Here is a 57,010-nt window from a genome sequence, read left to right on the forward strand (position 1 = left end):
ATCTGGATCGACCCGGATACCGGCCGCTACGCCGTCCTGCTGACGAACCGTGTCCACCCGTCGAGGGCCGGTGACGGCATCACGGCCGTCCGCCGCGCCTTCCACGACGAGGCCGCGGCGCCGGCCCGCGCGGACCGTTCGGCGCAGCGATCACCGTGACGCCCCGACACCCCGGTGTGCAGGGGCGATTCACCACGTTGTGCAGCCGCCCGGTGCTGTAGAGCCCGACGATCCAGGCGTCGACCTCGGCGTGGGCCTCGCCCATGGGCCGGGGTTCGGACAAAGTGCGTGCGCTGTTCTGGCCGGAGCAACCTCCCTGCCGACAGCCCGAACTGGCCATGCAGGGTCCTGACCAGGACCCCGTGGGGTGATGGTGCGGTGGACATCATCGTCTCCAGCCACGGCAGCCGCCGCCCGCCGCCCAAACCTTGGGGCGGCGGGCGGCCTCGGCGAGAGACGCGTACACCCGGCTCGGCAGCTCGTCGGCGCCCTAGTCCCCGGCGTGCTCGGCGGTCATCGACGGGCGAGGGTGAAGCCGGTCACGGGCGATCGGCGGTGACGAAGAATCCCCGGCTGTCGAGTCGTGGCACGGTGTCGTCGAGGTCGAGGCCGGCTGCTTCGTCGACATCGGGCGCGAAGTTCTTCTGGATCATCTCGCGCCCGGTGGTCGAACCGCGCAGCCACCGGTCCAGGCCGTCGCGCTCGGCGACGGCGTAGGTCGACGCGGCTGCCTTGGCCTCGGTGGACAGGCTTACACCAAGTGCCTCCGCCGCAGCCGCGATCGCACCGGCACCGAGCCAGTCCTCGACCGACGGGCGCATCCCCTCGGGGACAGTGAGCATCGACGACCAGCGTGAGGCGGCCGCGATGACCGTCACCCGCGGGACCACGCCGCCGGTCAAGGCACTGGCACACCAGCGGGCGACCGCCGATCGGTTTCGCAGGCATCCGGCAAGCAGCACTGCGGCGTGCCGGGCGCTACGGACGATGTCGGCGCCGTTGATCGAGGTCAGCGCGACCCGGTCGCCACGGGCGACGTTGCCGACACTGCTGGGAGACAGCGTGAGCTTCGCGTCTGTTCCGCCCTGGGTGAGCGTCGGCGGCGCCACCTGGTAGGTCTGCGCGACCCCGCCCGGGCCGCCCAGCCGCGCCACTTCGGCGCGGGACAGGGCCAGCACGGCCGCGCCCCGGCTGACCGCCATGGTCACCGTGGTGGAGAAGGTGAGCGTGTCGACGACCACGACGGCGTCGCCGCGGTCGGCCGCGAGCTGGGCGGCTTGGCTGCCCCACTCGACGTGCAGATGTGCGGCCGGCCAGGGCTCGAACGGAGCGCTCGGCAAGTCCGAGGCACCGAACTCATGCATGGCGCGCGGCCACCAGGACGCTCGACTCCCCGGAGATGTCTACTACTTCGACGCCCCGCAGCCGGGGATGCCCGAAGACGAACCGCCGCTTGTCCTCTTCGTTGTCCAACAGTGTCGGACCGCCGGGCGGGGTGAGGTCGTCGAAGACAAGCAGTCCACCGATGTCGAGCAGGTCGACGATCGCGTCCCAAGCCGGTGGGTGGATCTCGTGGCGCAGCCCGGCGTCGGCGAACAGCAGGCACGCACCGCCACGCGGGGGTTCGACCGCGTGCCAGTCGCTGTGGACCACGCTCACCCGGGGCTCTCCGGCGAACAGCGCGCCGACCGCGGTGGCCCGCTCGGCGTCGGCCTCGACCGTGATGAGTCGCGCGCCCGGAGCCAGACCGTGTGTGAGCCAGGCCGTGCCGACGCCCGCTCCTGTACCGAGCTCCAGGACCACGGCATCCGGTCGCACGCTGGTACTTGCGGCGAGCGTCGCCAGCAGTTGGCCGACCCCGGGCAGGCAGGACGTCGGAACCCTGTTCTCGGGCCGCACGGGAGGAAGATCGAACTGCTCGGCGAGCTCCAGCGCACCGGCGAGGTGTGTGGGCTCACCTGTCGCCGTCACACCGCTCATCGGGGTGGTTTCCATGTCAGCTCCTTGCTTCTGATGCGCCTGCACGCTGAGTGCGGCGCTGGTTGAGGTACTTCATGTGCATGCCGAACACGTCCGGGCCGTTCCAGCCGCGGCCGTACTCGACGGGACGGCGGGGTGCCCGTCCGGGCTGGTCAGGCAGTCAGGCCCCTGACCCGGGGCGCGCGGCCGCCAGGACGCGCGACTCCCCGGACACGGCTGCTTCGACGCCCCGCAGCCGGGGATGTCCGAAGACGAACCGCCGCTTGTCCTCTTCGCTGCCTGTCACGCGGGACGTCCCTCGCCGAACAGCTTGATCCGCTTCAGTCGCCGCTCCGCGGTACCGGTGATCTCGGTACGACCGTGCATCACACGGGTGTTGTCGAGAAGCACCATGTCACCGGGGGCCAACTGGAAGGTCGCGGTCAATGCGGGGTCGGTGGCCACGGTGGTGAACGCGTCCACGGCCTCGCGATGCGCGGCGCTGGTGACATCGGGATGCCGCTGGAAGCCCGCGACGAGCGCGTCGTGCCGGAACCGCACCCGCCATCGCCCCTCAGGGGTCAGCCGCAGGACGGGCGCCGTCACCGGCGGTTCGTCCAGGCCCAGCGGTGTGTCCAGGAAGGGGAAAACCTCCTCTCTCAGCAGCGCCGTCGTGGTGCCTCCGTCGCGTTCGTCGAGAGCGGCTGCCACGTCGTCGGCCCGGACCACAGTGGACAGGCCGCCGCCGGCGGGGTCGCCGGTCACACACGCCAGTGCCAGGAACTCGTGGGGTCGGTGCTGGACGGGCGAGTCGGTGTGCGGCTTCTGGGCGGCGCGCCCCTTGGACAGGTTCGTCGGACCGGTGGCGGCATCGTCGGGGGCGACCTCGTAGATCAGGCGCTCAGCGGGAGCGCCGTTTCCCCTGCTCGTCGGCTGCCCGAACGCCGCGAGCAGGCCGATCAGCGCGACGTCGCTGGCCACGGGCAGTCCGGTGAAGCGGACCGCACCGTGGACGTCGAGGTGTTCGCCGGCCTGTCGGATGAGGTCGGCCAGGGCGGGCACCGCCTGCGTCAACTCCTCAAGCACCGTCTGCTGCACCCCGGAGGGCTCCAGCTCGGCCGCGGTCAGGCTCAGGCGTTCGGCGGCCTCCCGCAGCCCGTCATGTGTCGCGTGTGTGTCGAGTGTGGGCGGGGCACCGCTGCCTGCCGCCGGGCGGGTGGTTTCCATGTCAGCTCCTTGTTTCTGGTGCGCCTGCACGCTGAGTGCGGCGCTTGCTCTGGTACTCCATGCGCATGTCGAACACGTCCGGCCTGTGCCAGCCGCGGCCGAACTCCAGGGGACGGCCATCGCGCCCGTCGACGACCAAGCTGGTCAGGCCCCAGACCCGGGGCCGGCCCTCCAGTTCGAGGTCGGCCGCGATCTCCTCACCCGGGACCTGCATGTCGACGCGCGTCCACTCACGCTGGGGGTGGTGGCCGAGGCTGGTCAGGATGGTGTGGAGCGAGCCACCGGTGGCGAGCAGGTCACGGAAGCCCGGTGCAAGATCGGCCGGCAGACAGGTCAGCGCGGTGTTCGCGACCAGGCCGTTGACCAGGCCGATGCGGCGTAGCCGGACGACCTTGTCCCTGGGGCCCAGTTCGAGCCGCTCCCGGGTCTCCGGATCGGGCTGTGTGAGGACGGCGTCCACCGACTTCACGGACGGCTCGCCACCCGCGCGGCGCACCGTCTGGCTCCAACTCGGTGGCAGGTCGGGCCTGATGGTGAACACCAGTCGCAGGGCCACGAACGTGCCCGATCCCTTGCTGCGCCGCACCAGGTGCCGGCGCTCCAGCTCCTGGAGAGCCGCGCGGGTGGTCACCCGGCTCACCCCGTGCAGCGTCGCGAGTTCGTTCTCGCTCGGGAGCCGGTCACCGCCGTTCATGGTGGCGATCGAGTCCTCAAGCAAGTCGGCCAGCGCGAGATAGTTCGGCACGGCCCCGTTCGGCATCGATAACTCTCCTATCGTGATCCGCTCGACAGCGGCAGGGTGGCGTGGAGCCTGTGACCTGCGGTGTCGAAGAGGTGGATGTCCGCCAAGTTCGCGATGACCGTGATGTCGGCGGGCACCGTCCGGTCGGCATGGATCCGCACCCGGGCGCGCTGGTCACCGCCCGTACGAAAGTGCACGAGCCGTTCACGGCCCAGTAGTTCCTGTTCCTCCACCGTGCCGTGCAGCACGAGATCCGCGCTGGTGGCGTCCTCGGGGCCCGCGACCAGCCGAAGGTCTTCGGGCCGGACTCCGAGACAGCCGATTCGGTCCTCGGCGAGCGTGGCGAGCAGGGGCGCGGGCAGGGCGACTTGGGCCCCTGCCAGGTCGAGCATGTTCATGCCGCCGAGAAAGGAGGCGACGAACCGGGTGGCCGGCTGCTGGTAGACCTGCTCGGGCGGGCCGTCCTGCTCGATCCGCCCGTCGCGCATCACCACCAGCCGGTCCGCGAGGGCGAGAGCTTCGGCCTGGTCGTGCGTGACGTAGAACGTGGTCGTACCGCTTCGGCGCTGCAGGCGACGGATCTCGGCGCGGAGCTCACCGCGCAACTCGGCGTCGAGGTTGGACAGCGGTTCGTCCATCAGAAGCACGTTCGGTTCGCGTACCAGTGCCCGGCCGATACCGACGCGCTGGCGCTGACCACCGGAAAGCTGCGCGGGACGCGACCCTGTCACTGGCCCAAGCCGTAGCAGCTCCGCCATTTCACGCGCCCGCCGACGGCGGTCCTGGCGGGGGGCCTTGGCCATGCGCAAGGGGTATTCGATGTTCTCCAGCACGGTCTTGGTGGGGTAGAGGGCGTAGTTCTGGAAGACCATCGCTACACCCCGTTCCCCTGGTTCCCGGTGGGTCACTTCCGTGCCGCCGATCACCACCCGGCCCGCGGAGATCCGCTCCAGACCGGCGATGCAGCGCAGCAGGGTGGTCTTGCCGCATCCCGAGGGGCCGAGCAGGACGACGAATGTGCCCGGCTCGACGGCCAGATCCACGCCGTCGAGGGCGCGCTTGCCATCGGCGTAGACCTTGGTGATCGTCTCCACGCCGACCGACCGGCTGGAGGAGGCTTGTTCGGCTTGCTCGCCGCGCACTGTGGTCGTGGTCATGAGCACCCGCCTCACCGCAGCAGGAGACCGGAGATGGACTGGGCCGCGTCATCCAGCGCCCGCTGGACCGGCTTCGTACCGCTCATCGCCGCGACGACCGCGTCCTGAAGCTGCTTCTGCGCTTCGGCCGCGTGCGCGCCGGGAAACTGGTACCAGGGCACCAGCGTCTTGATCTCGGCGACACCTGCGGCGCGCAGCGGCTCCTTGCGCAGCAGGTTTCCCAGATATCGCGGATCGGTGAGAGCCTGCTGGTTGACCGACGTGTAGCCGGACGTCTTCACCAGTTGGGTCTGCCCGGCAGGCCCGATCAGCTCCTGGACCACCTTCCACGCCGAGCGCCGCACCTTCTCGTCTCTGGCGAAGATCACCGCGGATCCACCGCCGGGCGGTGTGCGGCGGCGGCCGCCGTCGGGCACGGGCAGGACGTCTGTACGGATCGGGAACGACGCACCGGCGGCGACGGCGGTGCTCTGCGATGAGCTCTGCAGCATCATGCCGATGTCACCGCGGAGGAAGGCCGCGGTCAGATCGGCCGACGCAGTGACGGTGCTGATGCCGTCCTGGACGAGATCCCGCCAGTACTGCAGCAGTCGCACCATGGGCTGCCCGTTGACCGTCACATGTTTCTCGGCCGGGTCCATCATCGACCCGCCCGCGGAATCGAGCATGGCCTGCAGCGCCCAGTTCGAATCGGTGCTGTAGGCCCAGGCGACTCCGTAACGGGCGGCCTTGCTGCTGACGATCTTGGTCGCGTATGTCTTCAGCTCGCTGAACGTGGCCGGTGCCCGGTCCGGGTCGAGGCCGGCTTTGCGCAGCACCTCCACGTTGAGATACAGCACGAGGGTGCTGACGGAATAAGGCAGGCCCATCGTCCGGCCACCGTACTTGCCGACGTTCAGCAAGGCGGACGAGTACTGCGAGGCGTCGAACTTCGCCTGCGTCATGAGAGCGTCCAGGGGCTGCGCGAGCTTGCTGTCGGCATAGGTACGCACCGAGTTGATGCCCACGAGCGCGACGTCCGGCCGGTGGCCCGCAGTGAGATCGGCCTGCAGACGGGTGTCGACCTCGGTCCACGCCGGCCCGGCCTGCTCGATCTTCACTGTGATACCGGTCCGGCGGGTGAACCCCGGCCCAAGAACGCGCTTGACGTTGTTCACGATCTTGGGATCGGAAGAGGTGAGCAGGTTGATCGTCTTGGCGTCGGTGTTGCCGGCACCGCTACTGCTGCCGCAGGCGGTGGCTGTGCCCGCGGCGGCGACGGCGAGCGCCCCCATCAGGGCATGCCGCCGGGTGAGCGTGACGTTCATCGGTATTCCGTTTCGAGTGGGTTGGGCGCGGGCTCATTCGCCGCCGTTGGTCAGCGCGATGCCGCGCACCAACTGGCGCTGGACGAGGAGGAAGAAGAGCAGGAGCGGCATGGTGGCCAGTGTGGCCGCGGCCATCTGGGTGCCGTATGTGCTGAGGCTGTCCGGTGCGGCGTAGCGTGCGATGCCGTAGGGCACCGTGGCCACCTGGTCCGAGCGCAGCAGCATCGAGGGCCAGTACAGATCGTTCCAATGCCCGACGACGGTGAACACGGCGAAGGCCGCAAGAGCCGGCCTGACGTTGGGCAGCACGATGCGCCACACCATCGCGACGGGGCCGACCCTGTCCAGCCGGGCCGCGTCGAAGACGCTCTGCGGCAGGGAGAGCACGAACTGGCGGAACAGGAAGATCCCGAACGCGCTGCCGACGCTCGGCAGTACCAGTGCGGTGTAGCTGTCCAGCAGGTTCACTTTGGACAGGGCGTAGAAGACCGGGATCCCGGTCACCTGCGGTGGTATCGCCAGGCAGAGCATGACCGTCCAGAACGACAGCTTGCGGTTGCGGAACCTCAGCCGGGCCAGCGCGTAGCCGGCCGGCAGTGAGGTCAGCACCTGCGCGGCGAAAACCACGGCGACGACCACGACCGTGTGCAGATACAGGCCGGGCCAGTCGACGTCGTGCCAGGCCTGCCGGAAGTTGGCCAGGGTGAAGCCCGACAGGCTCACCGACCCGGGCTTGAGCCGGCGGTTCGGGGTGATCGCGGCCAGTGCCATGAGCAGGAACGGGGTCAGCATGAACACCGCACCCGCGGCGAGCCCGGCACGCAGGCTCCAGCGAACCCACCTGCCGCGTCTGTCGTCGGCCCGGCGGCGGGCGGGCCGCGGGCGCGCTTCGGTCACCGTTGTCGTGCTCATCGACTACCGTCCTTGTCCCAGCGGCGCCCGCCGAGGCGCAGCTGCACCGCCACCGTGATCAGGACCAGTACCAGCAGTACGGCGTTGATCACGGAACCGCCGCCGATGTCGAGATAGCTCACTCCGCGCTGCCACGCGAGGAACGAGAGTGTGCTGGTGCTCTGCTGCGGCCCGCCCTCGGTCATCACCCGGACCTGGTCGTACACGCGCAGCGAGTCACGGGTGGTGATGACCAGCGCGAACGTCGTGGCCGGCCCGATCGCGGGCCAGATCACCGACCAGAACCTCTGCCAGGCACCGGCCCGGTCTATCCGGGCGGCGTCCTCCAGGTGGGCGGGCACGTTCGACAGGCCGGCAAGGAACATCACCACACACGACCCGATCCCCGCCCAGCTGCCGACGATCGCGACCGCGGGCAGCGCCAGCGTCGTCGACCCCAGCCAGCTGTCCTGCCCGACGAGTCGGCCGAGCGTTTCGTCGAAAACACCCGCGTGTGGGTAGAAGAGCCACCGCCACACCACGGACATCGCGGCCAGCGTGGCCGCCGTCGGCGCGAAGTAGGCGGTCCGCCACAGCCCCGCGCCGCGGCCGGCGGCCCGGATGGTGAGCGCGATCAGCAGGCCGCCCACGACCTCTACGGGCACGGTCAGCGCGGTGTAGAGAAGCGTGTTCCCGGTCGCCTGCCACAACTCCCGGCCGGCCAGGACGCGACGCCAGTTGTCCAGACCGGCAAAGCTCGTCTCCTGGCTGAGCGGATCGAAGTTCAGCAGCGCCAGCACGCCCACGGCCAGGACGGGCAGCACGACGAACGCGATCAGAAAAGCGAAAGCCGGCCCCAGCAACGCCGCGGTCACCCTGGCCTCGCGCAATCGGAGACGCCGTGGTCTCTCGTCCGGGGGCACAACAGTCGTCGTAGTCACGGCCCTGACGTTACAAATTGTGGTGCAGTCGCGTCATCCAACAAACTTGAACCATCAGGTGAACAACTTGTTACTACAGCTTTGGCCCGGTCGTCTCACCGTCCTGGGCGGCCCGGCCTGGTCGGGCCGCGTCGGCCACGCGACGCCGACGGAAAATGACGGGAAAGACATGACGAGTACTCCCTTTGTTCACTTTCGCGCAGGGGGGTGATGGTGTCGTACGGGCACCTACGGGATCCAGGATGCGACGCCGATGCCCGGGAGGCCGCCGCTGCCGCACTGCGCCAGGCCGCCGTGGCCGAGCATTGCTCACCCCGGGGCGGGGCCAAGGCCGGAACGTCTAACTTGTCCTTCGGTGCTGCCGCTGCCGTCATCGTCCCTCTTCACAAGCTCACCCGGCTCACGTCAGCGTCCTTTCGGACCCGGGCACCGGCCCGGTATCCGGCGAGTTGGCCGGGACCACGGCGGAGAGGCCGCCGCTGGTGCTGTCCCGGTTTCCCCTGGCCTTTCGGCCCACCGGCATTCGCTTCTTGAGCCGTCCTGTCCCGCCGGAGACGTCAGCCTTCCTCACGGTCGGCCCACCGCCGTCAACCGGCGGCCTCCGTCGGGGTTTCCACGTTCCGCGCGCGCAAGCTGCGGCCGGGTTGGGCGCCCTCTATGCCCCGGGGCGGCGGTGTCCTCCCGGGCGGCGTGAATCATCCGCCCGGCGCCTGCCGCATCGCGGCGGCTTGCCCTGCACCCCGCGTCTGCATCCCACCTGCGGGGCTTTCTCTCACGAGGCGTCATCGAGGGTTCACTGGTGTTCGCCCGTCCGGCCTTCCCCTTGCCTGTCGCCCCCGGGTGGAACAGGGGCTCTTGGGCTTCTCCCCGGAGCTTCGCACCCCGCCGTCACCAGCGACGCACGTCCGGGTGGGGACGGGTCATCGGACACGAACCCGGGACTACCCTGTCATCGGCGACACCGCCGACCCCCTCTCCAAGAGCGTCCACTCCTCGCCCACGACCTCGTGTCGCACCTTCACCTGGGAAGTGCCTCCGACAGTGGCAGGAACAAGGATCTCGACAATCCTCATTCTTGCTGGTCAGAGGCACTTTTCGCTTACCTGACCATCCGTCGGACAGCCCGCTTCATGAAAGCGCGAGGTTTGTTACAAGAGCGGGGTTTCTACACCCAGGTGCCCGTCTGAAGAAGGTGCCGCGGGTGCCGACCCCTGCGGACCGCAATCCCGGCAAGCCCTGGCGGCCCGGCACCTCCACGGTGATCTCCCGGACGGCCTCCACCACCTCGATGCGAGTCGTCGCGGCCCGCTGCGCGGCCTTGACCTCCTCGGCCGAGACCTCCGCGGGGTGCATGACCCACTTTGCCTCGATACTCGCGGCCCGCGCCACCAGCCGCTCCTCCGGCGGAAGCGCCAGCCGGGCCCTTCCAGAAGAGGCGCAGCGAAGTACGAACGGCGTCCCTGTGGTGTCCCGGTCGTGTCTCCTGGGAGGCGCCACCCGGCATCCCTGCACAGGTGAGTCATCCGAAGGCTCTGTGTGCAACGCCAGTGCGGCACTGCCGGGGCGCGCACGAGACACCGTGAGGACGTGCACAGAACTCCAAGAGGTACACCGGTATCAGTCGGTGTCTTATCGGTGTCCCCGTCGCGTCTCGTTCGTGTGCTGATGAGTCACCTTGGCGCGCTTCCTTGGCCAGCCGGTTCCGCTCGTTCTCCTCACGCCGCTGGGCCTTCAGCGCCTTCCTCGCCGCGGCCTCCTCCATCTGCTTCGCCCGCACCCGCTGCTCAGCGGTCGGATCTGTCCCGTCAAGGGCTGCGACGAGATGTCCTACACGTCTCGCGAGCGGGCCCTTTGCCGGAGATGCGAGAAGAGGATGAAGGAGTCCGGGGAACCCATCGAGGAGTTCGTGGCCACGGCCAAGCACAACTGGCGGTCGATCGGCACCCGCCCCTGCCTGGTTCCCGGATGCGCCCGGCCCCGCAGAACGATTCGCCAGGCTCTCTGTGAGGCGCACTGCTACCAGCAGCAGAAGATCCACCGCGTGACGATCGAGGAGTTCCTCCGGCTACCTGGCCTGCAGCCGTTCGAGCGCCTCGCGCCCTGCGCGGTGACCGCCTGCTACCGAGACCGCGGCAACGGCCAGTACTGCCCGCCACACCGCCAGACACGCAACATCTTGCGCCGCACCGGCCGACTGGAAGACGCGGAACTCTGGCAGCGGACCGCGCCGGCGGTGGTCGAGCACGGCGTCGTCAGCCTGCCCGGCTTGCCCGACCAGGTGGTCGCGGGAGTCCTCTACTGTCTGCAGGACCGCAACCCTAAGGGCATCAAGCAGAAGGACCAGGAACTTCGCCCGTTCGTCGATGCCGTCCGCACTCAGCAGCTCGCCTCGATCAAGGACATCGACCTCAGCGCGATGAAGTCCACGGGCAAACAGTTGGCACTCGGCTTCCTCAAGCACCTCGCCCGCTTCGGCTTGTCTCCTGAGACCGAACGACACAAGGACACCTGGGACGGCGCCGCCTTCGGGCTGAGCAAAGGCTTCCTCCACTTCAGGGGCATCTCTCAGCAGTGGCTGCGCAAGGCCACCCAGCAGTGGGCTATCGACGATCTTCCCCGTCGGCGCGGGAGGAACCCCCTTCCCCCTGTACAGCGTCAGATCAACTCCATCGCCATGCTCTCCAAGAGCCTGCGCCTGAACCGCGACGACGACGGTCACGACCCGCGCCTCCTGGGCAGGGACGACATCGTCCTCTTCCTCAACCGCCTCCTCTTTCTCCAGCTCCAAGGCGAGATCTCGGCCCTGCACCGGCACTGGGACGCGCGCGACGTCCGGCGCGTGCTCACCCGCATGAGGACCTTGGGCCTGCCCCAGCCCGGGCAGCCCCTGCACGGCCTCCGGGACGACTTCGCCCTCCGTCAGGAGGACGTGCCCGAGTACGACGAGGACGACGACGCCGGCCGCGACCTCCCGGTCGAGGTGATGCGCCAGCTCTGCCAGCGCCTGGACAGCCTCGATCCCGACGGCCACCAGCTCCATCGCACAGCGACCGAACTTCTCACGGGTGCGGCTCTTCCGTAGGGAGGGGGTGGGCTGGGAGTTCGGCGCTGGGGCTGTGGTCTTGGGAATGCTGCTTCTAGGGTGTGGTCACGGCCTTGGGGCGGCGATGGGTTCGTTGTTCGAGGAGTTGGACGCGCGGGAGGAAGCATCCCGTACACGGATCGAGGAACTGCGACGGCAGATCGTCGAGTTGACGCAGGTGATCGAGCATGAGGAAGCGACGCTGTCGTGTCTTGTGACTACTCGGGAGACGGTCACGGAGATCCTCGGGCCCGGTTCCGGTCCGAAGGCGCGGGCGCGGACGCGGACGCGGGAGAATCGTCGACTCAGGTCGGACAGGAGTCCGGGGCCGCTGCCGGCTTGCCGATCGGGGTGCTGACGGTGCGGCCGTGGCAGGCGGGCATCTCGGCGGCCGTGTTGCCACGCGCCTACCAGGACATCCTGGAGGTTTTCGCGGACCACAGGGCAGGGATGCTGCCTGCCGGGCGGGTATCCGCGGCCGTGGGTCTGGGGAGCGACAAGTCGAAGATCGAGGGGCTGCGGTCGAAGCTGAACAAGCTTGCCGAGCGCGGCTGGCTCGACCTTGAGGGTCCGGGGATGTTCGTGCTGCCGCTGCGGGTGGCCGGGTCCGTCGCGCGCAGTGTCGGGAAACCGGCGCACTGACGGGCTCTTCTTCCTACCGTCGAAAGTGCGACCAATCGAGACGCCCGGAAGAAGAGCCCGATGGAACGGTACGACACTGCTGTGGCAGCTGACCCCTTTGCCCGCGCGACGATCTGCTTCCAGGAGTTAACCGGCAAGCTCGGCTCCCCGGGGGCGGGTCGGCTCACCCACAACGAGTTGGAAGACCTGCTCACCGAGCGCGGCCGACAGCTGATGCGGTAGTTGCTGCAGGACCACCTCGACCTGCGTGCCCCGCGGGAGGAGGCCGACCATGCCGCCGCTGCGGTGGCGGCCGGGCGGTCGCGCGTCGGGCGGGCCCTGGCCACGGTGGTGGGCCCGGTCACCGTGCGCCGCCTGGCCTTGAGGGCTCCGGGGAAACTGAACATCTACCCGGCCGATGACGCCCTGGCGCTCCCGCTTACCCGGCACAGCCTCGGTCTTCGCCGCCTGGCGGTTCTCGAGGCGGCTCGCGGCTCCTACGACGACGCGCACCGGGCCATCGAGCGCCGGTGCGGGCAGGTGGCCGGCAAGCGGCAGCTGGAGGAGCTGGTTAGGCCGCCGCGGTGGACGTGGCCGCCTTCTATACGGCGCGCACCCCGGTGCTGTCCACGGGTGAGGTGCTGCTGGTGCTCTCCGCCGATGCCAAGGGCATCGTGATGAGACCGGACGCGCTGCGGCCGGACACCGCGAAAGCGGCGGCGGGCAAGAAGCGTGGACGGGGCGTCCTCCGCACTCGCCTCGCGTCCAGGGAGAAGAGCTGCCGCAAGCGGATGGCCGCGCTGGCCTGCGTCTACGACGCCGCCCCGGCATCGCGGCGCCCGCACGACGTGATCGCCGTGCCCGGTGGCCGGACCGGCGGCCGTGCGCTGCGCAAGGGACCGCCTGCCCGGGCCAAATGGCTGACCGCTTCGGTCGACCGTGAAGCCGCCGCGGTGATCGCCGCCGCGTTCGACCAGGCTGAGGCCTGCGACCCCGTCCACCGGCGGTGCTGGGTGGTGCTGGTGGACGGCGATCGTCACCAGATCGAACTGGCCGAGGCCGAGGCCGCCCGCCGGAAGGTGACGATCCATCTGATCGTGGATCTGATCCACGTGATCGAGTATCTCTGGAAGGCGTCCTTGTGCTTCCACGCCAAGGACGATCCGGCCGCCGAGGACTGGGTCGCCGGGCATGCTGGCCCTCCTGCACGGCCGTTGTGCCGAGGCTGCCGCCCGCATCGCGCGGCAGGCCGATGACCTGGGGCTGACGACCGAGCGGCGCGGGGGCGTCGAGGAGTGCGTGCGCTACCTCGCGAACAAGGAGCCCTACCTGGGCTACGCGCAGGCCCTGGAGCAGGGCTGGCCAATCGCGACCGGGGTAGTGGAGGGCGAGTGCCGCCACTTGATCGATCACCGGATCCCGGTGGAGCGTCGAGGGTGGCGAAGCCCTCCTCCTCCTCCGTGCCGTGATCATCAACGGAGACTTCGAGGAATACTGGCTGCACCACATCGAACAAGAACATCTCCGCACTCGGCAGGCCCGCCACCAGGACGGATACGCCCTCACCGCTTGACCGAGCAGGTAACTACGAAAGAGCCGCACCCACCGGGGTTTCGTGTTTCTACGTCACGACGACGTCACCCCCGACCGGCGCGGCAGTGCGCACAGCGCTGGTCGCACTGTGGTCGCATACGTGCGTGAAGTGGGGTGTAGTCGGGTGCAGTCGGGTGCGGTATCCGTGCAGGTCAGACCCAGTTTCCCGGGTTACGCTGCTGGTGGCGAAACCGCGTGTCTGAGAACGACGGCTTCTTCGACCACCTGGTCCCGCCGTTCCCGCCGGCCTCCGCCGCACAGGGCAAGTCGACCGTCGACGCCGGCCTCGACCTGTTCAAGGGCGACAGCGGCCATGTCGCAGGCCCCTACGGGCTGGGCCAGCGGGTGCCGATGCTGGTCGTCTCCCCGTGGAGCAAGGGCGGCTTCGTCTGTTCAGAGACCCTCGACCACACCTCGATCATCCGGTTCATGGAGCGCCGCTTCGGTGTGCACGAGCCGAACATCTCGCCCTGGCGGCGCGCGGTCTGCGGCGACCTGACGGCCGCCTTCGACTTCTCCCGCAGGGACACCCGGCCGGTCGCCCTGCCCGCCACCGACGGCTATCGGCCGCCCGACCGCGACCGGCACCCCGACTACGTGCCCACCCCGCCCGCCGACCAGGCGCTGCCGCGGCAGGAGCGCGGCCTGCGACCCACCCGCCCGCTCGGCTACGCCCCCGTGGTGGACGGCTCGGCCGATCCGGCGGCCGGGACGTTCACGCTCGCCTTCACCTCCGGCGCGCGGGCCGGTGCCGCCTTCCTCGTCACCTCCGGCAACCGCACCGACGGACCCTGGACCTACACCACCGAGGCGGGCACGTCCGTCGCCGACACCTGGAACTCGGCGTACTCGAAGGGCTCGTACGACCTGACCGTGCACGGCCCGAACGGCTTCCTGCGCGTGTTCAAGGGCCCCGGCAGGAGCGCGGGGCCCGAGGTCACCGTGCGGCCCCTGGGCGACGACGTGCAGCTCACCTTCACCAACAAGGGCTCGGGCACGGTGCGGCTGAAGGTCGCCGACGGGTACGGCGGCAAACGGTGGACGGTGACGGTGCGGGCCGGGGCCACCGTCCGGCGCACCGTGGACCTCTCGGCGAGCCGGCGCTGGTACGACCTGACCGTGACCTCCGAGGCCGACCCAGGCTTCCTGCGCGGGTTCGCCGGACACGTCGAGAACGGACACCCCGGGGTCAGTGATCCGGCGATCGGCGCCCAGTGACGCCCGGATGACGACCGAGGCGGACGGAACGGTCGGGTACCGGCCGGATCGGGGTAGTGTGCCCCGGTGACCACGCAATCGAACACACCCGCGGGCTGGTACCCCGATCCACACGGAGCGCCCCAGACGCTCCGTTACTGGGACGGCGCGCAATGGACCGAACACACCAATGCGGACCAGCGGGGCGTCCAGCAGGCGGCGGCCCCGCAGTCCTCGGTGCCGCAGCAGCCCCCCGCCGACCCGCGCGTCCAGCGGCAGGTGCAGCAGCAGGCCGGGGCCGCGGGCGGCGCCGCCGGCGGCGGGACGCTGTTCAGCGAGCCGGTGCTGGTGGTGAACCAGAAGGCCAAGCTGATCGAGCTGACCAACGAGTACAAGGTCATGGACCAGCACGGCCGCGACCTCGGTGCCGTGGTCGAGGTCGGGCAGAGCGCCCTCAAGAAGGTCCTGCGCTTCGTCTCCAGCCTCGACCAGTTCATGACGCACCGGCTGGAGATCCGCGACCCCTACGGGCAGCCCCAGCTGGTGCTCACCCGGCCCGCGAAGTTCTTCAAGTCCCGGGTGATCGTGACCCGCCCGGACGGCTCGCCGGTCGGTGAGATCGTCCAGCAGAACATGATCGGGAAGATCCACTTCGCGATGAACGCGGACGGCCGGCAGGTCGGCGCGATCAAGGCGGAGAACTGGCGGGCGTGGAACTTCGCGATCGTCGACCACGCGGACAACGAGGTGGCCCGGATCACCAAGACCTGGGAAGGGCTCGCCAAGACGATGTTCACGACCGCGGACAACTACGTCCTGCAGATCCACTACCAGCTCCCCGAGCCCCTGCTGAGCCTCGTGGTGGCCACGGCCCTGACCGTCGACACCGCGCTCAAGCAGGACTCACGGGGTATCGGCTGACCCTCCCGACAGGGCGGTGACGGGCCCGGGATCCGGGTGACGGGGTGTGAGGGGCGGTTCGGCCGGGCCGGTCCGCGGCTCCAGACCCAGCACCGCGGCCACCGGGTGCGCCTTGGCGTGGTCGGCGACGGTTCGCGGCACCCGGGTCAGAACCACCACGCCCCAGGACGCCACCGCCGCCCCGGCCAGCGCCAGCAGCACGCCGCCGACGCCGCCCCTGAGGCCCTGCCCGAGCAGGGTGAGGCCGATCACCGCGGCGGCCACCGGATTGGTCAGCGTCACCACGGCGAGCGGCGCGCCCAGGCCGTCCCGGTAGGCGGTCTGCGAGAGCAGCAGCCCGCCGGTGGCGAACGCGGCGACCAGCAGCGCGACCACGATCACCGCCGGGCTCAGCACCGGTCCCGTGCGGTCCGTCGCCGCCACCGTCACCGTCTGGGTGAGCGCCGAGGCCACACCCGAGGCCACCCCGGAGGCCGTCGCGTGTCGCAGGCCCGGCCGGGCGCCGGGCCTCGCCAGCACACCGACCAGGGCGGCCGTCGCACCGGCCACCGCCAGCGCCTCGGTCAGGGACAGCACCCGGTGCGGCGCCGGTCCGGACGCCGTGACCAGCAGCGCCGCGAGTCCGAGCAGCGTCAGGGCGGTGCCCCGCCACTCGGCGGCGCCGACCCGCCGCCCCGCCAGCCGGGCCCCCATCGGCACCGCGGCCACCAGGGTGACCGCGCCGAGCGGCTGCACGACGGTCAGCGGGCCGTACTTGAGGGCCGCCACATGCAGCACCGCGGCGCCCCCGTTCAGCCCGACCGACGTCCACCACGCACCGGTGCCCAGCAGCCGCAGCAGCCCGGCACCGGAGCTGCGGGCGGCCAGACGCTCCTGCGCGACCGCGGCGGCCGCGTACGCGACGGCGGAGACCAGGGAGAGGGCGACCGCGACCAGGGCTGAACTCATCGGGCTCATCGGTCCGCTCCCACCAGGACCCGCTCCTTCGGCACGGACCGCCGGGTGCCGCAGCCCGCCGTCCCGGTGCTGCGCCGCGGGCGGGGGATCACGGCGAGGGCGAGACCGAGCATGGCCGCGGCGACGATCGCGTCCAGCCAGTAGTGGTTCGCCGTCGCGACGATCACCAAGAGGGTGATCAGCGGGTGCAGCAGCCACAGCAGGCGCCAGCGGGAGCGGGTCGCCGCGATCAGCCCGATCGCCACCATCAGGGCCCAGCCGAAGTGCAGCGACGGCATCGCCGCGAACTGGTTGGACAGGTGGTCGCTCGACGGCGGACCGTACACCGACGGACCGTAGCGGCGGGCGGTGTCCACCAGGCCGGTGGCGGCCAGCATGCGCGGCGGCGCGAGCGGGAACGTGAAGGGCAGCACCAGGGCGGCGGTGGTGACCGCGGCGAGCACCCGGCGGGCCCAGAGATAGTGCGCCGGGCGCCGCAGATACAGCCAGACCAGGAAGGCCAGCGTGGCCGGGAAGTGGACCGTCGCGTAATAGGTGTTCGCCAGGTGGACGAGCGGGCCGCCGTGCAGCAGTGCGGACTGCACGGAGCCCTCGCCGGGCAGGCGCAGTGTCCGTTCCAGGTCCCAGACGCGATGGGCGTTGTGGAAGGCCTCGCCGGTGTGGCCCGTGGCCAGTTGCCGGCCGAACTTGTACACGAGGAAGAGCCCCGCGACGAGCAGGAACTCACGGACGAGCGGGGGCCGGGCTATGGAGTCCGGCTCCGCTTCGGCAGGCTCGGTTCGGGCATTCATCCCCCGGCCCTTTCGCTGACGGTCGTGCGTGTGGTGGTGCGAAGCCCCGGACCCCCGACCGGGACTCATCGATACGTATGCGTACCGAAACGACAGTGTACCGATACGCCCGTGTACCGGTACACTGTCGTATCGATTGATGTGCGACACACTGGGAACAGATGGTGGATCCGCCCTTCGAGCGCAGCCCCGGGGCGGGCCGAGGAGTGAGGAGACCAGCGCATGACGTCGCAGGCCGCGGACGGACCGGAGACGGTCGCCGCCTCGCGCCGCTCCAAGATCACGCCCGAGCGTGAGCGGGAGTTCTTCGACGCCGTGCTCGAACAGATCCGCGAATGCGGCTACGACTCCGTCACCATGGAGGGCGTCGCCGCCAGCACGCGGTGCAGCAAGTCCACGCTCTACCGGCAGTGGAAGACGAAACCCCGGTTCGTGGCGGCGGCGCTGCGCGCGAACAGCCGGGTGCGGTTCGGCGGGATCGACACCGGATCACTCGCGGACGACCTGCGCGAGGCCGCGCACGCCGCGGGCGACTGGTCCGGCAAGGACACCCGGCTGCTGCAGTCGCTCGGCCATGCGATGACGGCCGACCACGAACTGAAGGGCGTGCTGCGGGAGGCGCTGGTCGACCCCGAGATCGCCGCGCTCCAGGAGATGCTGCGGCGCGGGGTCGAACGCGGCGAGGTACGCGCGGACAACCCGGCGCTGGAGTACGTGCCCGCCATGATGTTCGGCGTGCTGCGCATCCGGCCCGTGCTGACCGGTCAGTACGCCGACTCCGCCTATCTCGTCGGTTTCGTGGAGGCGGCCGTGCTGCCCGCGTTGGGCCTGACCTGAGACTCAGGCCACCGTCCACGGGATGACGGGACGGTGGCCTGTTCGCGCCGCACCGTGGGGACGGGGGCGGCGCACCCCGGCCGGGTGGGGCTCCCCTTGAGCGGAGGGGACGCCCCACCCGGCCGACCGCGTCCCCCCGACAACACCGCCGAACCACCTCACCGGACGCCGACCCCGCACGGCGAGGGCCCCGGAACGCTGGTCCGGCGTGTGCGGCGGGTGCGGGATGGGTGTCCGGCGTGTGCGGCGGGTGCGGGATGGGTGTCCGGCGTGTGCGGCGGGTGCGGGACGGGTGTCCGGCGTGTGCGGCGGGTGCGGGACGGGTGTCCGGCGTGTGCGGCGGGTGCGGGACGGGTGTCCGGCGTGTGCGGCGGGTGCGGGATGGCTGTCCGGCGTGTGCGGCGGGTGCGGGACGGGTGTCCGGCGTGAGCGGCGGGCGTGGGACCGCCGTCCGGCATGAGTGCCGGCTCCGGGGCGGCCGTCCCACCGGGCGAACCGCACCGGATGGTCGTCCCGCGCGGGCGAGGTGCCCCCGGACGGCCGTCCCGCGCGGCAAGGGGCCGGGACGGCCGTCTCGTGCGGCCGACTGCCCCGGCCGGCCTCTCCCCGCGCGGCGAGGTGTGCCGGGCGGCATGCGCGAGCCGTCCGGGATCGTCGTCCCGCGTGAGCGGGGGTTCGGGGCGGTCCCTCCGCGCGCGTGGGGCTCCGGACGGCCTTCGCGCGCGGGTGATGGGGGCTGCGACGGTTGGCCCCCGCGCGAGGTGCCCCGGTTGGCCTTCCGGCGCCGAGGGGTCAGACGTTCTGGCCGGTGCCGCCGGCCGACGACACCTTGATGCCTCGGGTGATGTCGTCGATCACCGACACGTTCTCACCGACGTCGACGCCGAAGCGGACCACCACGATCTGCCGGGCGTTGGCGGGGGAGGGGAACGCGAGCGATTCGACGTAGCCGTCGGCGCCCTTGCCGGTGACCGCCTTCCAGCGGACCATGTAGCCCTTCTGCCCGGCCACGGTGACCGCCTCGGCGGCCAGTACCTCGTGCGAGGCGATGCCGCCGTAGGTCTTGCCCCCGTACGACTCCTCCGCGTTGGCCGTGATGTCCGCCTTGGCGACCTCCTCGGCCGTGCTCCCGTCGGTGCCGAGCGCCAGCGCCGGCGCCGAGTAGGCACCGCCCTTGGTGCACGTCTGGGAGGTGTCCCCCGGGCACTTGTAGGAGTGGCCGGACGTCACCTGCGCGCCCGCGTTGAACGCCTGCCCGGTCCAGCCGTCCGGCACCGGCAGGCTGATGCCGTTGACCGGGTCCGACACCGTGCCGCCGCCCTCGACCTTCGGCGCCTCGGACTCGCCGGGCGCCGGCGAGCCGCCACCGGACCCGCCCGAGCCGCCGGATCCGCCTCCCGGACCACCGCCCGAGCCGCCGCCCGGCCCGCCGAAGGGACCGCCCTGCCCGCCGCTCTGTCCCTCGGTACCGCCCGGCCCCTGCTGGGAACCGGCCCGGTCGCCGCCGGAGCCGCTGTCGGACAGCGCGTACACGCCGACACCGATGCCCGCGAGCACCGCCGCCGCCACGCCGACCGCGATCCCGGTGCGCAGCCCCCGCCGGGGGCCGGCCGGCGGCTGCGCCGGGTAGGGCGGATGGAGCCCGGTCGGATGCGTCGGGGGACCCCAGGCGGCGGCCGGCCCGGCGGGGCGGGTCTGGTCCGTCCATGCCTTGCCGTCCCACCAGCGCTCGGTGGGCGGACCGTCATTCGTCTGCCCGGGGTCGGGGTACCACCCGGGAGGAGTCACCTGCGTCATGACCCCACCGTATGAGGCGTCGGTGAAAGCCGGATGAGAGGCCCCGCGGCCATCGCCACCGCCCGGCCGCTCCAGGCCCCTTGACCCTCCGTTCGCTCGACACCCGGATGCCGGGACCCGGGCGCGTCGCCCGGTCGGGAAAACCGGTTCACCCGTCATGGCAAGAGCTGCCCGGACGCCCCTGCGCACGACCCGTCGGACGGCTACGCTCGGGATCCGTACGTCGTTCGGGCGACTTGGGGAGGTAACGGGATGACGCAGGTACGGCCCCGCGTGGCCGCCTCGGCCGCCCTGTGGGAGCGCGAAGCGGAGATCGCCGCCGTCACGCGGGCGCTCGACGTCCTGTGCGCCGAGCGGTCGTCCGCGGGAGGCCTGCTGGTGTTCCAGGGCGAGGCGGGACTCGGCAAGACCGCGCTCCTGGCCGAGACCCGGCGCATCGCCGAGCGCCGCGGCTGCACGGTGTGGTCCGCCCGCGGCGGCGAGACGCTGCGGTCCGTCCCGTTCAACGTGGTACGCCAACTGCTCCAGCCCGCCCTGCTTGCGCTGCGGCCCGAGGAGGCGCGCGACCACCTCGGCGACTGGTACGACATCGCGGGCCCCGCCCTCGGCATCGCGGACCCCGTGGAGGGGCAGCCCGACCCGCAGGGCGTGTGTGACGGACTCGTCGCCGCGGTCGCCCGGCTGGCCGAACGGGAGCGGCCACTGGTGCTGCTGATCGACGACGCCCACTGGGCCGACCAGGAGACCCTGCGCTGGCTCGCCGCCTTCGCGCAGCGCCTGTACGACCTGTCCGTGCTGGTCGTCGTCGCCCGCAGGCCCGGCGAGGTGAGCGGCGCGAGCGCTCGGCACCTCGACGCCGTGGCCGCCGTCGCCGGCAGCCCCGTCACCCGCCTCAGCGCCCTCACCCCGGACGCCACGGCCGGGCTGACCCGCGCCACCCTCGGCCCGCACGCCGACGCCCCGTTCTGCCGCGAGGTCTGGGCGGTCACCGGCGGCAACCCGTACGACGCGGTCGAACTCCTCGCCAAGGTCCGGGACAGCGAACTCGAACCGGTCGAGGCGCGGGCAGGCGACCTGCGCCCGCTCAACCGCTCCGCCCGCGGCGGCGAACTCATCGCCCGGCTGGAGGGCCTCGGCATGGACGCCACCCGGTTCGCCTGGGCCGCCGCCGTCCTCGGCACCGGCATCACCGTGGACCAGGTCGCCGGGCTCGCCACCATGAGCGTCGAGGCGGCGGAGCGCTGCGCCGACCTGCTGCGCACCGCCCGCATCCTCACCCGGCCCGACCCGGCGGACACCCGCCCGGACGAGGGCGACCTGGAGTTCGTCCACCCGCTGATCGCGTCCGCGGTCTACCACTCCATCCCCGAGGCGCTGTGCACCGCCATGCACGGCATCGCCGCCCAGGTCGTCACCGACTCGGGGCGCGGCGCCGCCGCGGCCTCCCGGCACCTCCTGCGGGTGCACCCGGACGACGACGAGGAACTCGTCGAGCAATTGCGTGAGGCCGCCCGGGAACACCTCGCCGTCGGCGCGCCCGACGCGGCCCGTCGCTGTCTGGAGCGCGCCCTGCTGGAGCCGCCGCTGCCCGAGGTCCACGCCCTTGTGCTCTTCGAACTGGGCTGCGCCACCCTGCTGACGGCGCCCGCCACCACCGTCGAGCACCTGCGGAGCGCCCTGGCCATGCCCGGTCTCGACGGTGCCACCCGTGTCGACGCCGTCGTCCGGCTCTCCCAGGCGCTGCTGCACAACGACCAGGTGGAGGATGCCGTGCGCACCGTGGAGGCGGAGGCGGCGCGCCACGAACCGGGGCCCGCCCGGATGCGGCTGCAGGCGGTGCGCTTCATGTGGGAGGTCGTCCACGGCGAGGCCGCGGCGCCCGGCCGCTCCCAGCGGCTCGCCGATCTGGCCCGGACCTGCACCGGCCGCGACAACTCCGAACGGGCCCTGCTGATCCTGCGCGGATTCGACGCGATGACGCGCGGTGAGAGCGCCGAGGAAGTCGTCGAGTTGTGCGACCGCGCGCTGGTCGACGGCCGTCTGGCGCCGGGCTTCGGCTGGACCGACACCGAGTGGGGCGTCGAACTGCTGATCATGCTGGGTAGTTCGTACGCCTGCGCCGACCGGCTCGACCGTGCCGAGAGCCTGTTCGCGGAGGCGCTGCGCGCCTATACGAGCGCGCGCTGGAGCGGTGGCCATCTCATCCTGGCGAACGCGGGCCTCGGACTCGCCCTGCGCAGACGGGGCCGGCTGAAGGAAGCGGAGGCCGTTCTGCGCGATGCGCTGGAACTGGCCGAGGGGGTCGGCCGACGGCTGCCCCTGCACTGGTCGGCCACCTGCGGACTCGTCGATACGCTGCTGGCCCGCGGTCAGGTCGGGGAGGCATGGACGGTCGCCGAGCAGTACGACTTCGCGCCGCCCCATCCGTCGACCATCGTGCTGCCCGAGACCCGCTGTGTGCGCGGCCGGCTGCTGCTCGCCGTCGGCCGCACCGAGGAGGGCATCAACGAACTGGAGGCCGCCGAGAAGGCCGCCGCGTCCAGTGGGGGCCACAACCCGGTGCTCGCGCCCTGGGCCGTCGACCTCGCCAGGGCGCTCGCCGTGACGGACCCGGCGCGGGCCGCCCGACTGGCCACCGACGCCCGCAGGCAGGCCGAACGGTTCGGTACCGACACGGCGATCGGCGAGGCCCTGCGCTGTGCGGCGGCCCTGGAGACCGGGCAGCGCGCGGTGCGTGTCGCCGCCCGGGCCGTGGCGTACCTGGAGGCCTCGCCCTGTCGGTACGAGCACGCGGCGGCCCGCATCGAGTACGGCATCGCGGCCCGCTCGACCGACGAACTCAACCGGGGCCTGTCACTGGCGCGTTCCTGCGGCGCGGACGGGCTGGTGGCGCGGGCCGAGGAGGCCCTCAGCGCTCCGCGCGCTCCGCTGGGGGCGCCGTGATGTGGCGTCGGTTGGCTGCGGGGCCGTCGTGGCCGGTCGCGCAGTTCCCCGCGCCCCTTTCGGGGCGTTGTCGAACTGGCAATGGACTTCGCCGGGCCTGCTTGGCTGTGGGGCCGTCGTGGCTGGTCGCGCAGTTCGCCGCGCCCCTTTCGGGGCGAGGTCGGGGGTGTGTCGGGCGTCAGGGCTGTGGGCCGAAGATCTCCGCGAGGTCGTAGCGCACCGGTTCCTCCAGCTGGGCGTAGGTGCAGCTCTCGGCGGTGCGGTCGGGGCGCCAGCGGCGGAAGCGGGCCGTGTGCCGGAAACGGGCACCATTCTCCATATGGTCGTACGCCACCTCCGCCACCCGTTCCGGCCGCAGCGGCACCCAGGACAGGTCCTTCTTGCCCGACCAGCGGCTCGGCGCCCCGGGCAGCCGGGCCGTCTCGTGCGCGGACTCCTCGGACCAGGCCGCCCACGGGTGCCCGGTCACGTCCGTCATCCGCAGCGGCTCCAGTTCCCCGACCAGTTCCGCGCGCCGCTTCATCGGGAAGGCGGCAGACACGCCCACGTGCTGGAGCGTGCCGCGGTCGTCGTACAGGCCCAGCAGCAGCGAGCCCACCACCGGGCCGCTCTTGTGGAAGCGGTAGCCGGCCACCACGACATCCGCGGTGCGCTCGTGCTTGATCTTGAACATCACCCGCTCGTCCTGCCGGTAACGCCCCGCCGGCGGCTTGGCGATGACGCCGTCCAGGCCCGCGCCCTCGTACTGCTCGAACCACTGCCGCGCCACCTCGATGTCCGTGGTCGCCGGCGCCACGTGCACCGGAGCCGTCGTCCCGGACAGCGCCCGCACCAGGAGCGCCCGCCGGTCCGTCAGCGGCACGTCGAGCAGCGACTCGTCGTCCAGCGCCAGCAGGTCGAAGGCGACGAACGAGGCCGGCGTCCGCTCGGCGAGCGTGCGCACCCGGGAGTCGGCCGGATGGATGCGCTCGGTCAGCGCGTCGAAGTCGAGCCGCCCGTTCAGGGCGATCACGATCTCCCCGTCCAGCACGCACCGCTCGGGCACCCGCTCCTTGAGCGCCGCGACCAGTTCGGGAAAGTACCTGGTCAGCGGCTTCCCGGTGCGGCTGCCCAGCTCTACTTCGGGTCCGTCACGGAACACGATGGCGCGAAAGCCGTCCCACTTGGCCTCGTAGTGCATGCCCGGCGGGATCCTCGCCACCGGCTTGGCGAGCATCGGCTTCACGGGCGGCATGACCGGTAGATCCATGTTCTGATTCTGCGCGTATGCGGCACATCGTGCATACGCCGGGTGTCTCCCGGTGTGCGAGGTGTGCCCGGTACGCCTACCGTGGCGGCATGGCTGACGCGGTGGAACTGGAAGCGGGCGACCGGACGGTGCGGCTGTCCAGCCCGGACAAGGTCTTCTTCCCGGAGCGTGGTTTCACCAAGCTGGACCTCGCCCGGTACTACCTGGCGGTCGGCCCCGGCATCCTGCGCGCCCTGCGCGACCGCCCCACCACCCTGGAGCGCTACCCCGAGGGTGTGACCGGCGAGTCCTTCTTCCAGAAGCGGGCGCCCAGGAACATGCCCGACTGGATCCCGACCGCACACATCACCTTCCCCAGCGGTCGCAGCGCCGACGAGATGTGCCCCACCGAGGAGGCCGCCGTCGTGTGGGCGGCGCAGTTCGGCACGCTCACCTTCCACCCCTGGCCGGTGCGCCGCGACGATGTCGACCGGCCCGACGAACTGCGCATCGACCTCGACCCGCAGCCCGGCACCGACTTCGCCGACGCCGTGCGCGCCGCCCACGAACTGCGCGCCGTCCTCGACGAGTTCGGCGGGCTGCGCGGCTGGCCCAAGACCTCCGGCGGACGCGGACTGCACGTCTTCGTGCCGATCGAGCCGCGCTGGACCTTCACCCAGGTGCGGCGCGCGGCGATCGCCGTGGGCCGGGAACTGGAACGCCGGATGCCGGACCTGGTGACGATCAGATGGTGGAAGGAGGAGCGCGGCGCGCGCATCTTCCTCGACTACAACCAGACCGCGCGCGACCGCACCATCGCCTCCGCCTACTCCGTGCGTCCCCACCCGCACGCCCCGGTCTCGGCCCCGCTGCGCTGGTCCGAGCTGGACGAGGTCAGGCCGCAGGACTTCGACCTCGCGACCATGCCCGCGCGCTTCGCCGAACTGGGCGACGTGCACGCGGACATGGACGACCACGCCTTCTCCCTGGAGGCCCTGCTCGACCTGGCGCGCCAAGACGAGCACGAGCACGGCCTGGGGGACCTGCCGTACCCGCCCGAGTACCCGAAGATGCCGGGTGAGCCCAAGCGGGTGCAGCCGAGCCGGGCGCGCAAGGAGAAGCCGACCGGGTCCTGACGGCCGGCCGGCTCCTCACCGCGCGGTTCCTCGGTACGCGGTTCCTTGGTGCTTCGCGTCTCCTACAGGTCCTTGATCCGGACGTCCCGGTAGGAGATCACGTCCGACGTGCTGTGCACCTGGAGTCCGACGTAGCCGGAGGCGAACCGCCGCCCGTCCGTGCCCGGGTCGTCCGAGCGGGGCGGGTAGAAGTCCTGGCCGCCGATGTTGTCGAACTCGTTGATCAGCACACCGTTGCGGTAGACGGAGTAGTGCTGGTCGACCACGCGGATCTCGTAGTCGTTCCAGGTGCCCTTCTGCGTCACACCGGCTCCGGCCAGCCCGACCCGGTCGAAGCCGTAGATCGAGCCGGTCTTGTACATGTCGCCGTCGGGCCGGTCGAACACCTGTACCTCGTGCCCGAACTTGATGGCGACCCACTCCGGACGCGACTCCTCCGGATTGTCGTGGACCTGCGGGAATCGCACAAACACACCGGAGTTGGCGTTGCCCGTGCCCGGAGCGTCGTCACGCCACTGGAGCCGCAGCGAGAAGTCGCCGTACTTGCGCTGCGGGTACCACAGCATGCCCAGGCCGTCCTTGCTGGTGCCGCTGGTGATCGACCCGTCGCCGTTTCGCGCGAAGGAACCGCCGCCCACCTGCTCCCACTTGGCGAAGGAGTCGGCGGTGCCGTCCAGGATGGTGCGGTAACCCGTCGTCTGGCCCGGCTTGCCGATGCCGGACTGGCGGGCGGCCTTCTGGATGGCGTTGTACTCCCGCTGGTCGATCACCCCTTCCTTGCGGAGCCGGTCCAGGACCGTCTTCGCATGCTTGAGGAACAGCGCCTGGGACGTCCACTCCTTCTCGTCCTCGATCAACTCGTTGATGCGGCAACGGTTGTTGGTGACCCGGTTCGGCACCCCCGAGTCGACCGTGCCGACGATCACCGTCAACCGCTCGTCGTACTCGGGGCAGTTGGGCGCGGGCACGCCCCCGCCCGCGACGACCGTGAAGCTCACGGCCTGGGGTTCGGAGGTGTTGCCGGCCTTGTCGCTCGCCCGGTACGCCACCGTGTGCGCGCCGGCCCGGTCCACCACCACGGGGCCGGTGTACGCCAGGTAGGGCCCGGCGTCGAGCGAGTACTCGATGCCGGACACCCCGGAACCGCCCTCGTCCGTGGCGGTCACGGTCACCTTGGCGTTGCCCACGTACGCCCCGTCCGAGTTGCGCGTGCCGTCGACACTCACACCGGTGACCGGCGGGACGGTGTCCTGTGGCGGGGCGGAGACCACGGTGAACTCCACGCTCTTGTCGGCGGACACATTGCCCGCCTTGTCCGTGGCCCGGTAGCGGACGGTGTGGGCGCCCGTCTGGTGCACCATCACCGGTCCGGTGTACGGCTGCCAGGCGCCCGTGCCGACCGCGTACTCGATGGTGTTGACCCCCGACCCGGTGTCCGAGGCGGTGACCGTGACCGTCGCCATGTCGATGTAGGCGCCGTCGGCGTTGCGCTCGCCGCTGACGGTCGCCGAGGTCTCCGGCGGGGTCGTGTCGTCCGAGGGCCGGGCGACGACGGTGAACTCGACGCTCTTCTCCGCGGACACATTGCCCGCCTTGTCGGTCGCCCGGTAGCGCACACTGTGGCTGCCCACCTGGTCGATGACCACGGGGGCGGTGTACGGCTGCCAGGCGCCCTCGGCGCCGATCGCGTACTCGACGCGGTCCACGCCGGAGCCCTCGTCGGTGGCGGCGATCGACACGCTCGCCGAACCGACGTACTCGCCCTGCGCGTTGCGGGCGCCGTCGACCGTCGCCGAGGCCTCGGGCGCCGTCGTGTCCGAGCCGCCGCCCTCGGTCACCACCAGGATGCCCTGCATCTGGCCGTGGCCGGGGATGGTGCAGTGGTAGAAGTAGCGGCCCGGCGTCAGGGTGACCTCGGCGGTGTGCCGGCCGCCCTGGTCGTCGAACGGGTTGGCGAGGATGTTGACCTGGACGTCGTTGTTGAACTCCGGATCGGTGGTCACGAAGGTCAGCGTGTGCGGCATGCCGGTGGTGTTGCCGGTCGCCGCGCTGTTCTCGAAGACGATCGTGGCCTGCCCCGCGACCGCCGTCGTCGGCGCCGAGAGGTACTTGGTGATGTCGTCGCCCGCGGTCCAGGTGAGCACCTGCTCGGCCGCCGCCGCGGGGGCGGCATCGCGTCCGGCGGCCGGCGTCGCCTGGAGCCCGAGCATCACGAGGACGGCGGCCAGCAGCGCCGTCAGGAGTCTTCGCGGTCGTATCACTGTGCCCCCCTGGCGAGTTGGTCGGCGGCCGGCGTCGGACCGCCGCCGGTGTACGTCACCCGCCACAGCGCCGACCTGCCGTCCGAGGTGAAGAAGCCGCGCCCGTAGTCGAGGACGTACAGCGAGCCGTCCGGACCGAACTTCCAGTCCATGAGGTTCTTGATGCCGTCGTTGCCGATCGGCACGATCTTCTTCAGGGTCTCCGAGTGCACCGGCAGCCCGCCGTCGCCCTGGGTCTTCGGATCCATGAGCACGGCGTTGCGCGGCTGGTCGGCGTCGTAGAAGTCGCCGATGAACCACTTGCCGTCCCAGTACGCGGGCCACTTCACGGCGCTGTCGCTCGTCGCGTCGTAGCGGTAGACGGGGCCGTTCATCGCGGCCTGCCCGCCGCCCTTGAGCCACGGCAGCCGGTAGGTGGCCTCGTCCTTCTTGTACGAGGGGATCCCGTTCGCGTCACGCGGGTAGTCCGGGCCGCCGCCCTGGGGCGAGTACCAGACGTTGTTGCCGGTGACCGGCGGGATGTTGACGAGCCCGTCGTTGTTCGGCGACTCGTTCTTCGGGTGGTCGCAGTCGTACCAGCCCAGCGGCTTCGACGGGTCGGGCAGATTGCGGTCCCGGTAGGGCTGCTTGTTGCCCATGCAGTACGGCCAGCCCCGGTTGCCCGCCTCGGTGATGACGGCGAACGTGTCGTACTTGGCCGGACCCCAGGTGGTCGACGGCTCGCCCGCGTCCGGGCCGACCCAGCCCGCGTACAGGATGTCCGTCGTCCTGTCGACGAAGATGCGCGCGGGGTTGCGCACACCCATCACATAGATCTCGCCGCGCGTCTTGCCGCCGCCCTCGTCGGTCTCCTTGCCGGTGAAGAGGTTGCCCAGCGGCAGCGTGTACGTCCCGTCGGGCTCCGGGTGGATGCGCAGGATCTTGCCGTTGAGGTTGTTGGTGTTGCCCGCGGTGCGGCGCGCGTCGGCGAACGACACGCCCTTGTAGTTCGGCTGCGGGTTGTTGCCGGAGTACCCGTCGCTGAACCCGCTGGAGTTGTTGTCGCCGGTGGCGATGTACAGGTTGCCCTGGGAGTCCCAGGCCATCCCACCGCCCGCGTGACAGCAGCTGTGCACCTGCACCGGCCACTTGAGCAGCACCTTCTCACTGCTCAGGTCGAGCTTGTTCGTGGCCGGGTCGAGGGTGAAGCGGGAGACGCGCCGCTCCGCCATCTGCGTGTCGCGGTTGAGCTGCGCGTGGGGCGTGTAGTGCAGGTACACCCAGCCGTTCTGCTCGAAGCGCGGGTCCAGCTCGATCCCGAGCAGACCCTCCTCGACCTTCGTCAGCTCGTCGCCGCCGCCCTTGTTGCCGAAGACGGTCAACTCGCCGGCCAGGGTGACCTTCTCGGTCTTCGGGTCGTAGACGTGGATCTGCCCCTTGCCCCTGCCCACGTCCGGGTTGTTCCAGTCGGTGATCACGGGCTGCGAGGAGTCCGCACCGCCGCGGCCGATGTACAGCACCCGGCCGTCGGGCGCGGCGACCAGGCCGTGCGGCTCGCCGATCTGGTCGTTCTGCCCGGCCTGGTTGGGCTGGGTGAGGCGCTCGGCCCGGTAGTTGGCGTTGATGGTCGCCTTGCAGTCGGCCTGGCTGAGCCGGGTCGTCCACAGCAGGGCGCCGCGCAGATGGGCACGGAGGTCGCTCTCGTCGTACGACGAGACGGTGCCGCCCATGCCGGTGTAGAAGGACCGGCCGCCGTCGTAGTCCCGGCACCAGCTGACCGGGTGGTCCGCGCCGTTGGCGCTCGCCCCGGGCTGGTACGTCGACTCGCGCACCCGGGCCACCGTGTGCACGGCGCCGGACGGGTTCTTCACCCAGTTGAACCACTGGTCCGGCCGCTTCCACTGGAGCGGCAGGTCCTTGGTGGCCGGATGCCGGCGGTCGCCCACCTCGACCGTGGCCCGCTGGACCGCCGCCGGGCTGGAGGCGGCCGGGCGCGCGCCGATCAGACCGGTGAACCAGTCGGAGTACGGCTCGGCGCGGGCCGCGTCATGGATGCCGACGAAACCGCCGCCCGCCTCCATGTAGGCCTCAAGACCGGCCTCCTGGTCGGGATCGAGGACGTCACCGCCGCCGGTCAGAAAGACGACGGAGTTGAAGCGGCCGAGCTTCGTCGCGTTGGTGAACACGGCGGCGTCGTTCGTCGCCTCGACCGTGAAGCGCTCCTTCGCGGGGCCGGACAGACCGATCTTCTCGATCGCCTCGATCCCGGCGTTCACCAGCGGAGACTCGTCCCCGGCGGCTGCGGAGCCGTAGAAGAGCAGCACTCTTACGTTTGCGCCGCCCGGCGGCGACTTGATCGACATCGTTGTCAGGGACCGGTCCGGCCGCGCGCTCGCGGCCGGACCGGAGAGCAGTCCGGCCGCGACGACCCCCGCGGTCACGGTGGCCGCCCAGGTCCGTCTCCTCCTGCTTGTGGCGCTCAACCCTCGTAAGTGCATGGGCACCTCCTCGGTCACGGCAACAGCGCCAAGAAAGCTAGGCCCCTTTGCGCGGCTCGCCAATACCTATGACTGCAATCAAACGAACTTTGTCCTGGGAGTGGATAAACGGGCGCGGTGCAGGTACCGTCGCACAGGTTCATCACAGGTACGCCTCCGCAAAGTCCTTACCAGGGTGGGGAGTTCCGCATGGACAGACGCGCGTTCAACCGGAGGGTGCTGCTGGGCGGCGCGGCGGTCGCGACATCGTTGTCACTGGCGCCAGAGGCCGTCAGCGCGGCCGCGCCGCCGCGCACCGCACCGGCCGGCGGCGAGGTCAGACACATCAAGCTGTACGCCGAGAAGCTCGCCGACGGGCAGATGGGCTACGGCTTCGAGAAGGGCAAGGCGACGATCCCCGGGCCGCTCATCGAGCTGAACGAGGGCGACACGCTGCACATCGAGTTCGAGAACACCATGGACGTGACCGCGAGCCTGCACGTCCACGGCCTCGACTACGAGATATCCAGCGACGGCACCAAGCTGAACAAGAGCGACGTCGAGCCCGGTGGCACCCGCACCTACACCTGGCGCACCCACGCGCCCGGCCGCCGGTCGGACGGCACCTGGCGCTCCGGCAGCGCCGGCTACTGGCACTACCACGACCACGTCGTCGGCACCGAGCACGGCACCGGCGGCGTCCGCAAGGGCCTGTACGGCCCGGTGATCGTGCGCCGCAAGGGCGACGTCCTGCCCGACCGCACCCACACGATCGTCTTCAACGACATGACCATCAACAACCGTCCGCCGCACACCGGGCCCGACTTCGAGGCGACGGTGGGCGACCGGGTCGAGTTCGTGATGATCACGCACGGCGAGTACTACCACACCTTCCATATGCACGGTCACCGCTGGGCGGACAACCGGACCGGCCTGCTCACCGGGCCCGACGATCCGAGCCAGGTGATCGACAACAAGATCGTGGGACCCGCCGACTCCTTCGGCTTCCAGGTGCTGGCGGGGGAGGGCGTCGGCGCGGGCGCCTGGATGTACCACTGCCATGTCCAGAGCCACTCCGACATGGGAATGGTCGGGCTGTTCCTGGTCAAGAAGCCGGACGGGACGATTCCCGGATACGAGCCGCACGGTCCCCATGCGGGGGCCTCGCCGGACGGGGACCACACCGCCCACTGAGCGCTCCGCTGGGGGGCCGCTGGTCCGTCGTTTTTTGTCTGCGGCTGGGTTGTGGCTGGGCGCGCAGTTCCTCGCGCCCCTTTGGGGTGGTCGTCGAGAGCGCTCTCGGTGGGGGTGGTCCGGAGCTATTCTGAGGCGGAGTCGCCGAGGGGAGTTCCGTCGTGACCGAGACAGCGCCGCGTCCCACGCTGGAGGCCGTCGCCGCGCTGGCCGGGGTGTCCCGGGCCACCGTGTCCCGGGTGGTCAACGGCGGCGACGGGGTCAGGGAGCCGCTCGTCCAACGGGTTCGCCGGGCGGTCGAGGAACTGGGCTACGTCCCCAACCGGGCGGCGCGCAGCCTGGTGACCCGGCGGCACGACGCCGTCGCCGTGGTCATCGCGGAACCGGAGGCCAGGGTCTTCACCGACCCCTTCTTCGGCCTTCAACTCCGCGGGATCAGCAAGGAGCTGACGGCCCACGACAGTCAACTTGTGCTGCTGCTGACGGAGGGCCGGGACGACCACGCGCGCGTGGCCCGCTATCTCGCCGGCGGCCATGTCGACGGGGCGCTCGTCTTCTCGCTGCACCTCGACGACCCGCTGCCCGGTCTGATCCGGGGCGCGGGAGTGCCCACGGTCTTCGGTGGGCGGCCCGACTGGAGCGACGCGTCGGGCAGTTCGGTGTACGTCGACTGCGACAACCGCGGCGGGGCCCGTGCGGCCGTACACCATCTCGTCGGTCTCGGCCGGACCCGGATCGCGCACATCACCGGCGCCCTCGACCAGACCTCCGCGGTGGACCGGCTCGACGGCTTCCGGGACGTCATGGGGGACACCGATCCACGGCTGATCGTGGAGAGCGACTTCACCCCGGCCGGCGGGGAGCGCGCCATGCGGGAACTCCTCGACCGCCGCCCGGACGTGGACGCCGTGTTCGCCGCCAACGACCTCACCGCCTCCGGTGCCCTGCGGGTGCTGCGCGAGTGCGGCCGGCGCGTGCCCGAGGACGTCGCGGTGATCGGCTTCGACGACATGCTGCCCGTCGCCGAGCAGACCGATCCGCCCCTGACGACGGTCCGTCAGGACATCGAGGGGATGGGCCGGCTGATGGCGAGCCTGCTGCTGACCGGCCTCGACCGCGGCCACCGCGAGGAGACCGCGCCGGACGCACGGCCCGGCGTGATCCTGCCGACGACACTGGTACACCGCGGCTCGGCCTAGGTCCTGTCGTCAAACTCCCGTCGTTCGCCCGGAGGGCGGGGCAGGCGGGGGTCTGACGACAGGGCCTAGGACACCGACCGGCCGCTCACTCCGTCGGGGGCTCACCGCGGATCACCGCGAAGCGGGCACCCTGGGGGTCGGCGAGCCGGGCCATGCGGCCGACGCCCTCCACCGTGACGGCGGGCACCCGCACCGTGCCGCCCAGCTCCAGCGCCCGCGCGACCACCGCGTCCGGGTCCTCGACCCCGAAGTACGGCAGCCAGTACGCGCCGGTCGCCGCCTCCGTGGGGTCGTCGGCCAGCGGGACCATTCCGCCGAACATCGCCTCCTCACCGCCCTCGGCCGGATTGACGCAGGTGTACGTGCCGCCGGGGAAGGGCACGGCCGATGTCTCCAGGCCGAGCGTGCGGTAGTAGAACGCGGCGGCCGCCGCGACATCCGGTGTGTACAGCTCGACCCAGCACAGCGAACCCGCCTGACCCGCCAGGTCCATGCCCTGCAGGCGCTGGGGCTGCCAGATCCCGAAGGGCACACCCGCGGTGTCGACCAGCACCGCCATGCGGCCCTGCCCCATCACGTCCATCGGCGCGCAGGTCACCCGGCCGTGCGCCCGCTCGGCCGCGTCCGCGGTGGCCTGCGCGTCCTCGCTGCGGAAGTACACCGTCCAGGACGGCGGGCCCTGCTCCGCGCCGACGGGCGCACCGCCGGCGACGGTTTCGCCGTCCAGCTCGAAGAAGCCGTAACCGCCGGCGTCGGGGCCCGCCGACCGGAACCGCCAGCCGAAGAGGCCGGCGTAGAAGGCGGCGGTGCCGTCGATGTCGGACGTGGTGACGTCGATCCAGTTCGGAGCGCCGTCGACGAAACGGGTGGTGAGCATCATCGCCCTCCTCGGAAGGGTCCCGTCCTGTGCACAGCCGAGTCTCGCACCGCCCACCGACAATCGCCGCCCGGCGATGCCGCCCGCCGCGATGGGGTCACGGTCACCCAGCGTGACCGGCGGCAATCTCCTCGCTTTCGTCCGGCTCCCGCGCGCCGCCGTGCGCCACGGCGGGCCCGTGGCGCATCATCGGGGCGGCCGGGGGCCCCGGCCGCGGCGTTGAGCCGGCGTTGATCGAACGTTTTTCGCCGGACGGCAGCATCCTGGCCATGCACTTCGACACGATCACCTCGCCCGACCTGGCCTGGCAGGAGGGGGCGTTGTGCGCGCAGACCGGGGCCGACTTCTTCTTCCCCGAGCCCGGCAGCTCCGTGCGTGAGGCGAAACGGATCTGCGGCCTGTGCCCGATCCGCTCCGCCTGCCTGGAGTACGCGCTGGACCACGACGAGCGCTTCGGCGTCTGGGGCGGCCTGTCGGAGAAGGAACGCCTGGAGCTGCGGCGCGCTCCCCGCTGACAAGCAGCCGGCGTGACCGTCGTCGCGGGCCGGGTGCCGCCGGGCGATAGATTGATCGCCATGAGTGACAACGTGTACTTCGACATCACGATCGACGAGCAGCCCGCCGGCCGGATCGTGTTCCGGCTCTTCGACGACGTGGTGCCCCGCACCGCGGAGAACTTCCGGCAGCTCGCCACCGGCAAGCCCGGCTTCGGCTACGCCGGATCGGCGTTCCACCGGGTGATACCCGACTTCATGCTGCAGGGCGGCGACTTCACCGCGGGCAACGGCACCGGCGGCAAGAGCATCTACGGCGGCACCTTCGAGGACGAGAACTTCTCCCTCAAGCATGACCGCCCCTACCTGCTGAGCATGGCGAACAGGGGGCCCGACACCAACGGCTCGCAGTTCTTCATCACCACGGTCGTCACGGACTGGCTGGACGGCAAGCACGTGGTCTTCGGCGAGGTCGTCGAGGGTCAGGAGATCGTGCAACGGGTCGAGGCCCTGGGCAGCCACACCGGCCGGACCCGCGCCACCATCAAGATCGCCGAGAGCGGCGCCTGCTGAACACCGGCGCCGCGGACAGGGCGCACCGGTAGGTCGGTGCGCCCCCGGCGGTGCCGGTCAGCCGGCCGCTCGTGCCGCCATCCGGGCCTTGCGCGCGGCCAGCTTCTCGTCGAACTTCGCGGCCTCCGCGTCCAGGCCGCCGATGAACAACCCCAGTTCCTCCTGCGCCCGAAGCCCCTCGGGGCCGAGCCCGTCGATCTCCAGGACCTTCAGGAAGCGCAGGACGGGCTGCATCACGTCGTCGTGGTGGATGCGCAGGTTGTAGACCTCGCCGATCGCCATCTGGGCGGCGGCCCGCTCGAAGCCGGGAATGCCGTGGCCGGGCATGCGGAAGTTCACGACGACGTCCCGGACGGCCTGCATGGTCAGGTCGGGCGCGATCTCGAAGGCCGCCTTCAGCAGATTGCGGTAGAACACCATGTGCAGGTTCTCGTCGGTCGCGATCCGGGCCAGCATCCGGTCGCAGACCGGGTCGCCCGACTGGTGTCCGGTGTTGCGGTGCGAGATACGGGTCGCCAGCTCCTGGAAGGCGACGTAGGCGATCGAGTGCAGCATCGAGTGCCGGTTGTCGGACTCGAAACCCTCGCTCATGTGGGCCATCCGGAACCGCTCCAGCTTGTCCGGGTCCACCGCGCGCGAGGCGAGCAGATAGTCGCGCATCACGATGCCGTGCCGGCCTTCCTCGGCCGTCCAGCGGTGCACCCAGGTGCCCCAGGCGCCGTCCCGGCCGAAGAGCGTGGCGATCTCGTGGTGGTAGCTGGGGAGGTTGTCCTCGGTCAGCAGGTTCACCACGAGCGCGGTCCGGCCGATCTCGGTCACCTTCGACTGCTCCTTGTCCCAGGGCTCGCCGTCGGCGAAGAACCCGGGGAAGTTGCGGCCGTCGCTCCAGGGCACGTACTCGTGCGGCATCCAGTCCTTGGCGGCCTTCAGATGGCGGTTGAGTTCCCCCTCGACCACGTCCTCCAGTGCGTACAGCAGCCGCTCATCGGTCCACACGGACGGGCTGCCGAGGTGGGGAGAGGTGATCGTCACAGGAACTCCAGGGGGACGGCGAACAGGGGGGAGCGGAACGGCTCGACCCGGCGAGCGGTGCCGGAAACCTACGTGATCGTAGGCTACGAGACCGTAGGTTACGAAACCGTAGGTTAAGCGCGCCGTAAAGAGCGCTGCTCAGGCGCGTGCATGGGCAAAGGGGGGACAACGAAAAGGCCCCGGGTATCCAAGGATCCCGGAGCCGGCGCGGTACAGGGCGCTCCCGGGTCTTCGGCGCGCTCGACGCCATCAGCAGCTTGCCCCCGCCGAGCAGCACCACATGCGCTCCGGACTCCTCGGGCACCGCCAGGAAGCCCGGGAAGCCCGGGAAGAGCGAGGGCCGGTCCACGTGCGGAATGTGCCCGAGCACCGTGCCGTCGGGCAGAGCGGTCACCGCCGACTTCAGATGCAGCACCCGGCGCACCGGAACGGCGACCACCCGCGCACCCAACGGCTCGAAGGCGGCCCGCAGTTGCTGCACCCCGGCGGCGTTGGTGCGTCCGCCCCGGCCGACGTGGACCGTGTCGCCGACCTTGAGGACGTCCCCGCCGTCCAGGGTGCCGGGTTCCCAGATCCAGTTCACCGAACAGCCGAGGCGGGCCACGGCCTCCTCCACGCCGAAGGTCTCGGCGCGCCGTGACTGGGCGCCGGGCCGGGCGATCAGCGCCACGTTCCGGTACATCGGTGTCCTCGACGAACACGGAGTCCGGGCAGTCGTCGGCCGGGTCCACCTCGATCGTCTCCCAGCCGTGCGCGCGCAGCGTCCCGACGTACGCTTCCCACTGCTCCACGGCGAGCCCCACGTCGACCGTCGCGCGCTCGATGTGCGTCACCAGACCTTCGGCGAGGCGCGGGCCGGGGCGGCGGACGAGGGCCTTCTTGCTGGGCACGGCCGGTCTCCGTATCGGCGGGGCGGTGTTCGGTCTCCATCATGCGGCGCCGGTCCGCCATGATGCAGGACGGGGCGGCCCGGCCGACACCCCTGTGGGTCACCCGACGGCCTCCGGTGTGATCTCCCGGAGTTCACCGTCCTCCAGGAGCAGCCAGCGGGTGATGCCGGCCGACTTCAGGAACGGCACGTCATGACTGGCCACCAGCAGGGCACCCTCGTACGACTCCAGGGCGGTGGTCAGCTGTCGCACGCTCGCCATGTCCAGGTTGTTCGTCGGCTCGTCCAGCATGAGCAGCTGCGGTGCGGGCTCCGCCAGCAGCAGCGCGGCCAGCGCGGCCCGGAAGCGTTCCCCGCCGGACAGGGTGGCCGCCTTCCGGTCGGCTCGGGCGCCGCGGAACAGGAACCGGGCGAGGCGGGCCCGGATCCGGTTGCGGGTGGCGCCCGGCGCGTACCGGGCCACGTTCTCGGCGACGGTCAGCTCACCGTCGAGGACGTCGAGCCGCTGTGGCAGGAAGCGCAGCGGGACATGCGCCGTCGCCTCGCCCGCCACCGGGGCCAGCTGCCCGGCGATGGTGCGCAGCAGCGTCGTCTTGCCCGCGCCGTTGCGTCCGAGCAGCGCGATCCGCTCCGGCCCGCGCACGTCGAGGACGGCGCCGACACGTGCTCCGTACGTCAGCTCCAGGTCCCGCAGGGTGAGGACGTCCCGGCCCGGCGGGACGGCCGTGTACGGCAGGTCGACGCGGATCTCGGCGTCGTCGCGTACGGCGTCCACCGCCTCGCCGAGCCGGTCCCTGGCCTCGGCCAGCCGTTCCTCGTGCAGGATGCGGTGCTTGCCCGCGGACTCCTGGGCGGCCCGCTTGCGCGCCCCCATGACGATCTTCGGCTCGCGTTTCTGCTCGAACATCTTCTGCCCGTACCGCTTGCGGCGGGCCAGCTTCATCTGGGCGTCGGACAACTCGCGCCGCTGCCTGCGCACGTCGGCCTCCGCGACCCGCACCATGCGCTCGGCGGCCTCCTGCTCGGCGGCGAGGGCTTCCTCGTACACCGAGAAGGCGCCGCCGTACCAGGTGACCCGTCCGGCCCGCAGGTCGGCGATCTGGTCTACCAGGTCGAGGAGTTCGCGGTCGTGGCTGACCACGACCAGCACGCCCGGCCAGGACGCGACGGCCGCGTGCAGCCGTCGGCGCGCGTACAGGTCGAGGTTGTTGGTGGGCTCGTCGAGCAGCAGCACGTCCGGGCGGCCGAGCAGCAGCGAGGCCAGCCGCAGCAGCACCGACTCGCCGCCGGAGACCTCGCCGACGGTGCGGTCAAGACCGATGTGGCCGAGGCCGAGTTCGCCCAGGGTGGCGAGCGCGTGCTCCTCGACGTCCCAGTCGTCGCCGAGCGTTTCGAAGTGCCCCTCGGTCGTGTTGCCGGCCTCGATGGCGTGCAGCGCGGCCCGGCGGGCGGCGATGCCCAGCGCCTCGTCGACGCGGAGCGCGGTGTCGAGCGTGACGTTCTGCGGGAGGTAGCCGATCTCGCCCGTCACCCGGACGGTGCCGGCCGACGGGGTCAGCTCCCCGGCGATCAGCTTCAACAGGGTCGACTTGCCTGATCCGTTGACGCCGACGAGCCCGGTCCGGCCGGGGCCGAAGGAGAGGTCGAGGCCGTTGAGGACGGGCGTGCCGTCGGGCCAGGCGAAGGACAGGGAGGTGCAGGTGAGGGACGGTGACATGGAGCCTCGCGGTTGTTCGGTGCGGTCGGGGCACACGCGTGTCGAGGCACCGCGGGGCGGCAACCGGGGGACCGGGGCCGTGGAACGGCCCTGTGCCGGGGGACGGCTCGGACGCCGAGGTCGCACGCCACGTCCACACCTCAGGTGTGGAACGCGGTGACTCAGGACCTCAGACGAGCAACGTCCTTCTCCTGTCGACGGCAACAGAAACCGCGGGAAACGCTACGAGGGGGCCAGAAGGCTGTCAACGCGATTAAACGCGCTCACTCACCGACGCGCCGCTGTGCCGGCGCGCGGCGGCGGCCGTCAGGCGCCCCGCATCAGCTCGGCCAGATCGTGGTCGAGATCGAACTGGAGGTGCTCAAGGCCGAGCGGCACCAACTCGCTGGTGGCGTCGAGGAACCGGCGGATCTCGGCGGAGTGGACGTGCACGACGGCCGTGCCCTCGGGGGCGTGGAACTCCAGGACGGTCCGGTCGTACCCGTACGGCCGCACGCGTACGTCCCCGTGCCCCTGCGGACCGTGCAGGCCGGCCGTGAGGAGGTCGCGGGCGAACGTCCAGCAGACCTCCACCCCCTCCAGGGTGGCCGGGGCGGGGAACGACATGCGGATGGCGAACGGGTCGCGCCGGTCGTAGTGCAGCGTGGCGGGAATGCTGGGCATGCGCGGGGCCGCGGCGACGAGACGGGCCTGTACGGAGTGCTCGATGACGATGGACAACGCCTTGCTCCCTCGTGACGGCTGGACGAACGTCCGGGTGGACGAGACCTGGCACTGGAAGAGACGACGGAACGGCCTCATGCGTGCACAGATAATCCGAGTGACCTCTGTCACCGCTTTCATGCACCCACGTTCCGCCCACGCGCCGACCCGACGACCGACGCGGGCCGCATCTGCTGGACCGTCGGCACCGGCTCCTACGGCACTACGGGGTCGGAGCGTGGTGAGGGCGGCCCGGGGGCACACGTACGCTCGTGGCCACTATGACGACCGTACCGATGCCCGGGGGCCGGCCCGCGACCGAGGAGGAGGCCCGCGCCGTGCAGGACGCACTGCGCGGGCGGGTGGTGCTGGACGAGCCCGGGCCGCCGCCCGGGACCGGCCGGGTCACCGGGGTCGACGTCGCCTACGACGACGAGCGCGACCTCGTCGCCGCGGCGGCCGTCACGCTCGACGCGGCCACCCTGGACGTACTCGCCGAGGCGACCGCCGTCGGCAAGGTCGCCTGCCCGTACGTGCCAGGACTGCTCGCCTTCCGCGAGATCCCCACCGTGCTGGCCGCTCTCGACACGCTGCCCGGACCTCCGGGTCTGGTCGTCTGCGACGGCTACGGGCTGGCCCACCCGCGCCGCTTCGGGCTCGCCTGTCATCTGGGCGTGCTCACCGGCCTGCCCACGATCGGCGTCGCCAAGAACCCGTTCACCTTCACCTACGACGCCCCGGCGGGCGAGCGCGGCAGCACCTCGCCGCTCCGTGCGGGCGGCGAGGAGGTCGGCCGCGCGCTGCGCACCCGGGACGCCGTCAAACCGGTCTTCGTCTCCGTCGGCCACCGGGTGAGCCTCGACAACGCCTGCGCCCACACGCTCGCGCTCACCCCGCGCCACCGGCTCCCGGAGACGACGCGCCGCGCGGACGCCCTGTGCCGCCGAGCGCTTCAGGAGGCGACGAACCGCCACTGTGCGGCCTCGCGCCACCCGCAGTTCGTAGACGACCGAGCCGTCTTCGGGTCCGAGGGCGGCGAGACGGAGCGCGGCACGGCCCCGGAAAGTCTCGAATGCCGGTACGTCGTCTGAGTACATGTACGGATGTGGCGGCGGCGCCGCACCAGCAGGCTGGTCCGTATGACGACACACTCCCGCCCGCGCACCGTGGCGCGACGCCCCGGCCCCAACGGTCGTTCCGCCGCGCTCGTGCTGGCCCTCGCCGTCCTGGCGGGACTCGCCTGGACCGCCGCAATGATCTACACCCTGCTGCGGTGGGCCCTGTGAGCGCGTAATGTGGCCAAGCGCTTGCTCTTTCGGTCTTGTGCCGGGTAGGGCGTGTTCCTAGCATCGCTGGTGTTACATCGGTTGTGTCATATCCACTGGGGGCCGCCCATGACGACGGCAGGGACACCGACGCGGGGAGCAGGCCCGCTCACGGGCGTGCGCGTGGTGGAACTGGCCGGCATCGGCCCCGGCCCGTTCGCCGCCATGCTCCTCGCCGACCTGGGCGCCGACGTCGTCCGTGTGGACCGGCCCGACGGCCCCGGTCTCGCCGTCGACCCGGCCCACGACGTCACCAACCGCAACAAGCGCTCGGTGATCGTCGACCTGAAGGCCGCCGGCGGCCCGGCCCGCGTCCTCGACCTGGCCGAACGGGCGGACATCCTGATCGAGGGCTATCGTCCGGGCGTCGCCGAGCGGCTCGGCGTCGGCCCCGAGGACTGCCACGCCCGCAATCCACGGCTCGTCTACGGCCGGATGACCGGCTGGGGACAGCAGGGCCCGCTCGCCCTACGGGCCGGCCACGACGTGGCGTACATCGCCGTCACCGGCGCCCTCGGCATGATCGGGCAGCCGGACCGGCCCCCGGCCGTTCCCGCCAACCTGGTCGGCGACTACGCGGGCGGCTCCCTCTACCTGGTCGTCGGCGTGCTCGCCGCGCTCCACCACGCGCGCGTGAGCGGCGCCGGCCAGGTCATCGACGCGGCCATCGTCGACGGCACCGCCCACCTCACCGCCATGATCCACGGCATGCTCGCCGCCGGGGGCTGGCAGGACCGCCGCGCCGCCAACCTGCTGGACGGCGGCTGCCCGTACTACGGCACCTACGAGACCGCCGACGGCGGGTACATGGCGGTCGGCGCCCTGGAACGGCGGTTCTACGAGGAGTTCCTGCGGCTGCTCGGCCTCGACGATCTGATCCCGGCCCGCACGGACCCGACCCGGTGGGGCGAGCTGCGCGAGCGGATCGCCACCCGCTTCAAGTCCCGTACCCGCGACGCCTGGACGGCCGTCTTCGAGGGCTCCGACGCGTGCGTGGCGCCCGTCCTGTCGCTGCGCGAGGCCCCCCGCCATCCGCACCTGGCCGCCCGGGGCACCTTCACCGAGCATGCCGGCCTCACCCAACCGGCCCCGGCACCCAGGTTCTCCGCGACCCCCACCGCCGTCCGCACCGCCCCCGCGCTGCCCGGCACCGGCACCGCGGACGTGGCCCGCGACTGGGACGTGCCGGGCCTGCTCTGCGACCCCGCCGCGGACGACGGATGATGGAACCGCCGTTCCCCCTCGACCGCGTGCCGGGCCCGGCGTACCCGGGCGAGCGAGCCGAGGACCGGCCGTGACCCCCTGGCCGCCCCGATCACCCCATCGCTGTGAAACCCTCGTGGAAAGGCTTGCCAGTGAGCACCGAAGCGTACGTGTACGACGCGATCCGCACCCCGCGCGGTCGCGGCAAGGCGAACGGCGCCCTGCACGGCACGAAGCCCATCGATCTCGTGGTCGGCCTCATCCACGAGATCCGCGCCCGCTTCCCCGGCCTCGACCCCGCGGCCATCGACGACATCGTGCTCGGCGTCGTCGGCCCGGTCGGCGACCAGGGTTCGGACATCGCCCGCATCGCCGCGATCGCGGCCGGGCTGCCGGACACGGTGGCGGGCGTCCAGGAGAACCGCTTCTGCGCTTCCGGGCTCGAAGCCGTCAACCTGGCCGCCGCGAAGGTGCGTTCCGGCTGGGAGGACCTGGTGCTCGCCGGCGGCGTCGAGTCGATGTCCCGGGTGCCGATGGCCTCCGACGGCGGCGCCTGGTTCAACGACCCGATGACCAACCTCGCGGTCAACTTCGTGCCGCAGGGCATCGGCGCCGACCTGATCGCCACCATGGAGGGCTTCACCCGGCGCGACGTCGACGAGTACGCCGCGCTCTCCCAGGAACGCGCGGCCACCGCCTGGAAGGAGGGCCGCTTTGCTCGCTCCGTCGTCCCGGTCAGGGACCGCGGGGGACTCGTCGTCCTCGACCACGACGAGCACCCGCGCCCCGGTACCACCGCGGACTCGCTGGCCAAGCTGAAGCCGTCGTTCGCCGACATCGGCGAGCTGGGCGGGTTCGACGCCGTGGCCCTGCAGAAGTACCACTGGGTGGAGAAGATCGACCACGTCCACCACGCGGGCAACTCCTCCGGCATCGTCGACGGCGCCGCCCTGGTCGCGATCGGCTCCCGCGAGGCCGGCGAGCGCCACGGGCTCACCCCGCGCGCGCGGATCGTCTCCGCCGCCGTCTCCGGTTCCGAGCCCACGATCATGCTCACCGGGCCCGCGCCCGCCACCCGCAAGGCCCTCGCCAGGGCCGGGATGACCATCGACGACATCGACCTCGTCGAGATCAACGAGGCGTTCGCGGCCGTCGTCCTGCGGTTCGTCAAGGACATGGGCATCGCCCTGGACAAGGTCAACGTCAACGGCGGCGCCATCGCCCTCGGTCACCCGCTCGGCGCCACCGGCGCCATGATCCTCGGCACCCTCGTCGACGAACTGGAACGGCAGGACAAGCGGTACGGCCTCGCCACGCTGTGCGTGGGCGGCGGCATGGGCATCGCCACCGTCGTCGAGCGCGTCTGACCACCCTGCGGATCACGAGACTTCTACGGAGACCCCTCACATGACCGAGAGCACCGCCATCCGCTGGGAGCAGGACGACACCGGCGTCGTCACCCTCGTCCTCGACGACCCGAACCAGTCCGCGAACACCATGAACCAGGCGTTCCGCGACTCCCTCGCCGCGATCACCGACCGGCTGGAGGCCGAACGGGACTCCCTGCGCGGCATCATCGTCACCTCCGCCAAGAAGACCTTCTTCGCCGGCGGCGACCTGCGCGACCTGATCCGGGTCACGCCCGAGACCGCGCAGGACCTGTTCGACGCCGGCCTCGCCGTCAAACGTCATCTGCGGCGCATCGAGACCCTGGGCAAGCCGGTGGTCGCCGCGGTCAACGGCGCGGCCCTGGGCGGCGGCTACGAACTGGCCCTGGCCTGCCACCACCGGATCGCCCTCGACACCCCCGGCACCAAGATCGGCTGCCCCGAGGTCACCCTCGGGCTGCTCCCCGGAGGCGGCGGCGTCGTCCGCACCGTGCGCCTGCTGGGCATCGCCGACGCCCTGCTGAAGGTGCTGCTCCAGGGCACCCAGTACACCGCGCGCCGCGCCCAGGACAACGGCCTCGTCCACGACGTCGCCGACACCCCCGAGGACCTGCTCGCCAAGGCCCGCGCCTTCATCGACGCCCATCCCGAGTCCCGGCAGCCCTGGGACCTGCCCGGCTACCGCATCCCGGGCGGCACCCCGGCGAACCCGAAGTTCGCCGCCAACCTGCCCGCCTTCCCGGCCACACTGCGCAAGCAGACCGCGGGCGCCCCCTACCCGGCGCCGCGCCGCATCCTCGCCGCGGCCGTGGAGGGATCCCAGGTCGATTTCGAGACCGCCGAGGTCATCGAGGCCCGCTACTTCGTGGAGCTGGCCGCAGGACAGACCTCGAAGAACATGATCCAGGCGTTCTTCTTCGACCTCCAGGCCGTCAACTCCGGCGCCAACCGCCCCCAGGGCGTCGACTCCCGCGCGGTGCGCAGGGTCGCCGTACTCGGCGCCGGGATGATGGGCGCCGGCATCGCCTACGCGTGCGCACGCGCGGGCATCGACGTCGTCCTCAAGGACGTCTCCCTCAAGGCCGCCCTCAAGGGCAAGGCCCACTGCGAGAAGCTGTGTGCCAAGGCCGTCGCCAAGGGCCGCACCACCAAGGAGAAGGCGGACGCGCTGCTCGCCGGCATCACCCCCACCGGCGACACCCAGGACCTGGCGGGCTGCGACGCGGTCATCGAGGCCGTCTTCGAGGACCCCGCGCTCAAGCACAAGGTGTTCCAGGAGATCGAGGACGTCGTCGCCCCCGACGCGCTGCTGTGCTCCAACACCTCCACCCTGCCGATCACCGCGCTCGCCGAGGGCGTCGAGCGCCAAGCCGACTTCATCGGACTGCACTTCTTCTCCCCGGTCGACAAGATGCCGCTGGTCGAGATCATCAAGGGCGAGCGCTCCGGCGACGAGGCGCTTGCGCGCGCCTTCGACCTGGTCCGGCAGATCAAGAAGACGCCGATCGTCGTGAACGACTCGCGGGGCTTCTTCACCTCCCGCGTCATCGGTCACTTCATCAACGAAGGCGTGGCCATGGTGGGCGAGGGCATCGAGCCGGCGTCGATCGAGCAGGCCGCGGCGCAGGCGGGTTACCCGGCGAAGGTGCTCTCCCTCATGGACGAGCTGACCCTCACCCTGCCCCGCAAGATCCGCAACGAGTCGAGGAGCGCCGTCGAGGAGGCGGGCGGCACCTGGACTCCGCACCCCGCCGAGGCCGTCATCGACCGCATGGTCGACGAGTTCGGCCGCACCGGCCGCGGCGGCGGCGCCGGTTTCTACGACTACGACGGGGACGGCAGGCGCACCGGACTGTGGCCGGGGCTGCGGGAGCACTTCACCCGGCCCGGCCACCGGATCCCGTTCACGGACATGCAGGAACGCATGCTCTTCGCCGAGGCGCTCGACACCGTGCGGCTCCTCGAAGAGGGCGTGCTGACCTCCGTCGCCGACGCCAACATCGGCTCGATCTTCGGGATCGGCTTCCCGGGCTGGACCGGCGGCGTGCTCCAGTACATCAACGGCTACGACGGCGGCACCGGGGCGGGCGCCGGGCTGCCCGGCTTCGTGGCACGCGCGCGTGAACTCGCCGAGCGCTACGGCGAGCGGTTCGCCCCGCCCGCCCTGCTGGTCGAGAAGGCCGAGAAGGGCGAGACCTTCACCGACGCCCGCTGAGGCCGGCGGCCCCGCCGTCGGGCGGCCCTTGGGGAGGGCCGCCCGCGGATCAGGACGGGCCTGCCGTCTCCCCGTCCCTGAGCCACACCCGCAGCTCCTCCTTCAAGGACCGCTGGAAGGCCGTCAGCAGGGCCTGGACCACCAGGGGCTGCAGGTGCGCGGACAGCGAGCGCACGTCCCGCGCATCCCGCTGCCCCACCTCGCCGCGCAGCAGCCGCGACATCTCCTGCGCCGCCGCGCGGGCATGCTCCAGCAGGACGGCGCGCGCGGCGAGGACGGCCTCCTGGGACAGCGGTACGTCGAGCAGTTCGACGCCGAGCCGCAGCAGCCCGAGATCGACCCGGAACGCATCATCGGTCCGCTCGACGACGTCCATCGCGGTCAGCCGCTCCAGGTCGGCCTCGTCCAGCGGGCGCCCCGCCCGGCGCTGCAGCTCGGCGCGCGTCAGGGTGTGCGGCGCGTCCGGGCCCCACGAGGACACCACTGCGCGGTGCACGGCCAGGTCCCGCGCGGTCAGGTCGGGTGGCAGTCGGCTCAGATAGCGCTCGATCGCGGCCAGCGTCAGCCCCTGGAGTCGCAACTCCTCGATCAGCGCGAGCCGCGCGAGGTGGCCGCGCCCGTAGCGGCCCACCCGGCGCGGGCCGATCACCGGCGGCGGCAGCAGGCCCTTGGTGCCGTAGAAGCGGACCGTGCGAACCGTGACGCCCGCCCGCGCGGCCAACTCGTCGATCGTGAGGGCCGGCTCCTCGGCGTCGGTCGTCATGCGCAGCAGTATCGCTGTCCCACCACCGCTGTGAAACCCGGCGGCCGGGCGGGCCCACGGGTGATGACGGGCCTGTGCGGAAGTATGGCCTTTCGTGTGAGAAGTACCGCTCTGTGAGGTGAACCACCGCATGACGGGCGGCCCCGCTGGGAAGCTGCTGCCTTGGTCTGTGCCGCGACACCACGGTGGCGCGGACCGGGACCGTACCAGCCCGGGACCCCACGCCCGGACGCACCAGAAAGTGGAACCACCCGTGAGCAAGGACGCCGTGGCACCGGCACAGGTCGCCGCCCCACCCCGGGCGACCGGAACCCCCGCGGACGCGGGCGACGCCGGCTACAGCAAGGCCCTCAAGCACCGCCACGTCAACATGATCGCCATCGGCGGCGCCATCGGCACCGGCCTCTTCCTCGGCGCCGGCGGCCGCCTGCACAGCGCGGGACCGGCCCTCGCCCTGGCCTATCTGGTCTGCGGCGTCTTCGCCTTCTTCGTCGTACGGGCCCTCGGCGAGCTGGTCCTGTACCGGCCCTCGTCCGGGTCCTTCGTCTCCTACGCCCGTGAGTTCCTCGGCGAGAAGGGCGCGTACGCCGCCGGCTGGATGTACTTCCTGAACTGGTCCACGACCGGTATCGCCGACATCACCGCGATCGCGCTCTACACCCACTACTGGAGCCTGTTCACCGGCGTCCCGCAGTGGCTGCTCGCGCTGATCGCCCTGGCGGTGGTGCTCGCGGTGAACCTGATCTCGGTGAAGATCTTCGGCGAGATGGAGTTCTGGTTCGCGATCGTCAAGGTCGCCACCCTCCTCGGCTTCATGCTGATCGGCATCTTCCTGCTGGCCACCCGGCACGATGTCGGCGGCAGCACCCCGGGCCCGGGCGTCATCGCCGACCACGGCGGGATCTTCCCGCACGGCCTGATGCCGGTCGTCCTGGTGATGCAGGGCGTGATCTTCGCGTACGCCGCCCTGGAACTGGTCGGCGTCGCGGCCGGGGAGACCGCCGAGCCGGAGCGGGTCGTCCCGCGCGCGGTGAACTCGATCATGTGGCGGGTCGGCCTGTTCTACGTCGGCTCGGTCGTGCTGCTGGCCCTGCTGCTGCCCGGCTCCGCCTATTCGGCCGACCAGAGCCCCTTCGTGACGGTCCTGTCCCGGATCGGCGTCCCCGCGGCCGGCGATGTGATGAACCTGGTCGTGCTGACCGCCGCCATGTCCTCGCTGAACTCCGGCCTGTACTCGACCGGCCGTATCCTGCGTTCCATGGCCATGGCGGGCTCCGCCCCGAGGTTCACCGCCCGTATGAACCGCAGCCAGGTCCCCTACGGCGGCATCCTGCTGACCTGCGCGGTGTGCGTCCTCGGTGTCGGACTGAACTACCTGATGCCGAGCCAGGCCTTCGAGATCGTGCTGAACGTCGCCTCGCTCGGCATCATCAGCACCTGGGTGATCATCATGGTCTGCCATCTCGTCTTCGTCCGGCGGGCCGCGGCCGGCCTGGTCACCCGGCCCGCCTTCCGGCTGAAGGGCAGCCCCGTCACGGAGATCGCCACCATCGCCTTCCTGCTGGCCTGCCTCGGCATGATGGCCAACGACCCCGAGGTCGGCCGCAGGACCCTGCTGCTCGTCCCGGTGATCGCCGTCCTGCTGGTCGCCGGCTGGTTCGGGGTGCGCCGCCGGGTGCCCCGGCAGGCCGGCCGCGAGCTGGACGACCTCACGAAGTAGCGGCTTGCGGCCACTGTCAGTGGCAGCGCCTACGGTGGGTCATCGACCGGGCGCGGCAGCGCTGTGACGGTGTACGGCCAGGGGGAGGACGGCGGATGAGCGCACGGACGGACGTGCTGGTGCTGGGCGGCGCGGGAGCGGACACCTTCGTCCACGTCCCCGGAACTGCCGCTCCGTACGCCGACTACATGATCGACTCCGGGATCCGCACGCGGGCCGGACAGACCGGCGACTTCGTCGCGCTGGGCCTGAGCGCCCTCGGCCTGCACACCCACCACCTCGACCGGTCGGCGGCGTGTGCGCGGCTGGTGTCGTACCGGGACAGGCGGCGGCCGTCCGGGCCGACCAGGTGCACCGCGCGCTCGGTGCCGGGCGGGCTGCGGGATCGCGGTGAGCGCGACGCCCCGCTCCTCATGCAGCGCGCGCACCAGGTCGCCCTCGGGATCCTCGCCGAGCAGGCGGCCGGTTCCCCGGTGGAACCGGCCCGGTCTCAGGCATCGGCCAGCCCTGCCGCCTCCCGGGCGCAGCCCCAGGCCACGGTCACCCCGGCCCCGCCGTGCCCGTAGTTGTGCACCAGCGAACGGCCGTCCGGCAGCGGCCGGTGCTCCAGCCGCACCGCGGGCCGCGCCGGGCGCAGGCCCACCCGGTGCTCCAGCACCCGCGCCCCGGCGATCTCCGGCAGGAGGGCCGCGCACCGGGCGACGATCTCCTCGGCGGTCCGCGGGTCCGGCTCCAGGGACCACGCGTCCGCCTGTGCGGTGCCGCCCAGGATCAGCCCGCCCGGCTGCGGGAAGACGTAGGCCGTGGTGCCCGCGGCATCGTCGACCGAGGTGAGCCACGTGGTGATTCCCGGGTTCTGCACGACGACCAGCTGCCCGCGGACCGGACGCACCGCCGGATCGGGTACCAGCGAACGGGCGCCCAGCCCGGTGCAGTTGACCACGACGGCGGCCGGAACCGCGGCGAGGTCCGACACCGTCCGCTCCTCGACAAGACCGCCCGCCGCCGTCAACCGCTCCAGCAGCCACTCCAGATGGGCCGGCATGTCGATCAACGGCAGCCGCGCCCGTACCCCGTCGCCGCCGGCCGCGGCCCGCAGCCCCGGCACCCGCCCGGCCCAGGCCCCCAACTCGTCCGAACGCGCCCCGAGGTGTACGCCCTCGACCATGCGTACGCCCGTCCGCTCCGGCCGCCGCGCCAACTCCTCGTACACCACGAGGGAGGTGAGCGCCCAGTCGCCGACCAGCGGCGCCGGCTCGATGCGGTACGGCCACCACAGCGCGCCGGCCACCGCCGAGGTCGTCCGCCCGACGGGGTCCCGCGTCCACACGCGTACCCGCCGGCCGGCCTCCGCCAGCACCACGGCCGTCGTCAGCCCGATGACCCCGCCGCCGACCACGATCACTTCGTCACTCAGCCGATGCTCCACGCGGGGACGATAGAGCCTGCACGGCACGGCATGGCGCAGCCGAGCGGAATATGTCATGCCGTGCGCACATCCATCCCGCTCTGGGGATACTCACAGCATGTCTGGCGCATACGCGACCTTCGCCCTGGCACCGGCGACGCGGGCGGGCGCCGTCCTCGCCGACGGCGGATACCAGGTTCACCGGGACTTCGTGGACTTCGTCGTCGACGGACGTCCGCTGCTGTTCCGGCTCTCCGATCTGGACGCCGTCTCGCCGCTGGCCTCCGACGTGCCGCCCGCGATCTTCACCGCACAGGTGCGCGGCCTGCTGCTGGAGACCGGGGCACCGCTGCCCGGCGGCCGGTACGTGGTCTACGGCTGCCCCGAGTGCGCTGACCTGGCCTGCGGAGCGGTCACCGCCGTCATCGAGCGTGACGGCGACGACTACGTCTGGCGCGACTTCGCCTGGCAGACCGACGAGCACGCCGACCTGGAATTCAACGGCTACCACGGCATAGGCCCGTTCCGCTTCCACGGCCCCGGGTACCGCGCCGCCCTCGCCGCACTCCTCGACGACACCGCGCCCCCGGCCGCGCCCCGCCGACGCGTCCTGCTGATCGGTGCCCGCGTCGCCGTCCTCGCCAAGCCGGCCGCCGCCCTGCGCACCATCGGCATCGGCGCCGACATCACCCGCGACGCCACCGGCGTACCGGCCGAGGAGCTGCGCGGCTACGGCGCCGTCGCCTTCGGCCGGGCGGTCGGCGAACCCGAACGCGCCGCCGTGCGCGAGGCGTTCGAGCGCGCCGGGGTCGACGTGGCCTACGTCGACGGCCTCGCCCCGATCGTCCCCCTGCTCGTCGCGCAGATCGAGCACGCCCTGGACCGCAGCCCGCGCGAACGGCGCCGCCTCACCGCGCTGGCCGCCGCCGACGGCGAGGCGGGCATCGAGGTCACCTCGTCGTGCCGGGTCAGCCTCACCGCGTACCGGCTCGACCGGCTCCACCGCAGCCACGCCCGGGAGGTGTTCGACGGCGTCCTGGAGCCCGGCCGGCACCGCATCCCGCTGGATGTCCGGGCGGTGAAGGGGGAGTCCTTCGTCGTGGCCCGCACCGCAGGAGGAGTGCTGGTGGCGGCGGTGACCCACGGCAAACCCGGCTGAGCGGCACACCGCCGGACGACTAGGATCGCCCTCTGATGACTGCCACCCTCGTCGCCAAGAACCTCGCCGCCGGGCACGGCGACCGCTCGCTCTTCTCCGGCCTCGACCTCGTCGTCGCGCCCGCGGACGTGATCGGGCTGGTCGGCGCCAACGGCGCCGGAAAGTCCACGCTGCTGCGGCTGCTCGCCGGGCTCACCCGGCCCGAGCAGGGCGAACTGCGGCTGTCCCCGCCGACCGCGACCGTCGGCCATCTGCCGCAGGAGCCCGAGCGCAGGCCCGGCGAGACCCTGGGCGAGTTCCTTGCCCGCCGCACCGGCGTCGCCCGGGCGCAGCGGCTGATGGACGAGGCCACCCAGGCGCTCGTGGACGGGGCGCCCGGCGCCGACGACGCCTACGCCGTCGCCCTGGAGCGCTGGCTCGGCCTCGGCGGTGCGGACCTGGAGGAGCGGGCCGAGGAGGTCACCAGCTCGCTCGGCCTGGCCGTCGGCCCCGACCAGCCGATGACCTCGCTGTCCGGCGGCCAGGCGGCCCGCGCCGGCCTCGCCTCGCTCCTGCTGTCCCGCTACGACGTCTTCCTGCTCGACGAGCCCACCAACGACCTCGACCTCGACGGCCTGGAACGTCTCGAACGCTTCGTGACCGGACTGCGCGCGGGCACGGTCGTGGTCAGCCACGACCGTGAGTTCCTCACCCGCACCGTCACCAAGGTCCTCGAACTCGACCTCGCCCAACGGCAGATCAACCTCTACGGCGGCGGCTACGAGGCCTATCTGGACGAGCGGGAGGTGGCCCGGCGGCACGCCCGGGAGGACTACGAGGAGTACGCCGACAAGAAGGCGGCCCTCCAGGAGCGGGCCCAGACACAGCGCGCCTGGATGGACAAGGGCGTGCGCAACGCGCGCCGCAAGGCGGGCAACGACAACGACAAGATCGGCCGCAAGTTCCGCAGCGAGGCCAGCGAGAAGCAGGCCGCCAAGGCCCGTCAGACCCAGCGCATGATCGAACGGCTGGAAACCGTCGAGGAGCCGCGCAAGGAGTGGGAGCTGCGCATGGAGATCGCCGCCGCGCCCCGCTCCGGCGCCGTGGTCGCCACGCTCAGGGACGCGGAGGTGCGCCGCGGAGACTTCGTCCTCGGCCCGGTGACGCTGCAGATCGACTGGGCGGACCGGATCGCGGTGACCGGCGCGAACGGCGCGGGCAAGTCCACCCTGCTCGGCGCGCTGCTCGGCCGGGTGCCGCTCAGCGCGGGGCACGCCGCGCTGGGCTCGGGCGTCCTGGTCGGCGAGGTGGACCAGGCCCGCGCGCTGTTCCACGGCCCCGAGTCGCTGCTGGACGCCTTCCGTATGGCCGTCCACGACACCGAACCGGCCGACGTACGCACCCTGCTGGCAAAGTTCGGCCTGAAGGCGGAGCATGTGCTGCGCCCCGCCGCGACGCTCTCCCCGGGCGAACGCACCCGGGCCGCCCTGGCGCTGCTCCAGGGCCGGGGCGTCAACCTCCTGGTCCTCGACGAGCCGACCAACCATCTCGACCTGCCCGCCATCGAACAGCTCGAATCGGCCCTCGACTCCTACCGCGGCACGCTGCTGCTGGTCACCCACGACCGCCGCATGCTGGACGCCGTCCACGTCACCCGCCGCCTGGAGGTGACAGGCGGCAAGGTCACAGAACACTGACCAGCCGCCCACAAGCCCCCGCGCCAGACCCGGGCAGTCCGCGCGGCCTCGGCGTGACAGCTGACGGGTCACGTACTCCTCACACTTCCCGGGCGAGGACGCGCGAGGCCGCCATGCCGGCACCCTGGAGCCCGCGCCGGGCCCGGCTCCTGTCTTCCTAGATCGAGGAGCCGGACCCGGACGGTTCGCCAGCCTGTCAGCGGCGGTCGTTCTTCGCGGAGTCGAGCAGCCCGGCGCGCCGCAGCGCGTCCGCCATCGCGCTGTTGGCCGGCGGCGGCGCCTGGCGTCCGCCCCGGTCACCGCCGCGGCCCTGGCCCTGCCGCTGCTGACCCTGGCCCTGCCGCTGGCGCTGGCCCTGCCGCTGCTGCGGCGGACGGCCGCCTCCGCCGCGCTGCTGCTGCCCCTGCGGCGCGGCCTCGTCGTCCAGCCGCAGCGTCAGCGAGATCCGCTTGCGCGGGATGTCCACGTCGAGGACCTTCACCTTGACGATGTCGCCGGGCTTCACGACATCCCGCGGGTCCTTCACGAACGTCCGGGACATCGCGGAGACGTGCACGAGACCGTCCTGGTGGACACCGACGTCCACGAACGCCCCGAACGCCGCCACGTTCGTGACCACGCCCTCAAGGATCATCCCGGAGGCCAGGTCGGAGATCTTCTCCACGCCCTCCTTGAAGGTGGCCGTCTTGAACGCCGGCCGCGGGTCGCGCCCCGGCTTCTCCAGTTCCTTGAGGATGTCGGTCACGGTCGGCAGCCCGAACGTGTCGTCGACGAACTCGGTCGGCTTCAGCGAGCGCAGCAGCGCCGTGTTGCCGACCAGGGCGGCCACCTCCTGGCCGCTGGTCTGCACCATGCGCCGCACCACCGGGTACGCCTCCGGGTGCACGCTGGAGGCGTCCAGCGGGTCGCTGCCGCCGCGGATGCGCAGGAAGCCCGCGCACTGCTCGTACGCCTTCGGGCCCAGCCGGGCCACGTTCTTCAGCTCGGCGCGCGAGCTGAACGTACCGTTCGCGTCACGGTGCGCCACGATGTTCTCGGCGAGGCCCGAGGAGATCCCGGACACGCGCGCGAGCAGCGGCACCGACGCCGTGTTGACGTCCACGCCCACGCCGTTCACACAGTCCTCGACCACCGCGTCCAGCGAACGGGACAGCTTCACCTCGGACAGGTCGTGCTGGTACTGGCCCACCCCGATCGACTTCGGATCGATCTTGACCAGTTCGGCCAGCGGGTCCTGCAGGCGGCGGGCGATCGACACCGCGCCGCGCAGCGACACGTCCATGTCCGGCAGCTCCTGCGAGGCGAAGGCGGAGGCCGAGTACACGGAGGCGCCGGCCTCCGACACCATCACCTTGGTGAGCTTCAACTCCGGGTGCCTGGAGATGAGGTCGCCCGCGAGCTTGTCGGTCTCGCGGGACGCCGTGCCGTTGCCGATCGCGATCAGCTCGACCGCGTGCTGCTTCGCCAGCCGGGCCAGCGTGGCGATCGCCTCGTCCCACCGGTTGGCCGGCACATGCGGGTGGATGACGTCCGTCGCCGCCACCTTGCCGGTCGCGTCGACCACGGCCACCTTCACGCCCGTACGGAAGCCGGGGTCCAGGCCGAGCGTCGCGCGGGTGCCGGCCGGCGCGGCGAGCAGCAGATCCCGCAGATTGGCGGCGAACACGTCGACCGCCTCGTCCTCGGCGGACGTGCGCAGCCGCAGGCGCAGGTCGAGGCCGAGGTGCACGAGGATGCGGGTGCGCCACGCCCAGCGCACCGTGTCCAGCAGCCACTTGTCACCCGGGCGGCCGCGGTCGGCGATGCCGAACCGGTGCGCCACGGTCCCCTCGTACGACGACGGGGTTCCCGGGGTCTCGGCCGGCTCCTCCGGCTCCAGGACGAGGTCCAGGACCTCCTCCTTCTCACCGCGCAGCATCGCGAGCACGCGGTGCGAGGGCAGTTCGGTGAACGGCTCGGCGAAGTCGAAGTAGTCGGCGAACTTGGCGCCCGCCTCCTCCTTGCCCTCGCGCACCTTGGCGGCCAGCCGTCCGCGCACCCACATGCGCTCGCGCAGCTCGCCGATCAGGTCGGCGTCCTCCGAGAACCGCTCGGTGAGGATCGCCCGCGCGCCCTCCAGGGCGGCCTGCGGATCGGCGACGCCCTTGTCGGCGTCCACGAAGGCGGCGGCAGCGGCGAGCGGCTCGACCCCGGGGTCGCCGAGCAGGCCCTCGGCCAGCGGCTCCAGACCCGCCTCGCGCGCGATCTGCGCCTTGGTCCGCCGCTTCGGCTTGTACGGCAGGTAGACGTCCTCCAGGCGCGCCTTGGTCTGCGCCCCGCGGATCTGCGCCTCCAGCTCGTCGGTGAGCTTGCCCTGCTCGCGCACCGATTCCAGGATCGCTGTCCGCCGCTCCTCCAGCTCCCGCAGATAGCGCAGCCGCTCCTCGACGGTGCGCAGCTGCGCGTCGTCGAGCATCTCGGTCGCTTCCTTGCGGTAGCGGGCGATGAAGGGCACCGTCGAGCCGCCGTCGAGCAGCTCCACTGCGGCCTTCACCTGCCGCTCCCGCACGCCGAGCTCCTCGGCGATCCTGCCTTCGATGGACCCTACTTCGAGGGTCCCGGGTGTCGTCACGATCCCGTACCGCCTTCTCACTGGGGTTGCGCGGCAATTGTGGCAGGTGGCACCGACAACAGGGGCTCAGGGCGCTCCCGCCGCGCGGTCGCGTCCACGGTCCGATGGCAGAAAAGGTGGGGAAGTCGTCATTGCGGCCATCCCCGGGCCCGCGAAGAATCGAGGGCATGGCGCAGCGAACCGTCCTGGTCGTCCTCTTCGACGACGTGCAGAGCCTGGACGTCAGCGGCCCGGTGGAGGTCTTCACCGGGGCCGAGAAGTGTTCCCCGGGGACGTACCGGATCCGTACCGCGTCCCTGGACGGGGCCGCGGTGCGCACCTCCAGCGGGCTCACCCTGGTGCCGGACCACTTTCTCGACGAGGTGTCCGATCCGCACACGCTGCTGGTGCCCGGCGGGGCCGGCACCCGCCGGTCCGATCCGCGGCTCACCGCGTGGCTGGCCGCCCGCGGCCCGCGTGCCGAGCGTCTGGTGTCCGTGTGCACGGGCGCGATCCTGCTCGCCGAGGCGGGGCTCCTGGACGGCCGCCGGGCCACCACCCACTGGGCGTACTGCGACCGGCTGGCCGGCGAGCACCCGGCCGTGCGGGTCGAACCGGACCCCGTCTATGTGCGCGACGGGCCGGTCGCCACCTCGGCCGGGGTCACCGCGGGCATCGACCTGGCCCTCGCCCTCGTCGAGGAGGATCTGGGCCGGGACGTGGCGCTCACGGTCGCCCGCCATCTGGTGGTTTTCCTGCGCAGGCCCGGCAACCAGGCCCAGTTCAGCGCGCAGTTGGCGGCCCAGACCGCCCGGCGCGAGCCCCTGCGGGAGGTGCAGCGGTGGATCACCGAGCACCCGGCGGACGATCTGAGCGTCGAGGCGCTGGCGGCCCGGGCCGCGCTCTCCCCGCGCCACTTCGCCCGCGCCTTCCGGACCGAGACCGGCATGACGCCCGGCCGCTACGTCGACCGGGTGCGCCTGGAACACGCCCGCCGGCTGCTGGAGGAGACCGGCGACGGCATCGAGGAGATATCCCGCGCGAGCGGCTACGGCACGCCCGAGACCATGCGCCGCGCCTTCACCAGAGCACTCGGCGCACCCCCGGCCGAATACCGCCGCCGCTTCCAGCCCACCCCGACCCCCTGACCCACCGCCGCCCCACCCCAGACGGCTCGCCGGACCACCCGATGCAGCCCAGCAGTGCGGCTGACCGGTGCTGCGCCCCGGCGGCGCGTCCGGATAAGGAGAACCCGTGCAGATCGCCATCGTCCTCTTCGACCGCTTCACCGCCCTGGACGCCGTCGGACCGTACGAGACCCTCGGTCGTCTTCCCGGTGCCGAGACCGTCTTCGTCGCCGAGCGCACCGGGCCCGTCCGCAACGATTCCGGGAACCTCGCGCTCACCGCCGACCGGACGCTCGCCGACGTGCCGGGCCCCGACATCGTGGTCGTGCCCGGCGGCCCCGGCCAGAGTTCCCAGATGGACAACGCGGCCCTCCTGGACTGGCTGCGGGCCGCCGACGCCACCAGCACCTGGACGACGTCGGTGTGCACCGGCTCGCTGCTGCTGGCCGCCGCGGGCCTGCTCGACGGCCGCCGCGCCACCTCGCACTGGCTGGCGCTCGACGTCCTCACCGGGTTCGGCGCGCGGCCGACGGGGGAGCGGGTCGTCTTCGACGGCAAGTACGTGACCGCGGCCGGCGTCTCCTCCGGCATCGACATGGGACTCGCCCTGCTGGGCCGGATCGCCGGCGACGAACACGCGCAGGCGGTGCAGCTGATGACCGAGTACGACCCGCAGCCGCCCTACGATGCGGGCTCCCCGGCGAAGGCGCCCGCGCACCTCGTCGAGAGGTTCCGCACCGGCAGCAGGTTCAGCGTGGCACCGGCACGCTCCAGGTGAACCGCGGCGCCCGGCGCTCCAGGAACGCGGCGACGCCCTCCGCGGTGTCGCCGCTGCCGCGTGCCTGCTCGGCCCAGTGGCCGTCCCGGTCGGTGCGACCGTCGGCGAACTCCTTGGCCGCGGCCTGCGTCAGCTGCGAGCGGGCCGCCAGGATCCGGCCGAACTCCGCCACCCGCTTGTCCAGTTCGCCCTCCGGCAGCACCTCGTCCACGAGACCGGTGCGCAGCGCACGCTCCGCGTCGATCAACTCGCCCGAGAACAAAAGGTACTTGGCGGTGGCCGGCCCCACCAGCGACACCAGCCGCCGGGTGGCGGACGCCGGATAGACGATGCCTAGCTTGGCCGGGGTCACCCCGAACAGCGCCCCGGCGTCGGCGAACCGCAGGTCGCAGGCGGCCGCGAGCTGCGCCCCGCCGCCCACGCAGTGGCCCCGGACGGCCGCCAGCGTCGGCTTCGGGAACGCGGCCAGCGCCTCCTCGGCGGCCACGGCGAGCCGCTGCGCCTCGGCGGGCGCCTCCCGCAGGGTGGAGATGTCGGCGCCGGCGCAGAAGGTCCCGCCCTCGCCGGTGAGCACCAGCGCCCGCACGCCGGGATCGGCGGCCAGGGCGTCGAGCAGCGGGGGCAGCGACCGCCACATCGCACCCGTCATGGCGTTGCGTTTGGCCGGGTGGTGGACGACGACGGTGGCGACCGAGTCGATGACCGAGTGCAACAGCTGGGGCTCCATGCGCCGGATGCTATCGGGCGCGGTCCGACGAGCCGTACAACCCGAAGAGTTCGCGAAGACGGCCCGCGGGCGACAGGAGCAGTCCCGCACCCGACCGGGTCATGCGCAGGCGGTCAGAAACGCTCGATAACAGCTGACTTCTGTTCAGTTCGGTCGACAGGACCAGCGCATTGCCAACACTCGACGTGTGGTGACAATCGAGCGCAAGGG

43 protein-coding genes and 7 pseudogenes are annotated in these 57,010 nt (G+C 71.7%); 24 read left to right on the plus strand and 26 right to left on the minus strand.

All coding sequences use genetic code 11. From position 1 onward, the window contains the following. Window positions 1-159, plus strand: a pseudogene (locus tag ACFYTE_RS37390) (esterase); the annotation flags it as partial. Between the two features lie 380 nt (window positions 160-539). Here ACFYTE_RS37390 and ACFYTE_RS37395 read toward each other — a convergent pair. From ACFYTE_RS37395 to ACFYTE_RS37440, 10 genes are all read right to left on the minus strand, one after another. Further along, a complete protein-coding gene (locus ACFYTE_RS37395; protein WP_388720491.1) occupies window positions 540-1,364 on the minus strand; it encodes a 2-phosphosulfolactate phosphatase in 825 nt (274 codons plus the stop codon). After that, complete coding sequence (locus ACFYTE_RS37400; protein WP_388720494.1) at window positions 1,357-1,995, minus strand: O-methyltransferase; 639 nt, start codon at window positions 1,993-1,995, stop codon at window positions 1,357-1,359. The genes ACFYTE_RS37395 and ACFYTE_RS37400 overlap by 8 nt, the downstream gene beginning before the upstream one ends. Window positions 1,996-2,140: 145 nt before the next feature. Continuing rightward, entirely contained in the window at window positions 2,141-2,266 is a 126-nt protein-coding gene (locus ACFYTE_RS37405) for a hypothetical protein (RefSeq protein ID WP_388720497.1), read from the minus strand. Continuing rightward, entirely contained in the window at window positions 2,263-3,186 is a 924-nt protein-coding gene (locus ACFYTE_RS37410; RefSeq protein WP_388720500.1) for a TauD/TfdA family dioxygenase, read from the minus strand. Before ACFYTE_RS37410 ends, ACFYTE_RS37405 begins: the two co-directional genes overlap by 4 nt. Before the next feature lies 1 nt (window position 3,187). Next, window positions 3,188-3,946: a GntR family transcriptional regulator gene (locus tag ACFYTE_RS37415; protein WP_388720503.1), complete on the minus strand. Its 759-nt coding sequence runs from the start codon at window positions 3,944-3,946 to the stop codon at window positions 3,188-3,190. A gap of 11 nt (window positions 3,947-3,957) precedes the next feature. Next, complete coding sequence (locus tag ACFYTE_RS37420) at window positions 3,958-5,085, minus strand: ABC transporter ATP-binding protein (RefSeq protein ID WP_388720506.1); 1,128 nt, start codon at window positions 5,083-5,085, stop codon at window positions 3,958-3,960. An 11-nt stretch (window positions 5,086-5,096) separates the two neighbouring features. Then, entirely contained in the window at window positions 5,097-6,392 is a 1,296-nt protein-coding gene (locus tag ACFYTE_RS37425; protein ID WP_388720508.1) for an ABC transporter substrate-binding protein, read from the minus strand. A gap of 33 nt (window positions 6,393-6,425) precedes the next feature. Next, a complete protein-coding gene (locus tag ACFYTE_RS37430) occupies window positions 6,426-7,304 on the minus strand; it encodes a carbohydrate ABC transporter permease (protein ID WP_388720511.1) in 879 nt (292 codons plus the stop codon). Continuing rightward, window positions 7,301-8,224 (minus strand): carbohydrate ABC transporter permease, encoded by a 924-nt coding sequence (locus tag ACFYTE_RS37435; protein ID WP_388720513.1) that lies wholly within the window; start codon window positions 8,222-8,224, stop codon window positions 7,301-7,303. Before ACFYTE_RS37435 ends, ACFYTE_RS37430 begins: the two co-directional genes overlap by 4 nt. Window positions 8,225-9,352: 1,128 nt before the next feature. Further along, complete coding sequence (locus tag ACFYTE_RS37440) at window positions 9,353-9,613, minus strand: hypothetical protein (RefSeq protein ID WP_388720516.1); 261 nt, start codon at window positions 9,611-9,613, stop codon at window positions 9,353-9,355. A gap of 517 nt (window positions 9,614-10,130) precedes the next feature. Between ACFYTE_RS37440 and ACFYTE_RS37445 the strand changes: the two genes are divergently transcribed. The 5 genes and pseudogenes from ACFYTE_RS37445 (at window position 10,131) to ACFYTE_RS37465 (ending at window position 15,638) form a co-directional block, all read left to right on the plus strand. Next, the gene (locus tag ACFYTE_RS37445) at window positions 10,131-11,306 is read left to right on the plus strand and encodes a hypothetical protein (protein WP_388720519.1); all 1,176 of its coding nucleotides are present in this window, start codon (window positions 10,131-10,133) and stop codon (window positions 11,304-11,306) included. A 339-nt stretch (window positions 11,307-11,645) separates the two neighbouring features. Then, entirely contained in the window at window positions 11,646-11,948 is a 303-nt protein-coding gene (locus ACFYTE_RS37450; protein WP_388720522.1) for a hypothetical protein, read from the plus strand. Window positions 11,949-12,008: 60 nt separating this feature from the next. Beyond that, window positions 12,009-13,500, plus strand: a pseudogene (locus ACFYTE_RS37455) (ISKra4 family transposase). A gap of 221 nt (window positions 13,501-13,721) precedes the next feature. Then, window positions 13,722-14,738 (plus strand): annotated as a pseudogene (locus ACFYTE_RS37460) (phospholipase domain-containing protein); the annotation flags it as partial. 66 nt (window positions 14,739-14,804) lie between these two features. Beyond that, entirely contained in the window at window positions 14,805-15,638 is an 834-nt protein-coding gene (locus ACFYTE_RS37465) for a phospholipid scramblase-related protein (protein WP_388720525.1), read from the plus strand. Here the strand turns inward: ACFYTE_RS37465 and ACFYTE_RS37470 are convergent. Continuing rightward, entirely contained in the window at window positions 15,621-16,586 is a 966-nt protein-coding gene (locus tag ACFYTE_RS37470; protein WP_388720527.1) for a hypothetical protein, read from the minus strand. The genes ACFYTE_RS37465 and ACFYTE_RS37470 overlap by 18 nt on opposite strands. 5 nt (window positions 16,587-16,591) lie before the next feature. Beyond that, window positions 16,592-17,386 carry a phosphatase PAP2 family protein gene (locus ACFYTE_RS37475; protein WP_388720530.1) on the minus strand — a complete coding sequence of 265 codons (795 nt, stop codon included), beginning with the start codon at window positions 17,384-17,386 and terminating at the stop codon, window positions 16,592-16,594. A gap of 222 nt (window positions 17,387-17,608) precedes the next feature. Between ACFYTE_RS37475 and ACFYTE_RS37480 the strand changes: the two genes are divergently transcribed. Further along, complete coding sequence (locus ACFYTE_RS37480) at window positions 17,609-18,223, plus strand: TetR/AcrR family transcriptional regulator C-terminal ligand-binding domain-containing protein (RefSeq protein ID WP_388720533.1); 615 nt, start codon at window positions 17,609-17,611, stop codon at window positions 18,221-18,223. Window positions 18,224-19,015: 792 nt separating this feature from the next. Here ACFYTE_RS37480 and ACFYTE_RS37485 read toward each other — a convergent pair. After that, the gene (locus ACFYTE_RS37485) at window positions 19,016-20,020 is read right to left on the minus strand and encodes a DUF2510 domain-containing protein (RefSeq protein WP_388720536.1); all 1,005 of its coding nucleotides are present in this window, start codon (window positions 20,018-20,020) and stop codon (window positions 19,016-19,018) included. A gap of 252 nt (window positions 20,021-20,272) precedes the next feature. On the opposite strand from ACFYTE_RS37485, the gene ACFYTE_RS37490 reads away from it, so the two are divergent. Next, window positions 20,273-22,963 (plus strand): ATP-binding protein, encoded by a 2,691-nt coding sequence (locus tag ACFYTE_RS37490; RefSeq protein ID WP_388720539.1) that lies wholly within the window; start codon window positions 20,273-20,275, stop codon window positions 22,961-22,963. 178 nt (window positions 22,964-23,141) lie between these two features. On the opposite strand, the gene ACFYTE_RS37495 is transcribed toward ACFYTE_RS37490, so the two are convergent. After that, window positions 23,142-24,212: an ATP-dependent DNA ligase gene (locus ACFYTE_RS37495; RefSeq protein WP_388720542.1), complete on the minus strand. Its 1,071-nt coding sequence runs from the start codon at window positions 24,210-24,212 to the stop codon at window positions 23,142-23,144. Between the two features lie 89 nt (window positions 24,213-24,301). On the opposite strand from ACFYTE_RS37495, the gene ligD reads away from it, so the two are divergent. Then, the gene (gene ligD / locus ACFYTE_RS37500; protein WP_388720545.1) at window positions 24,302-25,327 is read left to right on the plus strand and encodes a non-homologous end-joining DNA ligase; all 1,026 of its coding nucleotides are present in this window, start codon (window positions 24,302-24,304) and stop codon (window positions 25,325-25,327) included. Window positions 25,328-25,389: 62 nt separating this feature from the next. Here ligD and ACFYTE_RS37505 read toward each other — a convergent pair whose 3' ends face one another. Next, a complete protein-coding gene (locus tag ACFYTE_RS37505) occupies window positions 25,390-27,537 on the minus strand; it encodes an OmpL47-type beta-barrel domain-containing protein (RefSeq protein ID WP_388720655.1) in 2,148 nt (715 codons plus the stop codon). A 47-nt stretch (window positions 27,538-27,584) separates the two neighbouring features. Next, complete coding sequence (locus ACFYTE_RS37510) at window positions 27,585-30,065, minus strand: ThuA domain-containing protein (RefSeq protein ID WP_388720548.1); 2,481 nt, start codon at window positions 30,063-30,065, stop codon at window positions 27,585-27,587. A gap of 189 nt (window positions 30,066-30,254) precedes the next feature. Between ACFYTE_RS37510 and ACFYTE_RS37515 the strand changes: the two genes are divergently transcribed. Then, a complete protein-coding gene (locus ACFYTE_RS37515) occupies window positions 30,255-31,238 on the plus strand; it encodes a multicopper oxidase domain-containing protein (protein ID WP_388720551.1) in 984 nt (327 codons plus the stop codon). Between the two features lie 161 nt (window positions 31,239-31,399). Then, the gene (locus ACFYTE_RS37520) at window positions 31,400-32,437 is read left to right on the plus strand and encodes a LacI family DNA-binding transcriptional regulator (protein WP_388720554.1); all 1,038 of its coding nucleotides are present in this window, start codon (window positions 31,400-31,402) and stop codon (window positions 32,435-32,437) included. Window positions 32,438-32,522: 85 nt separating this feature from the next. On the opposite strand, the gene ACFYTE_RS37525 is transcribed toward ACFYTE_RS37520, so the two are convergent. Continuing rightward, a complete protein-coding gene (locus ACFYTE_RS37525) occupies window positions 32,523-33,314 on the minus strand; it encodes a VOC family protein (protein WP_388720557.1) in 792 nt (263 codons plus the stop codon). Window positions 33,315-33,583: 269 nt separating this feature from the next. On the opposite strand from ACFYTE_RS37525, the gene ACFYTE_RS37530 reads away from it, so the two are divergent. Together ACFYTE_RS37530 and ACFYTE_RS37535 are read left to right on the plus strand one after the other, a co-directional pair. After that, window positions 33,584-33,829, plus strand: a complete 246-nt coding sequence (locus tag ACFYTE_RS37530) for a WhiB family transcriptional regulator (protein WP_388720559.1) — start codon at window positions 33,584-33,586, stop codon at window positions 33,827-33,829. Between the two features lie 60 nt (window positions 33,830-33,889). After that, complete coding sequence (locus ACFYTE_RS37535) at window positions 33,890-34,381, plus strand: peptidylprolyl isomerase (RefSeq protein ID WP_388720562.1); 492 nt, start codon at window positions 33,890-33,892, stop codon at window positions 34,379-34,381. Window positions 34,382-34,438: 57 nt separating this feature from the next. Here ACFYTE_RS37535 and ACFYTE_RS37540 read toward each other — a convergent pair whose 3' ends face one another. From ACFYTE_RS37540 to ACFYTE_RS37555, 4 genes and pseudogenes are all read right to left on the minus strand, one after another. Next, window positions 34,439-35,413, minus strand: a complete 975-nt coding sequence (locus ACFYTE_RS37540; RefSeq protein WP_388720564.1) for an acyl-ACP desaturase — start codon at window positions 35,411-35,413, stop codon at window positions 34,439-34,441. A 220-nt stretch (window positions 35,414-35,633) separates the two neighbouring features. Next, window positions 35,634-36,303: pseudogene (gene ddaH / locus ACFYTE_RS37545) on the minus strand (dimethylargininase); the annotation flags it as partial. A 99-nt stretch (window positions 36,304-36,402) separates the two neighbouring features. Next, on the minus strand, window positions 36,403-38,019 hold the full coding sequence (locus ACFYTE_RS37550) for an ABC-F family ATP-binding cassette domain-containing protein (RefSeq protein WP_388720567.1): 1,617 nt from the start codon (window positions 38,017-38,019) through the stop codon (window positions 36,403-36,405). Window positions 38,020-38,325: 306 nt separating this feature from the next. Beyond that, window positions 38,326-38,739 (minus strand): SsgA family sporulation/cell division regulator, encoded by a 414-nt coding sequence (locus ACFYTE_RS37555; RefSeq protein ID WP_388720658.1) that lies wholly within the window; start codon window positions 38,737-38,739, stop codon window positions 38,326-38,328. 263 nt (window positions 38,740-39,002) lie between these two features. On the opposite strand from ACFYTE_RS37555, the pseudogene ACFYTE_RS37560 reads away from it, so the two are divergent. The 5 genes and pseudogenes from ACFYTE_RS37560 to ACFYTE_RS37580 all read left to right on the plus strand — a co-directional run. Next, window positions 39,003-39,686: pseudogene (locus ACFYTE_RS37560) on the plus strand (endonuclease V); the annotation flags it as partial. A 174-nt stretch (window positions 39,687-39,860) separates the two neighbouring features. After that, window positions 39,861-40,007 (plus strand): morphogenic membrane protein MmpA, encoded by a 147-nt coding sequence (gene mmpA, locus ACFYTE_RS37565; protein ID WP_388720569.1) that lies wholly within the window; start codon window positions 39,861-39,863, stop codon window positions 40,005-40,007. A 108-nt stretch (window positions 40,008-40,115) separates the two neighbouring features. Beyond that, window positions 40,116-41,270, plus strand: a complete 1,155-nt coding sequence (locus ACFYTE_RS37570) for a CaiB/BaiF CoA transferase family protein (protein WP_388720572.1) — start codon at window positions 40,116-40,118, stop codon at window positions 41,268-41,270. A 131-nt stretch (window positions 41,271-41,401) separates the two neighbouring features. Continuing rightward, window positions 41,402-42,616 carry an acetyl-CoA C-acetyltransferase gene (locus ACFYTE_RS37575; RefSeq protein ID WP_388720575.1) on the plus strand — a complete coding sequence of 405 codons (1,215 nt, stop codon included), beginning with the start codon at window positions 41,402-41,404 and terminating at the stop codon, window positions 42,614-42,616. 40 nt (window positions 42,617-42,656) lie between these two features. Beyond that, window positions 42,657-44,852, plus strand: coding sequence for a 3-hydroxyacyl-CoA dehydrogenase NAD-binding domain-containing protein (locus ACFYTE_RS37580; RefSeq protein WP_388720578.1), 2,196 nt, complete (start codon window positions 42,657-42,659; stop codon window positions 44,850-44,852). Window positions 44,853-44,901: 49 nt separating this feature from the next. Here ACFYTE_RS37580 and ACFYTE_RS37585 read toward each other — a convergent pair whose 3' ends face one another. After that, the gene (locus ACFYTE_RS37585) at window positions 44,902-45,615 is read right to left on the minus strand and encodes a MerR family transcriptional regulator (protein WP_388720581.1); all 714 of its coding nucleotides are present in this window, start codon (window positions 45,613-45,615) and stop codon (window positions 44,902-44,904) included. 253 nt (window positions 45,616-45,868) lie between these two features. On the opposite strand from ACFYTE_RS37585, the gene ACFYTE_RS37590 reads away from it, so the two are divergent. Both ACFYTE_RS37590 and ACFYTE_RS37595 read left to right on the plus strand, forming a co-directional pair. Continuing rightward, entirely contained in the window at window positions 45,869-47,335 is a 1,467-nt protein-coding gene (locus ACFYTE_RS37590) for an amino acid permease (RefSeq protein ID WP_388720584.1), read from the plus strand. Between the two features lie 95 nt (window positions 47,336-47,430). Further along, window positions 47,431-47,619, plus strand: a pseudogene (locus ACFYTE_RS37595) (adenosine kinase); the annotation flags it as partial. Here ACFYTE_RS37595 and ACFYTE_RS37600 read toward each other — a convergent pair. Continuing rightward, window positions 47,619-47,793: pseudogene (locus tag ACFYTE_RS37600) on the minus strand (adenosine kinase); the annotation flags it as partial. The pseudogenes ACFYTE_RS37595 and ACFYTE_RS37600 overlap by 1 nt on opposite strands. A gap of 32 nt (window positions 47,794-47,825) precedes the next feature. Beyond that, a complete protein-coding gene (locus ACFYTE_RS37605; RefSeq protein ID WP_388720660.1) occupies window positions 47,826-48,740 on the minus strand; it encodes an FAD-dependent oxidoreductase in 915 nt (304 codons plus the stop codon). A 121-nt stretch (window positions 48,741-48,861) separates the two neighbouring features. Here ACFYTE_RS37605 and ACFYTE_RS37610 point away from each other — a divergent pair, with 121 nt between their 5' ends. Continuing rightward, window positions 48,862-49,902, plus strand: coding sequence for an oxidoreductase (locus tag ACFYTE_RS37610; RefSeq protein ID WP_388720587.1), 1,041 nt, complete (start codon window positions 48,862-48,864; stop codon window positions 49,900-49,902). Between the two features lie 35 nt (window positions 49,903-49,937). After that, entirely contained in the window at window positions 49,938-51,578 is a 1,641-nt protein-coding gene (locus tag ACFYTE_RS37615; protein WP_388720590.1) for an ABC-F family ATP-binding cassette domain-containing protein, read from the plus strand. Window positions 51,579-51,774: 196 nt separating this feature from the next. Here the strand turns inward: ACFYTE_RS37615 and ACFYTE_RS37620 are convergent, their stop codons facing one another. Continuing rightward, the gene (locus ACFYTE_RS37620; protein ID WP_388720593.1) at window positions 51,775-54,189 is read right to left on the minus strand and encodes a Tex family protein; all 2,415 of its coding nucleotides are present in this window, start codon (window positions 54,187-54,189) and stop codon (window positions 51,775-51,777) included. A 167-nt stretch (window positions 54,190-54,356) separates the two neighbouring features. Between ACFYTE_RS37620 and ACFYTE_RS37625 the strand changes: the two genes are divergently transcribed. After that, entirely contained in the window at window positions 54,357-55,316 is a 960-nt protein-coding gene (locus tag ACFYTE_RS37625; RefSeq protein ID WP_388720596.1) for a GlxA family transcriptional regulator, read from the plus strand. Window positions 55,317-55,422: 106 nt separating this feature from the next. Then, window positions 55,423-56,073, plus strand: coding sequence for a DJ-1/PfpI family protein (locus ACFYTE_RS37630; RefSeq protein WP_388720600.1), 651 nt, complete (start codon window positions 55,423-55,425; stop codon window positions 56,071-56,073). Here ACFYTE_RS37630 and ACFYTE_RS37635 read toward each other — a convergent pair. Continuing rightward, window positions 56,045-56,800, minus strand: coding sequence for an enoyl-CoA hydratase/isomerase family protein (locus ACFYTE_RS37635; RefSeq protein WP_388720603.1), 756 nt, complete (start codon window positions 56,798-56,800; stop codon window positions 56,045-56,047). The genes ACFYTE_RS37630 and ACFYTE_RS37635 overlap by 29 nt on opposite strands. Between the last annotated feature and the right edge of the window lie 210 nt (window positions 56,801-57,010).

The sequence above is a fragment of the Streptomyces sp. NPDC004629 genome, assembly GCF_042873595.1.
Classification (GTDB): Bacteria; Actinomycetota; Actinomycetes; order Streptomycetales; family Streptomycetaceae; genus Streptomyces.

Excerpts from the sequence above, each read along its gene's own strand:
- ACFYTE_RS37530 (WP_388720559.1), top strand. The coding sequence starts at position 33,584 with ATGCACTTCGACACGATCACCTCGCCCGACCTGGCCTGGCAGGAGGGG.
- ACFYTE_RS37510 (WP_388720548.1), bottom strand. The coding sequence starts at position 30,065 with ATGCACTTACGAGGGTTGAGCGCCACAAGCAGGAGGAGACGGACCTGG.
- ACFYTE_RS37395 (WP_388720491.1), bottom strand. The coding sequence starts at position 1,364 with ATGCATGAGTTCGGTGCCTCGGACTTGCCGAGCGCTCCGTTCGAGCCC.
- ACFYTE_RS37430 (WP_388720511.1), bottom strand. The coding sequence starts at position 7,304 with ATGAGCACGACAACGGTGACCGAAGCGCGCCCGCGGCCCGCCCGCCGC.
- ACFYTE_RS37495 (WP_388720542.1), bottom strand. The coding sequence starts at position 24,212 with ATGGATCTACCGGTCATGCCGCCCGTGAAGCCGATGCTCGCCAAGCCG.
- ACFYTE_RS37410 (WP_388720500.1), bottom strand. The coding sequence starts at position 3,186 with ATGGAAACCACCCGCCCGGCGGCAGGCAGCGGTGCCCCGCCCACACTC.
- ligD (WP_388720545.1), top strand. The coding sequence starts at position 24,302 with ATGGCTGACGCGGTGGAACTGGAAGCGGGCGACCGGACGGTGCGGCTG.
- ACFYTE_RS37625 (WP_388720596.1), top strand. The coding sequence starts at position 54,357 with ATGGCGCAGCGAACCGTCCTGGTCGTCCTCTTCGACGACGTGCAGAGC.
- ACFYTE_RS37485 (WP_388720536.1), bottom strand. The coding sequence starts at position 20,020 with ATGACGCAGGTGACTCCTCCCGGGTGGTACCCCGACCCCGGGCAGACG.
- ACFYTE_RS37515 (WP_388720551.1), top strand. The coding sequence starts at position 30,255 with ATGGACAGACGCGCGTTCAACCGGAGGGTGCTGCTGGGCGGCGCGGCG.
- ACFYTE_RS37550 (WP_388720567.1), bottom strand. The coding sequence starts at position 38,019 with ATGTCACCGTCCCTCACCTGCACCTCCCTGTCCTTCGCCTGGCCCGAC.
- ACFYTE_RS37475 (WP_388720530.1), bottom strand. The coding sequence starts at position 17,386 with ATGAATGCCCGAACCGAGCCTGCCGAAGCGGAGCCGGACTCCATAGCC.
- ACFYTE_RS37570 (WP_388720572.1), top strand. The coding sequence starts at position 40,116 with ATGACGACGGCAGGGACACCGACGCGGGGAGCAGGCCCGCTCACGGGC.
- ACFYTE_RS37400 (WP_388720494.1), bottom strand. The coding sequence starts at position 1,995 with ATGGAAACCACCCCGATGAGCGGTGTGACGGCGACAGGTGAGCCCACA.
- mmpA (WP_388720569.1), top strand. The coding sequence starts at position 39,861 with ATGACGACACACTCCCGCCCGCGCACCGTGGCGCGACGCCCCGGCCCC.
- ACFYTE_RS37490 (WP_388720539.1), top strand. The coding sequence starts at position 20,273 with ATGACGCAGGTACGGCCCCGCGTGGCCGCCTCGGCCGCCCTGTGGGAG.
- ACFYTE_RS37635 (WP_388720603.1), bottom strand. The coding sequence starts at position 56,800 with ATGGAGCCCCAGCTGTTGCACTCGGTCATCGACTCGGTCGCCACCGTC.
- ACFYTE_RS37525 (WP_388720557.1), bottom strand. The coding sequence starts at position 33,314 with ATGCTCACCACCCGTTTCGTCGACGGCGCTCCGAACTGGATCGACGTC.
- ACFYTE_RS37585 (WP_388720581.1), bottom strand. The coding sequence starts at position 45,615 with ATGACGACCGACGCCGAGGAGCCGGCCCTCACGATCGACGAGTTGGCC.
- ACFYTE_RS37415 (WP_388720503.1), bottom strand. The coding sequence starts at position 3,946 with ATGCCGAACGGGGCCGTGCCGAACTATCTCGCGCTGGCCGACTTGCTT.
- ACFYTE_RS37505 (WP_388720655.1), bottom strand. The coding sequence starts at position 27,537 with ATGCTCGGGCTCCAGGCGACGCCGGCCGCCGGACGCGATGCCGCCCCC.
- ACFYTE_RS37425 (WP_388720508.1), bottom strand. The coding sequence starts at position 6,392 with ATGAACGTCACGCTCACCCGGCGGCATGCCCTGATGGGGGCGCTCGCC.
- ACFYTE_RS37610 (WP_388720587.1), top strand. The coding sequence starts at position 48,862 with ATGTCTGGCGCATACGCGACCTTCGCCCTGGCACCGGCGACGCGGGCG.
- ACFYTE_RS37420 (WP_388720506.1), bottom strand. The coding sequence starts at position 5,085 with ATGACCACGACCACAGTGCGCGGCGAGCAAGCCGAACAAGCCTCCTCC.
- ACFYTE_RS37615 (WP_388720590.1), top strand. The coding sequence starts at position 49,938 with ATGACTGCCACCCTCGTCGCCAAGAACCTCGCCGCCGGGCACGGCGAC.
- ACFYTE_RS37580 (WP_388720578.1), top strand. The coding sequence starts at position 42,657 with ATGACCGAGAGCACCGCCATCCGCTGGGAGCAGGACGACACCGGCGTC.
- ACFYTE_RS37480 (WP_388720533.1), top strand. The coding sequence starts at position 17,609 with ATGACGTCGCAGGCCGCGGACGGACCGGAGACGGTCGCCGCCTCGCGC.
- ACFYTE_RS37470 (WP_388720527.1), bottom strand. The coding sequence starts at position 16,586 with ATGAGTTCAGCCCTGGTCGCGGTCGCCCTCTCCCTGGTCTCCGCCGTC.
- ACFYTE_RS37535 (WP_388720562.1), top strand. The coding sequence starts at position 33,890 with ATGAGTGACAACGTGTACTTCGACATCACGATCGACGAGCAGCCCGCC.